At 29.2% G+C, this 56,861-nt stretch carries 62 protein-coding genes and 1 tRNA gene (1 of these 63 running past the window's edge); 37 read left to right on the plus strand and 26 right to left on the minus strand.

Features of this window, described 5'->3' with window-relative positions:
• The first annotated feature begins 83 nt into the window (after nt 1–83).
• The 7 genes from AAC008_RS13525 to AAC008_RS13555 all read left to right on the plus strand — a co-directional run bounded on the left by AAC008_RS13525 (nt 84) and on the right by AAC008_RS13555 (nt 4,529).
• Entirely contained in the window at nt 84–539 is a 456-nt protein-coding gene (locus AAC008_RS13525) for a hypothetical protein (protein WP_339889903.1), read from the plus strand.
• 164 nt (nt 540–703) lie between these two features.
• Nucleotides 704–1,282 (plus strand): hypothetical protein, encoded by a 579-nt coding sequence (locus AAC008_RS13530; RefSeq protein ID WP_339889905.1) that lies wholly within the window; start codon nt 704–706, stop codon nt 1,280–1,282.
• A 181-nt stretch (nt 1,283–1,463) separates the two neighbouring features.
• A complete protein-coding gene (locus tag AAC008_RS13535) occupies nt 1,464–2,276 on the plus strand; it encodes a hypothetical protein (protein ID WP_339889907.1) in 813 nt (270 codons plus the stop codon).
• Between the two features lie 169 nt (nt 2,277–2,445).
• Nucleotides 2,446–2,832, plus strand: coding sequence for a hypothetical protein (locus tag AAC008_RS13540; protein ID WP_339889909.1), 387 nt, complete (start codon nt 2,446–2,448; stop codon nt 2,830–2,832).
• A 189-nt stretch (nt 2,833–3,021) separates the two neighbouring features.
• Nucleotides 3,022–3,375: a hypothetical protein gene (locus tag AAC008_RS13545; RefSeq protein ID WP_339889911.1), complete on the plus strand. Its 354-nt coding sequence runs from the start codon at nt 3,022–3,024 to the stop codon at nt 3,373–3,375.
• A 119-nt stretch (nt 3,376–3,494) separates the two neighbouring features.
• On the plus strand, nt 3,495–3,800 hold the full coding sequence (locus AAC008_RS13550; RefSeq protein ID WP_339889913.1) for a hypothetical protein: 306 nt from the start codon (nt 3,495–3,497) through the stop codon (nt 3,798–3,800).
• A gap of 168 nt (nt 3,801–3,968) precedes the next feature.
• A complete protein-coding gene (locus AAC008_RS13555; RefSeq protein ID WP_339889915.1) occupies nt 3,969–4,529 on the plus strand; it encodes a hypothetical protein in 561 nt (186 codons plus the stop codon).
• A gap of 191 nt (nt 4,530–4,720) precedes the next feature.
• Here AAC008_RS13555 and carB read toward each other — a convergent pair whose 3' ends face one another.
• Nucleotides 4,721–7,576 carry a carbamoyl-phosphate synthase large subunit gene (gene carB, locus AAC008_RS13560; protein ID WP_339889917.1) on the minus strand — a complete coding sequence of 952 codons (2,856 nt, stop codon included), beginning with the start codon at nt 7,574–7,576 and terminating at the stop codon, nt 4,721–4,723.
• A gap of 200 nt (nt 7,577–7,776) precedes the next feature.
• Nucleotides 7,777–7,938, minus strand: coding sequence for a 50S ribosomal protein L34 (gene rpmH, locus AAC008_RS13565; protein WP_035665819.1), 162 nt, complete (start codon nt 7,936–7,938; stop codon nt 7,777–7,779).
• A gap of 153 nt (nt 7,939–8,091) precedes the next feature.
• On the opposite strand from rpmH, the gene AAC008_RS13570 reads away from it, so the two are divergent.
• Complete coding sequence (locus AAC008_RS13570) at nt 8,092–8,607, plus strand: DUF2892 domain-containing protein (RefSeq protein WP_339889919.1); 516 nt, start codon at nt 8,092–8,094, stop codon at nt 8,605–8,607.
• A gap of 169 nt (nt 8,608–8,776) precedes the next feature.
• Here AAC008_RS13570 and AAC008_RS13575 read toward each other — a convergent pair whose 3' ends face one another.
• Nucleotides 8,777–9,652 carry a lytic transglycosylase domain-containing protein gene (locus AAC008_RS13575; RefSeq protein WP_339889921.1) on the minus strand — a complete coding sequence of 292 codons (876 nt, stop codon included), beginning with the start codon at nt 9,650–9,652 and terminating at the stop codon, nt 8,777–8,779.
• Complete coding sequence (locus AAC008_RS13580) at nt 9,636–10,319, minus strand: alpha/beta hydrolase (protein ID WP_339889923.1); 684 nt, start codon at nt 10,317–10,319, stop codon at nt 9,636–9,638. The genes AAC008_RS13575 and AAC008_RS13580 overlap by 17 nt, the downstream gene beginning before the upstream one ends.
• A 49-nt stretch (nt 10,320–10,368) precedes the next feature.
• Between AAC008_RS13580 and AAC008_RS13585 the strand changes: the two genes are divergently transcribed.
• A complete protein-coding gene (locus tag AAC008_RS13585) occupies nt 10,369–10,650 on the plus strand; it encodes an N-acetyltransferase (RefSeq protein WP_339889925.1) in 282 nt (93 codons plus the stop codon).
• 64 nt (nt 10,651–10,714) lie between these two features.
• Here the strand turns inward: AAC008_RS13585 and mtaB are convergent, their stop codons facing one another.
• Nucleotides 10,715–12,043 carry a tRNA (N(6)-L-threonylcarbamoyladenosine(37)-C(2))-methylthiotransferase MtaB gene (gene mtaB, locus AAC008_RS13590; protein ID WP_339889927.1) on the minus strand — a complete coding sequence of 443 codons (1,329 nt, stop codon included), beginning with the start codon at nt 12,041–12,043 and terminating at the stop codon, nt 10,715–10,717.
• A 135-nt stretch (nt 12,044–12,178) separates the two neighbouring features.
• On the opposite strand from mtaB, the gene AAC008_RS13595 reads away from it, so the two are divergent.
• A complete protein-coding gene (locus AAC008_RS13595; protein ID WP_339889929.1) occupies nt 12,179–12,472 on the plus strand; it encodes a hypothetical protein in 294 nt (97 codons plus the stop codon).
• On the opposite strand, the gene AAC008_RS13600 is transcribed toward AAC008_RS13595, so the two are convergent.
• Nucleotides 12,473–13,648, minus strand: a complete 1,176-nt coding sequence (locus AAC008_RS13600) for a GlmU family protein (protein WP_339889931.1) — start codon at nt 13,646–13,648, stop codon at nt 12,473–12,475. It lies immediately after the preceding gene.
• Nucleotides 13,649–13,750: 102 nt separating this feature from the next.
• Nucleotides 13,751–14,005, minus strand: a complete 255-nt coding sequence (locus tag AAC008_RS13605; protein ID WP_026716933.1) for a type B 50S ribosomal protein L31 — start codon at nt 14,003–14,005, stop codon at nt 13,751–13,753.
• Between the two features lie 237 nt (nt 14,006–14,242).
• On the opposite strand from AAC008_RS13605, the gene AAC008_RS13610 reads away from it, so the two are divergent.
• The 6 genes from AAC008_RS13610 to AAC008_RS13635 are packed head-to-tail and all read left to right on the plus strand — an operon-like array spanning nt 14,243 to nt 20,175.
• Nucleotides 14,243–14,773, plus strand: coding sequence for a DUF4199 domain-containing protein (locus AAC008_RS13610; protein ID WP_339889933.1), 531 nt, complete (start codon nt 14,243–14,245; stop codon nt 14,771–14,773).
• Between the two features lie 4 nt (nt 14,774–14,777).
• On the plus strand, nt 14,778–15,719 hold the full coding sequence (locus AAC008_RS13615; RefSeq protein ID WP_339889935.1) for a glycosyltransferase family 2 protein: 942 nt from the start codon (nt 14,778–14,780) through the stop codon (nt 15,717–15,719).
• A gap of 3 nt (nt 15,720–15,722) precedes the next feature.
• Nucleotides 15,723–17,450: a phospho-sugar mutase gene (locus tag AAC008_RS13620; RefSeq protein ID WP_339889937.1), complete on the plus strand. Its 1,728-nt coding sequence runs from the start codon at nt 15,723–15,725 to the stop codon at nt 17,448–17,450.
• Between the two features lie 4 nt (nt 17,451–17,454).
• On the plus strand, nt 17,455–19,284 hold the full coding sequence (locus tag AAC008_RS13625; protein WP_339889939.1) for an ABC transporter ATP-binding protein: 1,830 nt from the start codon (nt 17,455–17,457) through the stop codon (nt 19,282–19,284).
• A gap of 8 nt (nt 19,285–19,292) precedes the next feature.
• A complete protein-coding gene (locus AAC008_RS13630; protein ID WP_339889941.1) occupies nt 19,293–19,472 on the plus strand; it encodes a hypothetical protein in 180 nt (59 codons plus the stop codon).
• A 1-nt stretch (nt 19,473) separates the two neighbouring features.
• A complete protein-coding gene (locus AAC008_RS13635; protein WP_339889943.1) occupies nt 19,474–20,175 on the plus strand; it encodes a hypothetical protein in 702 nt (233 codons plus the stop codon).
• Nucleotides 20,176–20,184: 9 nt separating this feature from the next.
• Here the strand turns inward: AAC008_RS13635 and AAC008_RS13640 are convergent, their stop codons facing one another.
• From AAC008_RS13640 to AAC008_RS13655, 4 genes are read right to left on the minus strand one after another with little or no spacing between them, the layout of a single operon-like run.
• Entirely contained in the window at nt 20,185–20,820 is a 636-nt protein-coding gene (locus tag AAC008_RS13640; protein WP_339889944.1) for a hypothetical protein, read from the minus strand.
• Nucleotides 20,821–20,880: 60 nt separating this feature from the next.
• Nucleotides 20,881–21,603: a hypothetical protein gene (locus AAC008_RS13645; protein ID WP_339889946.1), complete on the minus strand. Its 723-nt coding sequence runs from the start codon at nt 21,601–21,603 to the stop codon at nt 20,881–20,883.
• Nucleotides 21,604–21,643: 40 nt separating this feature from the next.
• Nucleotides 21,644–24,097 (minus strand): carboxypeptidase-like regulatory domain-containing protein, encoded by a 2,454-nt coding sequence (locus AAC008_RS13650; protein WP_339889947.1) that lies wholly within the window; start codon nt 24,095–24,097, stop codon nt 21,644–21,646.
• A 10-nt stretch (nt 24,098–24,107) separates the two neighbouring features.
• The gene (locus AAC008_RS13655; RefSeq protein WP_339889949.1) at nt 24,108–25,793 is read right to left on the minus strand and encodes a M23 family metallopeptidase; all 1,686 of its coding nucleotides are present in this window, start codon (nt 25,791–25,793) and stop codon (nt 24,108–24,110) included.
• A gap of 164 nt (nt 25,794–25,957) precedes the next feature.
• On the opposite strand from AAC008_RS13655, the gene AAC008_RS13660 reads away from it, so the two are divergent.
• The 3 genes from AAC008_RS13660 to rny all read left to right on the plus strand — a co-directional run bounded on the left by AAC008_RS13660 (nt 25,958) and on the right by rny (nt 28,324).
• The gene (locus tag AAC008_RS13660) at nt 25,958–26,248 is read left to right on the plus strand and encodes a hypothetical protein (RefSeq protein WP_339889950.1); all 291 of its coding nucleotides are present in this window, start codon (nt 25,958–25,960) and stop codon (nt 26,246–26,248) included.
• 6 nt (nt 26,249–26,254) lie between these two features.
• A complete protein-coding gene (locus AAC008_RS13665) occupies nt 26,255–26,548 on the plus strand; it encodes a cell division protein ZapA (RefSeq protein WP_026716946.1) in 294 nt (97 codons plus the stop codon).
• Between the two features lie 210 nt (nt 26,549–26,758).
• On the plus strand, nt 26,759–28,324 hold the full coding sequence (gene rny / locus AAC008_RS13670) for a ribonuclease Y (RefSeq protein WP_339889951.1): 1,566 nt from the start codon (nt 26,759–26,761) through the stop codon (nt 28,322–28,324).
• A 160-nt stretch (nt 28,325–28,484) separates the two neighbouring features.
• On the opposite strand, the gene AAC008_RS13675 is transcribed toward rny, so the two are convergent.
• The 3 genes from AAC008_RS13675 to AAC008_RS13685 all read right to left on the minus strand — a co-directional run bounded on the left by AAC008_RS13675 (nt 28,485) and on the right by AAC008_RS13685 (nt 30,795).
• Nucleotides 28,485–29,384, minus strand: coding sequence for a site-specific tyrosine recombinase (locus AAC008_RS13675; RefSeq protein WP_339889952.1), 900 nt, complete (start codon nt 29,382–29,384; stop codon nt 28,485–28,487).
• 77 nt (nt 29,385–29,461) lie between these two features.
• Nucleotides 29,462–30,085, minus strand: a complete 624-nt coding sequence (locus AAC008_RS13680; protein WP_339889953.1) for a porin family protein — start codon at nt 30,083–30,085, stop codon at nt 29,462–29,464.
• Between the two features lie 65 nt (nt 30,086–30,150).
• Entirely contained in the window at nt 30,151–30,795 is a 645-nt protein-coding gene (locus tag AAC008_RS13685; RefSeq protein ID WP_339889954.1) for a porin family protein, read from the minus strand.
• Between the two features lie 141 nt (nt 30,796–30,936).
• Between AAC008_RS13685 and AAC008_RS13690 the strand changes: the two genes are divergently transcribed.
• From AAC008_RS13690 to AAC008_RS13710, 5 genes are all read left to right on the plus strand, one after another.
• Nucleotides 30,937–31,482 carry a porin family protein gene (locus AAC008_RS13690; protein ID WP_339889955.1) on the plus strand — a complete coding sequence of 182 codons (546 nt, stop codon included), beginning with the start codon at nt 30,937–30,939 and terminating at the stop codon, nt 31,480–31,482.
• Between the two features lie 77 nt (nt 31,483–31,559).
• Entirely contained in the window at nt 31,560–31,973 is a 414-nt protein-coding gene (locus tag AAC008_RS13695) for a type II 3-dehydroquinate dehydratase (RefSeq protein WP_339889957.1), read from the plus strand.
• A 57-nt stretch (nt 31,974–32,030) separates the two neighbouring features.
• Nucleotides 32,031–34,508, plus strand: coding sequence for a DUF5686 and carboxypeptidase regulatory-like domain-containing protein (locus AAC008_RS13700; protein ID WP_339889959.1), 2,478 nt, complete (start codon nt 32,031–32,033; stop codon nt 34,506–34,508).
• 119 nt (nt 34,509–34,627) lie between these two features.
• Entirely contained in the window at nt 34,628–35,248 is a 621-nt protein-coding gene (locus AAC008_RS13705; RefSeq protein WP_339889961.1) for a hypothetical protein, read from the plus strand.
• Between the two features lie 90 nt (nt 35,249–35,338).
• Nucleotides 35,339–35,770, plus strand: coding sequence for a hypothetical protein (locus tag AAC008_RS13710; RefSeq protein ID WP_339889963.1), 432 nt, complete (start codon nt 35,339–35,341; stop codon nt 35,768–35,770).
• Nucleotides 35,771–35,840: 70 nt separating this feature from the next.
• Here the strand turns inward: AAC008_RS13710 and AAC008_RS13715 are convergent, their stop codons facing one another.
• The 4 genes from AAC008_RS13715 to AAC008_RS13730 all read right to left on the minus strand — a co-directional run bounded on the left by AAC008_RS13715 (nt 35,841) and on the right by AAC008_RS13730 (nt 39,027).
• The gene (locus AAC008_RS13715; protein WP_339889965.1) at nt 35,841–36,608 is read right to left on the minus strand and encodes a TSUP family transporter; all 768 of its coding nucleotides are present in this window, start codon (nt 36,606–36,608) and stop codon (nt 35,841–35,843) included.
• Between the two features lie 100 nt (nt 36,609–36,708).
• Nucleotides 36,709–38,022: a UDP-N-acetylglucosamine 1-carboxyvinyltransferase gene (murA, locus tag AAC008_RS13720; RefSeq protein ID WP_339889967.1), complete on the minus strand. Its 1,314-nt coding sequence runs from the start codon at nt 38,020–38,022 to the stop codon at nt 36,709–36,711.
• 4 nt (nt 38,023–38,026) lie between these two features.
• The gene (locus AAC008_RS13725) at nt 38,027–38,734 is read right to left on the minus strand and encodes a DUF4290 domain-containing protein (RefSeq protein WP_339889969.1); all 708 of its coding nucleotides are present in this window, start codon (nt 38,732–38,734) and stop codon (nt 38,027–38,029) included.
• 8 nt (nt 38,735–38,742) lie between these two features.
• Nucleotides 38,743–39,027, minus strand: coding sequence for a DUF493 family protein (locus tag AAC008_RS13730; RefSeq protein WP_339889971.1), 285 nt, complete (start codon nt 39,025–39,027; stop codon nt 38,743–38,745).
• A gap of 127 nt (nt 39,028–39,154) precedes the next feature.
• Between AAC008_RS13730 and AAC008_RS13735 the strand changes: the two genes are divergently transcribed.
• From AAC008_RS13735 to AAC008_RS13755, 5 genes are all read left to right on the plus strand, one after another.
• The gene (locus AAC008_RS13735) at nt 39,155–39,694 is read left to right on the plus strand and encodes an ATP-binding protein (protein ID WP_339889972.1); all 540 of its coding nucleotides are present in this window, start codon (nt 39,155–39,157) and stop codon (nt 39,692–39,694) included.
• Nucleotides 39,695–39,735: 41 nt separating this feature from the next.
• The gene (locus tag AAC008_RS13740) at nt 39,736–41,622 is read left to right on the plus strand and encodes an ATP-dependent DNA helicase RecQ (RefSeq protein ID WP_339889974.1); all 1,887 of its coding nucleotides are present in this window, start codon (nt 39,736–39,738) and stop codon (nt 41,620–41,622) included.
• Nucleotides 41,622–42,569 (plus strand): methionyl-tRNA formyltransferase, encoded by a 948-nt coding sequence (gene fmt, locus AAC008_RS13745; RefSeq protein ID WP_339889976.1) that lies wholly within the window; start codon nt 41,622–41,624, stop codon nt 42,567–42,569. The genes AAC008_RS13740 and fmt overlap by 1 nt, the downstream gene beginning before the upstream one ends.
• A 167-nt stretch (nt 42,570–42,736) precedes the next feature.
• Complete coding sequence (locus AAC008_RS13750; protein ID WP_339889978.1) at nt 42,737–43,015, plus strand: HU family DNA-binding protein; 279 nt, start codon at nt 42,737–42,739, stop codon at nt 43,013–43,015.
• A gap of 111 nt (nt 43,016–43,126) precedes the next feature.
• A complete protein-coding gene (locus AAC008_RS13755; protein ID WP_339889979.1) occupies nt 43,127–43,687 on the plus strand; it encodes a YqgE/AlgH family protein in 561 nt (186 codons plus the stop codon).
• Here AAC008_RS13755 and AAC008_RS13760 read toward each other — a convergent pair.
• The gene (locus AAC008_RS13760) at nt 43,679–44,509 is read right to left on the minus strand and encodes an aminotransferase class IV (RefSeq protein ID WP_339889981.1); all 831 of its coding nucleotides are present in this window, start codon (nt 44,507–44,509) and stop codon (nt 43,679–43,681) included. The two genes, AAC008_RS13755 and AAC008_RS13760, sit on opposite strands and share 9 nt — an antisense overlap.
• Nucleotides 44,510–44,557: 48 nt before the next feature.
• Entirely contained in the window at nt 44,558–44,950 is a 393-nt protein-coding gene (locus tag AAC008_RS13765; RefSeq protein ID WP_339889983.1) for an START-like domain-containing protein, read from the minus strand.
• 144 nt (nt 44,951–45,094) lie between these two features.
• Between AAC008_RS13765 and AAC008_RS13770 the strand changes: the two genes are divergently transcribed.
• Nucleotides 45,095–45,168, plus strand: a tRNA-Met gene (locus AAC008_RS13770).
• A 229-nt stretch (nt 45,169–45,397) separates the two neighbouring features.
• Entirely contained in the window at nt 45,398–45,712 is a 315-nt protein-coding gene (locus AAC008_RS13775) for a hypothetical protein (protein ID WP_339889985.1), read from the plus strand.
• A 662-nt stretch (nt 45,713–46,374) separates the two neighbouring features.
• On the opposite strand, the gene AAC008_RS13780 is transcribed toward AAC008_RS13775, so the two are convergent.
• Both AAC008_RS13780 and hisS read right to left on the minus strand, forming a co-directional pair.
• Nucleotides 46,375–46,722, minus strand: a complete 348-nt coding sequence (locus AAC008_RS13780) for a hypothetical protein (RefSeq protein WP_339889987.1) — start codon at nt 46,720–46,722, stop codon at nt 46,375–46,377.
• A 53-nt stretch (nt 46,723–46,775) separates the two neighbouring features.
• Nucleotides 46,776–48,146: a histidine--tRNA ligase gene (hisS, locus tag AAC008_RS13785; protein WP_339889988.1), complete on the minus strand. Its 1,371-nt coding sequence runs from the start codon at nt 48,144–48,146 to the stop codon at nt 46,776–46,778.
• Between the two features lie 216 nt (nt 48,147–48,362).
• On the opposite strand from hisS, the gene AAC008_RS13790 reads away from it, so the two are divergent.
• A complete protein-coding gene (locus tag AAC008_RS13790) occupies nt 48,363–49,604 on the plus strand; it encodes an ABC transporter permease (protein ID WP_339889989.1) in 1,242 nt (413 codons plus the stop codon).
• A gap of 6 nt (nt 49,605–49,610) precedes the next feature.
• Here AAC008_RS13790 and prmC read toward each other — a convergent pair whose 3' ends face one another.
• Genes prmC through AAC008_RS13805 form a run of 3 tightly spaced genes read right to left on the minus strand, consistent with a single transcriptional unit; the run spans nt 49,611 to nt 51,952 of the window.
• A complete protein-coding gene (prmC, locus tag AAC008_RS13795) occupies nt 49,611–50,495 on the minus strand; it encodes a peptide chain release factor N(5)-glutamine methyltransferase (protein ID WP_339889991.1) in 885 nt (294 codons plus the stop codon).
• 24 nt (nt 50,496–50,519) lie between these two features.
• Nucleotides 50,520–51,437 (minus strand): hypothetical protein, encoded by a 918-nt coding sequence (locus tag AAC008_RS13800; RefSeq protein WP_339889993.1) that lies wholly within the window; start codon nt 51,435–51,437, stop codon nt 50,520–50,522.
• 38 nt (nt 51,438–51,475) lie between these two features.
• Nucleotides 51,476–51,952, minus strand: coding sequence for a GNAT family N-acetyltransferase (locus AAC008_RS13805; RefSeq protein ID WP_339889995.1), 477 nt, complete (start codon nt 51,950–51,952; stop codon nt 51,476–51,478).
• Nucleotides 51,953–51,990: 38 nt separating this feature from the next.
• On the opposite strand from AAC008_RS13805, the gene ribD reads away from it, so the two are divergent.
• Genes ribD through AAC008_RS13820 form a run of 3 tightly spaced genes read left to right on the plus strand, consistent with a single transcriptional unit; the run spans nt 51,991 to nt 54,506 of the window.
• On the plus strand, nt 51,991–53,031 hold the full coding sequence (gene ribD / locus AAC008_RS13810) for a bifunctional diaminohydroxyphosphoribosylaminopyrimidine deaminase/5-amino-6-(5-phosphoribosylamino)uracil reductase RibD (RefSeq protein ID WP_339889996.1): 1,041 nt from the start codon (nt 51,991–51,993) through the stop codon (nt 53,029–53,031).
• Entirely contained in the window at nt 53,024–53,881 is an 858-nt protein-coding gene (locus tag AAC008_RS13815) for a DMT family transporter (protein WP_339889997.1), read from the plus strand. Before ribD ends, AAC008_RS13815 begins: the two co-directional genes overlap by 8 nt.
• Before the next feature lies 1 nt (nt 53,882).
• Entirely contained in the window at nt 53,883–54,506 is a 624-nt protein-coding gene (locus tag AAC008_RS13820; RefSeq protein ID WP_339889998.1) for a YigZ family protein, read from the plus strand.
• Here AAC008_RS13820 and AAC008_RS13825 read toward each other — a convergent pair.
• The gene (locus AAC008_RS13825; RefSeq protein ID WP_339890000.1) at nt 54,501–54,902 is read right to left on the minus strand and encodes a thioesterase family protein; all 402 of its coding nucleotides are present in this window, start codon (nt 54,900–54,902) and stop codon (nt 54,501–54,503) included. The genes AAC008_RS13820 and AAC008_RS13825 overlap by 6 nt on opposite strands.
• A 193-nt stretch (nt 54,903–55,095) precedes the next feature.
• Here AAC008_RS13825 and dnaA point away from each other — a divergent pair, with 193 nt between their 5' ends.
• A complete protein-coding gene (dnaA, locus tag AAC008_RS13830; protein ID WP_026716978.1) occupies nt 55,096–56,523 on the plus strand; it encodes a chromosomal replication initiator protein DnaA in 1,428 nt (475 codons plus the stop codon).
• Between the two features lie 4 nt (nt 56,524–56,527).
• Nucleotides 56,528–56,861, plus strand: the 5' portion of a protein-coding gene (locus tag AAC008_RS13835) for a low molecular weight protein-tyrosine-phosphatase (RefSeq protein ID WP_339890022.1). It continues 128 nt past the right edge of the window; the window shows 334 of its 462 coding nt (coding positions 1–334); the start codon lies at nt 56,528–56,530; its stop codon lies off the right edge, out of view.

Here is a 56,861-nt window from a genome sequence, read left to right on the forward strand (position 1 = left end):
TTGTTAAGGCTTGGTTATCAATCAGCAAAACTGAAATAAAGCCGCGAAACGTTGTGCACAATTAAAAAACTACACGAAAAAATATGGGTATTTTAGATTTACTTTTTGGAGAAAAAATTATAAGACAAGATGATTTTTTTGGTAAAATAGAAAGTGAAAAGACTCGAAAAAAAGATATAGCTAAATCTTTAAGTTGGAGTTTTAATAAGAAGATTGGAAGTTTTAAAAATGAAACGTACATAATTCTTGAAGGAAATTATAATAATATAAATCCATCACAAAAAGTTGAATTAAAATATTTTATTGAAAATTTTGATTCTGTTTATTCTTTTGAAGTTGACAAATTGATTGAATCAGAAAGTAAATTTTCCATGTATAAAAATTGGAGAAATAATTATTATATATCTTTTATTTGTCCTTTGTTAGATTCTAATACAAATTTTGAAATCAATTTTGAACCAATTAATGAGAAAACTGAAAATGGCTATTTTAGTGTTGAATTAATAAATCGAATAGTTAAAAATATTGAAACTATATAAAACTGTGCACAACAGCGGTTTTGTTCAATGGCTTGGGCTTGGTTTTTCCTTCGGAAAAACCTCTATGATTCGTAATTTTGTTTTATATTTGCTTTGGTCAGTGTCTAACCAAAGCCACTGAAACAAAGCCGCAAAACGTTGTGCGTCAGCTATGAAAAACCGAAATGAAAACAAAAATTCAAATTTTAATTTTACTACTTTTTTCAATTAATTCTTTTGCTCATAAAGACAAAGTTTTTTTTGAAACCTATGGAAATGTAAAAGTTTATATGAGAACCGGATTTGATTATTCTGATATTGATAAAATTAAAATTATAGGTAAATTATCTGAAAAACTATCAAAGAATCTCAATTACAAAGACACTATTTTTGTTGAATATATTCAAGATTACACAGATTATTATTCTGACGATTTATATATTTTAGAGTATAATAATTCTAATTTCAAATTAGCTAATGGTTTTAAATCTCAAATCTCATCAGAAACTAATAATAGTGGTTTATCTGTGAGAATTTACGCTGACAGAATTAAAATTCTTGATATTTTAAAATATGTAGAATATCTTATAAATAATAAAGAAGAAACCAATAATTATTTAACTCGAAAAAATATTGGATATAATCATTATGAAGAACAGCAATATTTAGGAAATAGCGTACAAATAGGAATTGGAGGAGTTTATTTTGTCGAAATAGAAGATGAAACTTTAGGGAAATTATTAATCCAAGAAATTGATAAATAAAAAAAACATCGCACAACAACGGTTTGTAGCAATTGCTTGGCTTGGTCTTTGTTTGAATTTTCTCCGAAAATTCATTAGGAGTTTTGTACTTGTGAAATTAAGTGCTAAATTTACGCAACTGCCACAAGCCGCTAACCGTTGTGCGTCATTTTGGGCGTAACGAATAAAAATCAACCGTATTTTGAAAAAAATAACTAATTATTCTAATGAAAAAATCTTTGAAAGATTATTGAAAAATAAGTCAACAAGGAATTATTGGAATTATATTAGTGAATTAAGAAAACGAAAATCTAAAGACATATTTGAAAAATCTTTTTTATTCACAAAATCTGAAAATATAAAAGAAAAAATAATTGGAATAAATGTTTTAGCTCAATTTGGTTATCCAAGATTGCATAAAAAAATTATACTAAAAAGATTTTTTGAACTTTTAAAAACTGAAAAAGATAAAAAAGTTTTAAGTTCTATTCTCTACGCAATTGGACATAATAATGAAAACTTAACAGTCAACCAAATCAATTTTATCTGTTCTTTCAAAAAAAATAGAAGTGTTCTAATAAAACACAGTCTTATTTCTGCAATTTTATCAAAAACAGAAAATTTAGCAATCAAGACGCTTATTGAATTGAGTAATGATAAAGATTCTGATATTAGAGATTGGGCAACTTTTGGTTTAGGTACTCAAATTGAAATAGATAATTCCGAAATTAGAAGAGCTTTGTGGGAAAGAGTGAATGATAATGATGAAATAACTAGAGAAGAAGCAATTTTTGGATTAGCTAAACGAAAAGATATTAAAATAAAAGAAATTTTAATTAAAGAGCTTAAAAAAATAGATGAATTTGGTTCTTTAATTTTAGAAGCAATTGAGGAATTTCAAGACAAAGATTTTATAAAACTTATAGAAAAACAAATTTCTGTAAATAGAAAATTAAAGACTGTTAATGAGGAATGGCTAAAAAACACATTAGAAAAACTTAAAGAAATAGAATAAAAACGAACGCACAACAACGGTTTTGTCCAATGGCTTGGGCTTGGTTTTTCCTTCGGAAAAACCTCTATGATTCGTAATTTTGTTTTATTTTTGCTTTGATCAGTGCTTAATCAAAGCCACTGAAACAAAGCCGCAAAACGTTGTGCGTAATATTTAGAAACCCTACAATATGAAAACATTTTTAACTTTTATATTCACATTAACATTTGGATTGATTTACGGTCAAGAAAAAAACAAAACCGAAAAAGATTCGATTGTTTGGACAAAAGTAACTTGTGAAAAAGGAATAGAAGACGCTAAAATTGACGCTGAAAAAGGGACTTATAAATGCTTATCATACGGACTTATGTTCGAAACAAATCCTGAATTGAATAAATTCATTAATGATTATCGCAAAAAAAAATATGGTATTATAACACGAAATGGAGGCTGTGTAATTACCGACTATTCTGAATGTTATTTAAAAACAATGAAAGAGTTGGTGTTGAAAAAATTTGGAGAAGATATTTTCGAAAAGTCTCGAAAAGAAGCCGAAGATCTTTACTCTAAAAAATAATACTACGCACAACAGCGGTTTTGTTCAATGGCTTGGGCTTGGTTTTTCCTTCGGAAAAACCTCTATGATTCGTAATTTTGTTTTATATTTGCTTTGGTCAGTGACTAATCAAAGCCACTGAAACAAAGCCGCAAACCGTTATGAGCAATAATAAAACAACATGGAGAATTCAATAACTTAATACAACAAATGAAAACAATATTTCTATTTATTATTATAACTTTTATTCCAAATTTTGTAATTGGTCAAAAAACACTTTTCGACTCTTTAAAAGTAGACAATACAACAAAAATTATTGGTAGAATTCCTCATTACGATAAAAGTAAAACTTATGAAATGTATAATTTTATAATTGAAGATTCGACCAAAATTATTGACTTTATAAAAAATATAAAGTTAGGAAATGAAGTTCCAAATTCATCAGAGAAACCAAACTTTAAACTAACAGTTGTAAAAAACAATAAAGAAATTGGTTCTTGGACAATTAATCCAACTCTAAAAAGTGCAATGACTCATGATGGAAAACATATAAATTTGACTTAAAGCAAATATCAGATTTAAACTTAAATTTTACATTTAATTATATTCATGAAGTTAAAGTATTTAGTTCCAAAACAGAATATGAAAATTATTTAATCGAACAGAAAAAAAATATAAACTTTTTGTTTGATTACTCGCCACAATTTAAATACGAAGGTAGTTTTGAGATTGAATTTAAAAAATCTTCAAAATTTTCGAGCCCAAAAGCTATAAGTGAATTTTTAACACCTTATATTGAAAAAATTATAGAAAAGAATGAATATCGTTTAATTTACGCAGTAAATGAGAAAAACAAAAAAAATAGAGACCAATATACAATGACTATTCAAGGTCCTAAAAAATTATTCAAAGAGCTTAAAGTTAAAAAATTAACAAATGAAAATTGGGAGGATATTATAGAAAAGGGACATTTCTTTTATAAACAATAAACTACCGCTAACAACGTTTTTGTTCAACGACTTAGGCTTGGTTTTCCTTCCAGAAAAGCCACTATGAACCAGAATTTTATCTATATTTGTTATGGTCAGGTATCAATCACAAACATTCGACCCAAAGCCGAAAAATGACGTGTGCAAGCAAAAAACATAAACAAACTGATGAAATCACTAATCACTTTTACAATATTTTTTTCTTTCTTCACAGTAATGGGACAAAAGTTTCATACCGAGTTTAAATACGATGATTCTATAAATAAAGTTATTACGATTCAGAATAGTTATCCAAAAGGGGGACAAAAATATACCGCACAAAATGGTAAAGAATATGTTTTTGCAATATTTTGGACTTGTATAACAAATGAAACTGACACTAACTTAGAAATTAAAATAAAATTATCGAGTGATTCATTCATTATTCCTTCTTCACCAAATGTAAACTTTAATTTGTATTTTCCAATTGAAAAAATGACACTTGAAAAAGAACCCTTACCAAATTATGGTTTGGATTTAAAATTATTTTTAGATAAAAACATTGACAAACCGACCGAATTTACAACAAGTATTTCACAAAATGACTCACATCTTTTTTATATCGTTGCAATTTCTAATCAAGGAATAAATGGTGTGGTACGAGCGGGTTTTGAATTACAAAAAGAAAAACTAATTTATAAAATTAATAACCACGAAATTAGTTGTGGACAAATAATTACTATAGAATAATAATTTCAACCATAAAGTATTCATTTTAAAAATGATTTAAACGAAATATAGCGGAAAATCTAGTACAAAACTCAGTTTATTAAATCAGGTAAAAAATTACTTATCTCATCAGAAAAAGATGTATATGTGCTACTCGCACATTTTTTAGAGTATAATGAAAAAGTCCCCAATTACGAGGACTTCTATTTATATTACTTACTCAAATACATTTTACGTCTTGAGTACAATTCGTAGAATTGATCATCTTTTAAATCATCAATAAACAAAATACTTTCCCCAGTTGATTTCATTTCTGGTCCTAAAGCTTTGTTTACATTTTTAAACTTACTAAAAGAAAAAACAGGTTGCTTAATTGCATATCCTTTTAATTGTGGATTGAATTTAAAGTCAGTAACTTTATTATGCCCCAACATTACTTTAGTAGCATAATTTACGTAAGGCTCACCATAAGCTTTTGCTATAAAAGGAACCGTTCTTGAAGCTCTTGGGTTGGCTTCAATGATATAAACAGTATCATCTTTAATAGCAAATTGCACGTTTATTAATCCAACTGTTTTTAAAGCTCTTGCAATATTGTATGTATGTTCTTTTATTTGTTGCATTACAAATTCACCTAAATTAAATGGTGGCAAAGTTGCGTTACTATCACCTGAATGTACACCACAAGGCTCAATGTGTTCCATTATTCCAATTATGTAGACATTTCCGTCAGCATCACAAATTGCATCAGCTTCAGCTTCTATTGCTCCATCTAAATAATGGTCTAATAGTAATTTATTTCCTGGAATTGACTTTAATAAATCAATTACATGCTCTTCTAATTCTTGCTTATTGATTACAATTTTCATTCCTTGTCCACCTAAAACATAAGAAGGACGAACTAATAATGGAAAATCTAAAGTATCTGCTAAAATTGAAGCTTGTTCAGCACTTTCAGCAATTCCGAATTTTGGAAAAGGAATATTTAAGTCTGTTAATAATTCAGAAAAACGACCTCTATCCTCAGCTAAATCTAGTGCATCAAATGAAGTTCCTAATATCTTAATTCCATATTTTGATAATTTTTCAGCTAATTTTAAAGCCGTTTGACCACCTAATTGAACAATAACACCTTCTGGTTTTTCATGACGAATAATGTCGTAAATATGTTCCCAAAAAACTGGTTCAAAATATAATTTATCAGCTGTATCAAAATCAGTAGAAACCGTTTCAGGATTACAGTTAATCATGATGGTTTCGTAACCACACTCTTTAGCCGCTAAAACTCCATGCACACATGAGTAATCAAATTCAATTCCTTGTCCGATTCTATTTGGACCAGAACCTAAAACAATTACTTTCTTTTTATCCGTTACTACACTTTCATTGTCAACATATATAGTTCCGTCTGGTTTTTGAATTTCAGCTTCAAAAGTTGAATAATAATAAGGTGTTTTAGCTTCAAATTCAGCAGCACAAGTATCAACTAATTTATAAACTCTTTTGATATTTTGCTCATCTCTTAACTTATAAACTTGACTTTCTAAACAACCCATCATGTGAGCAATTTGTCTGTCGCCATAGCCTTTTTGCTTCGCTTCAAGCAATAATTCTCTTGGCAAAGTATCAACTTTATATTTCGAAATTTCTCTTTCTATATGAAAAAGTTCTTCATATTGTTTTAAGAACCACATATCAATTCTTGTGATCTCGTGAATTCTGCTTAATGGAATTCCCATCGCAATTGCATCATAAATTACGAAAACTCTGTCCCAACTTGCAAAAGTTAGTTTTTCTATGATTTGTTCATAGTTTTTATATCCTTTTCCGTCAGCACCAAGTCCATTACGTTTAATTTCTAACGATTGTGTAGCTTTATGAAGCGCTTCTTGGAACGAACGTCCAATTCCCATCACTTCACCAACTGATTTCATTTGAAGTCCTAGTGTTCTGTCTGCTCCTTCAAATTTATCGAAGTTCCAACGTGGTATTTTCACGATTACATAATCTAAAGTTGGTTCAAAAAGAGCCGAAGTTGATTTTGTAATTTGATTTTGTAATTCATCTAAATGATATCCTAGAGCTAATTTTGTAGCAATTTTTGCAATTGGATAACCTGTAGCTTTTGAAGCTAAAGCTGATGAACGAGAAACCCTTGGATTAATTTCAATTGCAACTATATCTTCTTTTTCATCTGGTGAAACTGCAAATTGTACGTTACAACCACCTGCAAAATTTCCAATAGAACGCATCATTAAGATGGCCATATCTCGCATTTTTTGGAAAGTTGTATCTGATAATGTCATTGCAGGTGCAACTGTGATACTATCTCCAGTATGAATTCCCATTGGGTCCATATTTTCGATAGAACAGATAATAACTACATTATCATTTTTATCTCTAAGTAATTCTAATTCATATTCTTTCCATCCTAGAAGCGCTTTATCAATAAGTACTTCGTGAATTGGAGACATTTCTAAACCATAAGATAGTTTTTCGTCAAATTCTTCTTTAGTATGCACGAATGCAGCTCCAGTTCCTCCTAAAGTGAACGATGGACGAATTACTAATGGAAATCCAAATTCTTGAGCAATTTCTTTTCCTTGCAAGAATGAAGTTGCGATTTTAGCTGGTGCTGCTCCAACTCCTAATTTTGCTAAAAGTTGTTTGAATTGTTCTCTGTTTTCAGTGATGTTTATTGCATTTACATCAACTCCAATCATTTTTACATTAAAATCTTTCCAAATCCCTTTATCTTCAGCTTCTAAACAAAGATTTAAAGCCGTTTGTCCGCCCATTGTTGGCAAAACTGCATCAATTTGCGGGTGTTCTTTTAAGATTTGAATTAATGATTTTGTAGTTAAAGGCAACAAATATACATGATCAGCCATTGAAGGATCTGTCATGATGGTTGCAGGATTTGAGTTTATCAAAATAACCTCAACTCCTTCTTCACGTAAAGAACGTGCTGACTGTGAACCTGCATAATCAAATTCACAAGCTTGTCCGATTACAATTGGACCTGAACCTATAATTAAAACCGATTTGATTGAATTGTCTTTTGGCATTGTAGTGTGTTGTTTTATCTGAACTTGTTTCAGATTCGTTGTTAGTTGTTATTGTGTAGTTAAGTTGTATGCTCAAAAATAATCTCTTTACTTGAATTTTGAAGCTTTGAGATTTGAAACTTATTAAATTTTATAAACAAGTTTAAAAAAAAGCCGCTACTAATAAAAGTAACGGCTTGATATTGATTAGTAGCTAATCATTATTTTTTATGTCTTGGTTCGCAAGATACAGTCAACTTGTGTCTTCCTTTTGCTCTTCTACGCGCAAGGACTTTTCTTCCGTTTGGAGTACTCATTCTATCCATAAACCCGTGTTTATTTCTTCTTTTTCTTTTCGATGGTTGAAACGTTCTCTTGCTCATTGCTTTATATCTTTAAAATCTATATTTATTTTTTTGTTATAGCTTCCTATAAATCGAGTGCAAATATACAAAGCTTTTTTTCATTTACAAGTAGTTTTTAAAATATTTTTTAGTTAGAATTTATTACCTTTGCTTCAAATTAAAAAATACAGTATGTTTAACAAGAATATCAAATTAATTTTAGCAGGTTTAATCATTGCTTTCGCTATATATCAATTTATAGAAGGTAATATTGGAAACGGGATTTTCTTACTCCTTTTTTCAACAATTTTTATTTTCTTATATTTTAAGAATGAGTTGATTTTATTGGCTTTCTTGAAATTGAGAAAACAAGACATGGATGGAGCAAAGGCTTGGCTAGATAAAATTAAAAACCCAGAAACTGCTTTAGTCAGAAAACAACAAGGTTACTATAATTACCTTAACGGGATTATGGTTTCTCAAACAAACTTAACTTTAGCTGAAAAATATTTTAAGAAAGCTATTGAACTAGGTTTAAGTATGGATCAGGATTTAGCCCTAGCTAAGTTGCAATTAGCCGGAATTTCTTTAACAAAAAGAAGAAAAATAGAAGCTACTAAATATTTGAATGAAGCTAAAAAGCTAGACAAACACAATATGTTGAAAGAACAGATTGTAATGCTAAAACAACAATTGAAGAAGATTTAGTTAGTAGTTAGCAGTTAGCAGAAAATAAAAAATCACAAATTAGATAAACTAGTTTGTGATTTTTTATTTAATTCTATTTTAATCCGTTTACTCAAGCCGAACAGCAATGAGTTTTAGAAAACTTGATTTCTCTTTACTAAAATCGGTTAACTAATTACTCAATAATTTTTTATTCTGGAACTTCAATCAAGTAAGTTTTTCCACTAGGAACTGTTAATTTTTTATCTCTTAACCACTGGTTTAAAACTTTTATTGTTTTGTAATTTGTTCCTTGTTCTTTAGCAAACACAGCTAAATCATCTATTGAATTTTCTACTACTACTTTTTTAGTAGGTATATTAACATAAAGTTCATTTTGAGGAATATCAAAACCATATTTTGGAGAATTTTTCATGATTTCTTTTAAAGCTAAAATTCTAAATACATAACGACCTGTTTCTTCATAGAACAAAGCGTCGTAATAACTTGAAACTTGTTGTGCTTCTAAAACTCTATTAATTCCAGCCATTCCACCATTATAAGAAGCTGCTACTAGTGTCCAGTTTCCAAATTTCTTGTAAGCATCATTTAAATATTTACAAGCAGCTTCTGTTGACTTCTCTAAATGGTAACGTTCATCAACATGATCTGTAACTTCCATTCCATATTCTTTTGCTGTTGCTGGCATAAATTGCCAAACTCCTCTTGCTCCAGCTGGCGAAACTGCATTTACTAAACTGCTTTCAATTACGGCCAAATATTTAAAATCGTCTGGAACTCCATTTCTTTTTAAAATAGGCTCGATTATAGGAAATACTTTATTTGCACGTTTAATTACAAGAGTTGTATTCGAATGATAATTAATATTCGTAACCATTTCTCTATCTAAACGCTCACTTACATCATTGTCAGTTGTTGGAACAGTTTCTCCAGAAAAATTCATTAGTGTAGGATAAGGTACCGTAGGACTAGTTCTAGCTATTGTAGTGGAAGCTGCATAAATAAACATACTGCTTATAGCCATGATTCCTGTTATTTGTAACGCTTTTTTAAGTTTTTGGTTCATCTTCTTCATTGTTTAAAATTAATTTGGGTAAATTTTCATTCAGCCATTTATACTTCATTATCACTAAAATATGCGTTGCACCTTTCACTACAATACTATTTTTAATGTGTCTTATTGGAAAAACTGCATCTGAATCACCGTGAATATGTATCACATTTTCATCAGGTTTCGTTCTCCGCCATAAAATTACGTTTTCTATTGCCCAATCCAAATATTTTTTGTCACGCATTTGCAAATATTTTTCATACAGTTTTAAACGTCTTGTGACTAAATTCTCGCCAAAAGCATATTTCGCCAATGCATCCATATTAGAAATTAACTGCGTTGGAATAACTTTATAGGCTTTTGTAGACTTTGCAATTTTCATTCGCAAGGGTAATTCTGCATTCGATTTTATACTCGAAACAATAATTACTTTTTTTGTTTCTATAAGTAATGCCATTTCTTGCACTATAATTCCGCCAAAAGAAACTCCAATTAACACTGGATTCTTATGTTTTATTTCCTTAGTCATACGAAAAGCATAATCCTCAATTGACTCATTATCTAATGGCAAAAACCATTCCAAATAAAAAACTTCAAACTTTTCTTCTGGCAATTTTATATGTTCAAAAATAGTTGAACTTGCAGCCAAACCTGGCATTAAATAAACTGGTATCTTACTCATGGGATATGTGAAAAAGTTTCGTAACTTTGTAAAACAATATATATTTAAAATGGAAATCAAAGATAACGAACTTTTAAGACAATTTGAAATAACAACTGACACCGGTTTAGTTGCCATTGAATATTCATTACAAGACCGTAAAATTTTTTTAACAAAATTTTGCGAAAATGAAAATCTTGATATTGAAATACAAGATGAATTTATTAAAAATGTTTTAGCAATTGCCGAAGAAAGAAAATTAAAGGTTGTACCGACACACTTAAGACTTATAAAGTTTTTTAGAAAAAATAGACGTTATAGAGAATTACTTCCTCCTGGATTAAAAATATAAACAACAACAAAATGCTCTTTTAAATTAAGAGCATTTTTTTTATATGTTAATTTATAATGATTCCTTAAACCTCAACATTTAAAAACTCAAGTCTTACACTACCATCATCATCAATTTTAGATAATTTAATTTCGTGTAAAGTATTTGCTAATTCAGGATTCCAAGGAGTTTTTACTTTGACGTAATTTTCGGTAAATCCATGAATGTACCCTTCTTTATTTTCGCTTTCGAACAAAACAGTTCTGTTTGTACCAATTTGACTTTCATAAAAAGCCCTACGTTTCTTAACAGATAATCCACGTAACATTTTACTTCGCTTTGCACGAACATTCTTCGGCACTACTCCATCCATTTCGGCAGCTTCAGTATTATCTCTTTCTGAATATGTAAAAACGTGTAAATATGAAATATCTAAATCATTTAAGAAATGATATGTTTCAAGAAAATGTTCATCAGTTTCACCAGGGAAACCAACAATTACATCCACACCAATACAAGCATGAGGCATCACTTCTCTAATTTTATTGACTCTATCCACATACAATTCCTTCATATAACGACGTTTCATTTTCTTTAAAACTTCGTTATTCCCAGATTGTAAAGGAATGTGAAAATGCGGTACAAAAGCTCTTGATTTTGAAACCAATTCAATGGTTTCATTCTTTAATAAATTTGGCTCTATGGATGAAATTCGCAAACGTTCAATTCCTTCTACCTTATCTAATTCAGTTACTAAATCTAAAAAAGTATGTTCGTGTTTTTTATTTCCAAATTCACCTTTACCGTAATCACCAATATTTACACCCGTTAAAACAATTTCTTTGATTCCTTTAGCAGCAATTTCGGCAGCATTTTTTAAAACACCTTCCATAGTATCACTACGAGAAATTCCTCTAGCCAATGGAATTGTGCAATAAGTACACTTATAATCACAACCATCTTGTACTTTTAAGAAAGCACGCGTTCTGTCCCCAAATGAATAACTTCCTACATAAAAATCAGCCTCTTCAATTTCACAGGAATGCACTTCACCCATGTCATTTTTAGACAAATCATTAATATAATCTGTGATTTTGAATTTTTCTGTTGCTCCTAAAACCAAATCAACGCCATTTACATCAGCTAATTCTTCGGGTTTTAATTGCGCATAACATCCAACAGCTGCAATAAATGCTTTGTCATTGGCTTTTAATGCCTTCTTAACTATTTGCTTGAATTGTTTATCTGCATTTTCAGTAACCGAACAAGTATTTATAACATACATATCAGCTACTTCTTCAAAATCTACACGTTCAAAACCTTCGTCTTGAAAACTTCTGGCAATTGTTGAAGTTTCGGAGAAATTTAATTTGCATCCTAAAGTGTAGAATGCGACTTTTTTTTTGTTTTCCATAAGTAAACTCAATTGATGAAATCGTTGTCAAAAAATTGAGATTGCAAATTTAAGAATTTTTTAAAACAAAACTGTCACAGATTTAAAATTGTAACATTTTTATTAAAATTGCGTATAATTACTAAACTCAAAATTATGTCAGGTGGCGGAGCAATATCTAGTATGGTTACTTCTATTAGAAACAATAGACGTGATAGAAAATCGAAATTAGAAAAACTTAAAAATACTTCTAATAATCGAGAAGATTTTATTGACTATAAAAAAGCATCACCTGAATTATTACGAAAAATTAGAACAAGACTTCAAGAAGATAATAAAGTAAAAAATAAAAAAGCTATTATAAAAACAAGTGTTATATTAATTTTGATATTTATTATAATCTATATATTTAATAAAAATTGGCAAGCAATATTAAATTCTACAAACTAACTACTCTTTTCTAAACTTTTTAGTTTCCTCAAAAATATGTTCCATTATTTTGGCATCTTCTTCTGTGAATTCAATTTTTCTTCTACCCATAACAATTTTAGCTGTTTCAAAAGCTTTTTTAGTTACATACGTTGTGAATCCAGATGCTCCACCCCAAGAAAAACTTGGCACAAAATTACGTGGAAAACCTGAGCCAAATATATTTGTTGAAACCCCTACAACTGTTCCTGTATTGAACATTGTATTAATTCCACATTTTGAATGATCACCCATCATTAAACCACAAAACTGCAATCCAGTTCGTGCAAAACCTTCAGTTTCATAACTCCATAAACGAACCTCATCATAATTATTTTTAAGGTTTGAATTATTGGAATCGGCACCAATGTTACACCATTCACCCAAAACAGAATTACCTAAAAATCCATCATGACCTTTATTTGAGTATCCAAAAAGCACTGAATTATTCACTTCTCCACCAATTCTAGAATGTGGCCCAACAGTTGTTGCTCCATATACTTTAGACCCTAATTTTACTTGAGCTTCTTCACAAAGTGCAAAAGGTCCACGGATTACAGAACCTTCCATTATTTCCGAGTTTTTTCCAATATAAATTGGTCCAGTTGATGCGTTTAGGGTCACAAATTCTAGCTTTGCTCCTTCTTCAATAAAAATATTTTCTGGTGCAATTACGTTTACGCTCTTAGGAATGATTTGCGATTTCCTATCTTGAGTTAAATAATCAAAATCTTCACGAATGGCAATATCATTTTTCTCAAAAATATCCCAAGTGTTTTGGATTTGGATTATTTCATCTTCAAACTCAATTAAATCATACGTATCAAAATCAACTTCTTCTTGAGTATCATTTGTAAAGAAAGCAACAATCTCTTCCTGATAAACTATAGCTTGATTCGTTTCTAGGTTTGAAACCATTTCTACTAAAATTTCATTAGGCAAGAAAGAAGCATTAATCATTACATTTTCTTCCATTTCAACCATTGGAAATTTTTCCATTAAATATTCTTCAGTCAAAGAAGTTGTTGTGTATCCTAAATACATTTCCCATTTTTCTCTGATAGTTAAAATTCCAACTCGAATATCGGCAACTGGCCTTGTAAAAGTAAAAGGCAGTAATGCATTGCGAACGGTTCCGTCAAAAAGTATATAGTTCATGGTTGATTGCGATTTTTAAATTGCGAGTTCAAAGTTACAAAAGTTTATTCCATAAAAAAACCTTCCAAATTGGAAGGTTTTAAATATTTAGAAAAATTTCGATTATTTTTTATCGAATTTTGCGTATTTAGTTTTGAATTTATCAATACGTCCTGCAGTATCAATAAGTTTAGATTTACCTGTGTAAAAAGGGTGAGAAGTTCTAGAAATCTCCATTTTATAAACTGGATATTCAACACCTTCGTGCTCAATTGTTTCTTTAGTTTCTACTGTCGATTTTGTAATAAATACATCTTCGTTACTCATGTCTTTGAAAGCTACTAATCTGTAATTTTCTGGGTGGATTCCTTTTTTCATCTTTGTAAATCTTTTTTTATTTGTTGGCTATAAACCGTTCTGAAGCTTTCTCGTTTTATTGAAAAAGGTATAAACGTCTACAACTTTTTGTTTATAATCTTAATTATTTTGAGAGTGCAAATTTACACTTAATTTTTAATTTACAAGCACTTCTGTAACTTTTTTTATTTTTTATTCACTTATATAGGTAAACTTTATTATTTCTATATTTGTACATTAATTAAAAACAAACTAACCATGAACGAAATTATCAAAAAGAACGGAATTACTTTTGGAATAATTGGAGGATTAATATCTATTGCAATTACACTATATGCTTATTTAATTGATTTAACCATTTTTGGTTCATTGTGGTTATTACTTTTTATAGTAATCTTATATATAGTAATAAATATAATTTTATTATCAAAAACAAAAAAGGAATTAAATAACAGCTTTTCATTTAAAGAAGCCTTTACTACTTTTTTTATTAGTATGGTTATAAGCGTCGTTATGTCAGTTCTTTTTAATATTATATTATTTAATCTTATCGATTTAGAGTTAGCCGAAAAAGTTAAGCAAGTTGCTATGGAGTCAACTTCTAGCCTTATGAAAAAATTTGGAGCTCCAACATCTGAAATTATTAAAGCCGTAAAAGAAATAGAAGAATCTGACAACTATAGTATAGGTAAGCAAATTCAGGGGCTTTTTATGAATATTGTAGTAAGTTCGATTTTTGGATTAATTTTCGCTGCTATTTTCAAAAGTAAACCAAAAGAACAATTTTAACTAAATGAATTTATCCATAATAATTCCTTTATTAAACGAACAGGAATCCTTACCAGAGTTACATCAATGGATTGTGAGTGTTATGCATGCGAATAATTTTTCGTATGAAGTGCTCTTTATAGATGATGGAAGTACTGATAACTCATGGCAAACAATCGAGCAACTTTCTAAAAAAGATGAAAACGTAAAAGGAATTCGCTTTTTAAGAAATTATGGAAAAAGTCAGGCTTTACATGCTGGATTTGCAAGAGCTAAAGGTGATGTAATCATTACTATGGATGCAGATTTACAAGATAGTCCAGATGAGATTCCTGAATTATACAATTTAATTATCGAAGAAAACTATGATTTAGTTTCGGGTTGGAAGAAAAAAAGATACGATTCAGTTGTATTCAAAAATATTCCATCTAAACTTTTCAATTGGGCTGCACGAAAAACTTCTGGTGTAAAATTGCACGATTTTAATTGTGGTTTAAAAGCTTATAAAAATAACGTTGTAAAAAACATCGAAGTATCTGGTGAAATGCACCGTTATATTCCAGTTCTAGCAAAGAATGCTGGTTTTGGAAAAATTGGTGAAAAAATAGTAATTCATCAAGCAAGAAAATATGGTAATTCAAAATTTGGAATGAGCCGTTTTGTAAATGGTTTTCTTGATTTAATTACGATTTGGTTCATTTCAAAATTTGGAAAACGACCAATGCATCTTTTTGGGTTATTAGGAACAATAATGTTTTTAATCGGATTTTGTTTAGCGCTTTATTTAGGAATAGATAAAATGTTTATTCATAAAACAAGCAGATTAATTACAAATCGACCACAATTTTACATTGCTCTAACAGCTATGATTATAGGAACTCAATTATTTTTAGCAGGATTTCTTGGTGAAATAATTTTGAGAACAAAAAACAACGAAGAACGTTATAAGATTTCAGAAAACATATAGAATATGCATATCAAACAGAACATATTAGATAAAGTAAATATTTGGTTAACTCCAACCTTTGACCATAAAACTCAAGAAGAGATTAAAGAAATGATGACTTCTTCTCCAGCTGAATTGGAAGATAGTTTTTATAAAAATCTTGAATTTGGAACTGGTGGAATGAGAGGAATAATGGGTCCAGGAACCAACCGAATCAACAAATATACGCTAGGAAAAAATACACAAGGAATATCTGATTATTTAAAAACATCGTTTCCTGATGAAAAATTAAAAATTGTCATTGCTTACGATTGTCGTCATAACAGTGACACTTTAGCGAAAGTTGTGGCTGATGTTTTTTCGGCCAATGGAATACACGTTTATTTGTTTTCGGAAATGCGTCCAACTCCAGAATTATCTTTTGCTCTAAAGTATTTAAATTGTCATGCTGGAATTGTTTTAACGGCTTCACATAATCCACCAGAATACAATGGATACAAAGTATATTGGCAAGATGGTGGTCAATTGGTTCCACCACAAGATGGAGAAATCATCAATATAATCGAGAATCTTAAATACAGTAGTATTAAATTTGAAGCTAATGAAAGCTTAATTGAATATATAGACAAAGATGTTGATGAAGCCTTTGTAAAATCAACTGTTGAAAACGCAAGTTTCAATACACCACAAACTGCAAAAGATAACTTAAAAATAGTTTACACTTCATTACACGGAACTTCAATCAAATCAGTTCCAGCTGTTTTGGCAAAAGCGGGTTATAATGATGTAAATATTGTTCCTGAACAAGAAGTTCCAGACGGAAATTTCCCAACAGTAAAGTCTCCAAATCCAGAAGAACCAGAAGCTTTAGCTATGGCAACTGCTTTAGCTGAAAAAATAAATGCCGACATAGTTGTTGGAACTGATCCAGATAGCGACCGAGTTGGTGTTGCTGTTAGAGATTTAGATGGAAAAATGATTTTACTAAACGGTAATCAAACCATGGTGGTAATGACTGCTTTTTTGTTAGAAAAATGGAAACAAGCTGACAAGATTACAGGCAAACAGTTCATTGGCTCAACTATTGTATCCACTCCAATGATGTTAGATTTAGCTTCCGCTTATGGAGTTGAATGTAAAGTTGGACTAACAGGTTTCAAATGGATTGCAAAATTCATTAAAGATTTTCCAAACCAAGAATTTATTGGTGGTGGAGAAGAAAGTTTTGGCTATATGGTTGGTGATGCAGTTAGAGATAAAGATGCTGTTTCTGCTATTTTATTAGTTTGTGAAATTGCTGCAATTGCAAAAGCAAACGGAAGTAGTTTATATAAAGAATTATTAAACTTATATGTTGACTTTGCTTTTTATAAAGAACATTTAATTTCAATTACGAAAAAAGGAATTGAAGGTGCAAATGAAATTAAGCAAATGATGATTAACTTGCGCGATAATCCAATGCAAGAAATAAATGAACAAAGAGTTGTAATGATTGAAGATTATCAAAACAGTACAGCTAAAAACATGTTTACAGGTGAAGTTGAAGCTTTGGACATTCCTAAATCAAATGTATTAATTTACTATTTAGAAGATGGAAGCAAAATTTGTGCAAGACCAAGTGGAACAGAACCAAAAATTAAATTCTATTTTAGTGTAAACGATACTTTGGACAGTATTGAAAATGCTAAAGAAGTAGAAAAAGAATTAGATACCAAAATAAAAAACATTATTGCTTCAATGCAATTAAACTAATTGAATGAAAAAGATAATTCAAAAATTAAGACCTTATTTAAAACCATTTAGAAATCATATTGGTTGGAATATCTTCTACAATATTTTATATGCCCTATTTAGCACATTATCTTACGTAACGTTGTTACCAATGATGAATGTGTTATTTGACACAACTAAAAAAGTAACTACAAAACCCGTATACATAGATATCTTTCATCTTAAAGATTACTTGGAAAATCTAATGTATTACAATGTAACAATGTTCAATGAAGGTGGAACGCCTCAAAAAGCATTACTTTTAGTGGTTTCTATCGTAATTATTACTTTTTTACTTAAGAACATTGCTGGTTACTTAGCTTCATTTCACATGATGCATTTACGCAATGGAGTTACAGCAAAATTAAGAAATGTAATGTATAATAAAGTTATCAGTCTACCCGTTTCATTCTATTCTGAAAAAAGAAAAGGTGATGTAATGGCAAGAATGCTTGGTGATGTTGGTGAAGTTCAAAATTCATTTTTTATGTTATTAGAACTTATCATTAAAGAGCCATTCACAATTATATTTTCAATTGCAATGATGTTTATTTATAGCTGGCAATTAACTCTTTTTGTTTTCATATTTATTCCGATTTCTGGCTTCATAATTTCTAAAATTGGTAAGAATTTAAAATCACAATCGCTTCAGGCACAAAATGAAGGTGGTTATATGATTTCATTAGTTGAAGAAACATTAACAGGCTTAAAAGTCGTAAAAAGCTATAATGCTGAGCCAACTTTCAAAAATAAATTTGGAAGCTCTATTGATCGTTTATTAAGTCTTTCTAATAAAATTGGTAAGAAAAATAATTTAGCTGGACCTTTAAGTGAAGTAATGGGAATTATAACTATAGCTATTTTATTATACTATGGAGGAAGTTTGGTATTAGTTGATAAATCTCTTGATGGTGCTATATTTTTAGTTTTTATGGGATTAGCCTATAATATATTAACTCCTGCAAAAGCCATTTCAAAAGCATCTTATGCCGTAAAAAATGGTATTGCTGCCGCGGATCGTGTATTTGAAATTTTGGAACAAGAAAATACGGTTGACACTAAAGAAAATGCAGTTGTAAAAAACACTTTTGATGATAAAGTAACCATTGAAAACATAAACTTTAGATATGGTGATGAAAATGTATTGAAAAACTTTTCAATTACTGTTCCTAAAGGAAAGACCGTTGCTCTTGTTGGGCAATCTGGTTCTGGGAAAAGTACAATTGCCAATTTGTTAACACGTTTCTATGATGTTCAAGAAGGTGCTGTAAAAATTGACGGTGTAGACATTAAAGACATGAACATTCATTCCTTAAGAGGTTTGATGGGATTAGTTACTCAAGATTCTATTCTTTTTAACGATACAATAAAAAACAACATACTTATTGGAAAACCTGATGCAACTGATGAAGAAATTATTGATGCACTTAAAGTAGCTAATGCTTTTGAGTTTGTAAATGATTTACCAGCAGGAATTGAAACAAATATTGGTGATGCTGGTGGAAAATTATCTGGTGGTCAAAAACAACGTTTATCTATTGCTAGAGCTGTTTTGAAAAATCCTCCAATTATGATTTTGGATGAAGCTACTTCTGCTTTAGATACAGAAAGTGAAAAATTTGTACAGGTTGCTTTAGAAAACATGATGCAAAACAGAACATCTATTGTAATTGCACATAGATTATCTACGATTCAAAAAGCAGATAACATTATTGTAATGCAAAAAGGTGAAATTGTAGAACAAGGAACTCACGCAGAATTAATGGCAAAAGATGGTATGTATTCTAAACTGGTTTTGATGCAGAGTTTTGAATAAAAAAGTCTATGAAAAGAGAATATATAGGTTTAATTTTTATGTTAGCAACTGCAATTATTTTAATTAGTGCAAGCTATATTTTTGAACAAACAAAAATAGACGATGTTGTAAACAAGTTTATAATTATATGGCTTTTAATAGCTTATAATGTAGGTCAATATTCCATGAAATTTCCGAAACGATTTTAAAATGTATAAAGAAAATCCAAATATTATTTTACCAGACGATGACAATATTATCGTCTGGAAATATTTAGATTTATCTAAGTTTTTAGAAATGTTATTATCTAATCGCTTGTTTATGTCTCGTTCAGATAAATTTGAAGATCAATACGAAGGCACATTTTCTGAACCCACTTATGAAGAGATAAAGAAAATTGCAGCCAACAATCCCAAATTTTTAAACTACTATAAAAAACATCGTGAAAAAGTTGTGATTAGCAGTTGGCATATCAATGAATACGAGTCATTTGCTATGTGGCAAATTTTCACCAAAAACAATGAAGGTTTAGCGATTCAATCTACAATTGGAAGACTAAAAAAAGCTTTGGCAACAGAACGAAAAACAATACAACACATAGGACAAGTAAACTATATAGATTACAAAAAAGAACTTATTCCTTTTGACGATTCTTTTTTTCCTTTTTTGTTTAAGCGAAAAAGTTTTCAGTATGAAAGAGAAGTTCGAATTATTTCTGATGTAAGCTTAGATAATTTAAAAATAAATGAAGGTTTAAAAATTGATGTCAATATCGATCAATTAATTGAACGCATTTATATTCATCCCAAAAGTGAAAATTGGTATAAAAATTTAGTTATCGAATTAGTAGAAAAACTAGATTTTGATTTTACAATTGAAAAATCGGATTTGGAGAGTGATATTCTGATTTAACAAACAAATTTAATCAGTATTAATAAATGTATTTTCGTCTTTTAACAGCTTAAAAATACTATCCATATTATATTCTGATTTATAAGAATAATAATTACCTATAGAATCAATCAACACAAAACTACCACATGGATAATGTAATGGAAAAAATGCCTTTTCAATTATCGAATCCTTATCTTTAATCCAACTTGTTTTTAAGTATCGTTCTGTTCCTTCTGAAGATTTACAAACGAAAAACTGTTTAGCCTTTTTATTTTTTCTTATTTTTCTTAGATAATCTCTATACCGATCTATAGTCATATCTCTTTTTCCAAATGAATTACAAGCGTCTTTACCAGGATAATAATTTATTACAATAAACTCATTTTCTGAAAAATAATTAACTTCAGTAGATAAACTCAATTTTATTGAATCTAATAAATCAGATGAAATTTTTCCTTTTTTCTCTCTTTGAACATTTATATTTGCAAAAACAGAATCAATTTCAGTTTCATACTTTAGGTATAAATAACCTTCAGTAAAATGGTTTTTATTAAATTCTTCTTTGGATATTACTTCCAAATCCTCATTGACATAAATATCATTTTTTTGCCCAAATGAAAACAAAAAAGTTGAAAAAAAGAAAATAGAAATAAAAAACTTCATTAAATATTTGTTTGAAGAAGTAAAGTTACTGAACACTAATCACTGAACACTGCCAACTTCCTAAATAGGCATATATTCTTCAACCTTCCAATCTTTATCTAAAAGATTTATATAATGGTAGTGCACTTTATCATTTTTATCAAAAGCACCGTTTTTATTGATATCTTCAATACATCTAAAATACAAACGATTTTGAGCTTCAATGATATTCCAATCCATGACTTCACTAAGATCTTCTGATAATTTCTTAAAATTTGAACCATCAATTGAACTTATTGCTAAAGATTTAATGTCATTTTGATTAACGTTTCCGTCTTTGTTGGTATCATTGTCTACAAAACTATATACTAAAATCTGTTTTTTAGTTTTTTCGGCAAAGGTGTTTAAGAAGGTAACAGTTTGAATTTGAATTCTATCTGTAGTTAAAGTTCTAACTTCAGTAGAATCAATATTTTGAAATTTTAAGTTTGTAAAATAACCCGTCAATTCAAAACGATTATAATTTGATATAGCATAACTAACCTGATTGGTTTTGCTTGAACCATAAACGCTTTTATAATCATCATACACACGAACATCACCAATTGGATGAATCAAATATTTTGTTCCTTCCATTAAAATCGGCAAATCGGCAATTTTTATAGAAGATGAATCTACTTTAACTGTAGTTTCAATTTTAGATTTAGAATCTTCGTATTTTACTTTAGGTGTAATTTGTTCTTTTTTGCAGCTTACTAAAGAAAGTATAGCTAATCCTAAAATATATTTTAAAAGTGTTTGCATAGTCAAAAAGTTATGTTCAAATATACTAATTTTCTAGTATTTATAAACGTGCGGTAAGTTTTATATTAAAAACTCTTGTTGTCATGTAATTTGGAATTCCATATTGACTTTTGGTATATACATCTCTAACCCAAGTATTCGTAATAGCATTTTGGTTGTTAAACATATTAAAGATTTCAAAACCAAGGGCAAATTCCTGAAAAGGTTTTAACCATTGTTTTTGCGATTTGATTGATTCGTCTTTAAATACATAAGAAAATCCTGCATCGGCTCTTCTGTAGTCTTTTAAACGCAATTGGTAATCATAAGGATCTGCATAAGCAGGAGAACCACCTGGTAAACCAGTGTTATATACTAAATTCAAATAGATTTTTAAACTCGGAATATTAGGCATATAATCTTGAAATAAAACAGCAAATTTTAATCTTTGGTCTGTTGGACGAGCAATATTTCCTCTTCCATTTTGATTTTCTTCTGTTTTTAAATAGCCAAATGTAAACCACGATTCGGTTCCTGGAACAAATTCCCCGTTTAGTCTTGCGTCAAATCCGTAAGCATAAGCTGTTGCATCATTGTTGGCCCTGTATCGAATTCTAACGTTATCAATCGTATAAGTATTTACATTTTTAAAATCTTTGTAATATGCTTCTGAAAGCAATTTAAAGCCTCTTCCCCACATTTTGAAACTATAATCATTACTCAATACAAAGTGAATCGATTGCTGTGCTTTTACATCTTTTTGCACAACTCCATCATAATCTCTTAATTCTCTATAAAATGGTGGTTGATTATAAACTCCAACTGCTGCTCTAAACAACATATCTTTTTCCCAATAAGGTTTAAAAGCAAACTGTACTCTTGGAGCAAAAACAATTTGACTTTTACCACTTTCATTATCATCGTTTACTTGCCATTGATGAAAACGAACTCCTGTATTTAGCCAATATTCTCCTTTTTCCCATTTACCACCATAATTCCATTGACCGTAACCAGAAACTCTATTTATTGTTGTATAATTTGTAGCTCTTACATATTGATAAGGTGCTAATGGATATTCATTGGGTTCATAAGGTTGATTATTGGTATAGCCTAAAAGCGGATTTGGTAATGAAAATCCAGCTGAATCAATAACTTCCCATTCTACTACTCTATCTCTTATGTCTTCTCTTGTGTATTTGAAACCCCATTCGATTTCGCTTTTCGATTTCAATTTATGAAAACCTTTTACTTCTGCATTCACAATTAGTGCATCTAAATCATTTCTTGCATGATTTAATTGAGAACCAATTCCACGTGTAAACTGGACATCACCAAAAGTTTCAGAACCAATATTGGTATCAACTTCTCCTAATCTGTATTGGGCTAGAATATCAAAATGCTCTTGTTCTTGTGTATGATAAGTTGAAGCAATAAATTTCAACTTATTATTTTCGTTGTATTCATAAACTGATTTTACAGCTCCAAAAACCGTTAAATATTCATCTTTTTCTTGACCATCATAAAGTACTTGCACACCAATTGGTTCGCTAATTGTACCAAAGTTTGTTTGCCTAAATAAAGGTTGATAGTTGTATTTATTTTGAGCAACATTGCCTAAAAAGCTCCATTGCCATTTGGTTGAAGCATTGTAATTCAAAAACGTTTGAATATCTGTAAAAGAAGGTTTATAATTGGTTTCTGTATCTTGACTATTTACTAAAAGACTGTTATTTCTATAACGAACACCAGTAACATTGCTCCATTTTTGATTTTTTGAAACACCTTCAACAGAAGCATTTACGCCTAACAAACTAGCATCTATTGAAGCACCAAACTGGTTTGGATTTTTGTATGTGATGTCTAAAACTGAAGCCATTTTATCTCCATATTTAGCTTGAAATCCACCCGCAGAAAAATCTACATTTTGAACCATGTCTGTATTGGTAAAACTCAAGCCTTCTTGTTGCCCTGAACGAATTAAAAATGGTCTATAGACTTCAATTTCATTTACATAAACTAAATTTTCATCATAGTTTCCACCACGAACAGCATAAGATGTACTTAATTCGTTGTTAGAATAAACTCCAGGTAATGTTTTTATAATATTTTCAATTCCAGGATTTGCACCAGGAATTTTTCTAATCACAACAGGATCAATTGCTGTTAGACCTTCAATTCGTTTTTTATTGGTAGCCGTCACAACAATAACATCAGATTCATTTACATAAACAATCATTACTGGATTTAACTCAAAATCTTCATTAGGTTTTAAAATTAAATCTTTTACTGTAGTTTTTTTATAGGAAATATGCGAAAAAACCAAAGTTATTTTTTGATTAGCTGGAACTTGAAGTATGTAAAAACCTGTAGCATCAGTTGTTGTTCCAATATCGTTTACTTTTATGGTTACATTTTCAACAGGTTCATTAAATTCGTTTAAAATCACCCCTTTTATTTGGGCCGTTTGTGCAAAAGTTGCTGTGCAAATAAAAATTAAAAAAAGTATATATTTCAAAGGATTAAGTTTAATTGTTCTTATAAAAATAGCTTTCAAAGGTAGTAGAATTATTCATTTCATCAGTAACAACTACTTTAAAATCGTTCTTTCCTTTAACGTAAATGTTATCAGATAAAGTATGTACCAACTTTTTTGTTTTGTAATCATACTCCATAAGAATCCAATTTCCGTTTAAATAAGCTTTGTAGGAATCAATTCCCGATAAATCATCTGAAATTTTAGCCGTAATTGTTGTGTATGCATCTATAGTTTTTCCTTCTGAGAAATCTACAGCATAAATTCTAGGAGCAATTGTGTCTTGCACTACTTTATAATTTCCAAGTTTTTTGACTTTAGCATTTATTTTATCTCCTTTCACATACGATTTAATATAGTCTATATCTTTACCGTCTAGATAAGCTATAAAACTTTTGTTTTTTAAGGTTTCATCTAATTTAGAAATATCAAATGAAATGTTGAAACTATTTTTTATAGGAATTTCATCTTCATGTAGAAACAAAGTATCTTCTTTAACACTCAATTTCATTTTAAAATCTTCGTAAAAAGTATTTGCACCAAAATTTATTGTCCATTTTTCTTCTTCAAAAAGATATTCATTTTTGGCTTTTATTTTTTTACTTGATGTAGTAGTTTCACCTGGTTTAGATTCTGACTTTTTATAAACAACAGGAATCTCAATTATAGAAGTGTTTTTAGAAAAGTCTTCTACAATTATTTTATAAGTGTATGAAGATGCTGGCTGTACTTTTAAAATTCCATTTCTTTTATTCTGATTTACTATTGATAAAGGATAATCATTATCAATAAACATTCTTTGAAAACGTTGTCCCATGTTTTTATATCTATAATAATCTATAAAATAATTAATATGTTTAGATTCATCGAAAGAAAAAGTATCAAATTTATAGGAGAAATAAGGAACACCATTCACAAAGGTTGAAACTTTATAAATTCCGTTTTTGTTATAAGGATTTGTTATGTTATCAAAAACATTTATACTAAAGCCAATAGCACCATTGGAAGAAATTTTATTGGTTACATAATTTCCTTCATTATTAATTGACAAAGGAATTGTTTGGGTTAAATATTCATTATTAATAGCAATAGTGTCATTTAACGGGTAAACCATTATGCTATTAACTTTCGGCCTGTATTTATCAATAACTAATTTATCATAGCCAAAAAGTAACGGATTGATAATCATTTCTGTTTTGGTGTCTCTTATTTCAAAATGCAAATGTGGACCACCACTTCCTCCACTATTTCCAGACAAGGCAATAACTTCACCTTGCTTTACAGGTAATTCTGAAGGTTTTAAAAATATTTCTATTTCAAATGCTTTTTCATCATAGTGTCTTTTATGAATTAGGTCTTCGATTTTTCCACTAGCACTTTGTAGATGTCCGTAAACCGAAGTAAAACCATTTGGGTGTGTTACATAAATTGCTTTTCCATAACCCCAAGTTGAAATTTTTATTCTAGAAATATAACCATCTGCAACGGCATAGACAGGTAAACCTTCTACCCCTTTTGTTTTTAAATCTAAACCCGTATGAAAATGATTGCTTCGTAATTCTCCAAATGCACCAGAAACATCTAAAGGAATATCTAAAGGAGAAATAAAATAATCCTTAGGATAATCTTGTCCAAAACTTAAAGAAGTGATAAAAAAAAGAAGAAAAAGGTGTTTCATTTAAGCGGATTTTACATTTAAAAAACTAAAATTAAATAATTAAGTACTTATAAAACAAGTAAAACAAAAAAAATAAGCATTTAGTATATAAAAAAAAATAAAAAGTGTTGTTATTTAAATTTCAAATCTTAACTTTGTAATTATTGTACTGAAATAAATGTTTTATGAGCGGATTAACTGAATTGATTGATTCTCTTGAAGTTAAATTTTCAAAAATGCACCACAAGATGGATACTTTGGAAAAGAAAAATCAAGAATTATCTGATGAATTGATAAAATTCAAGGATAACAACAAAAAACAGTTAAAAACGATTGGTGATTTACAAAACCAACTAGAGAGCTTAAAGACAGTCAATGCAATATTAGGTAGTGATGAAAACAAAAGAGAAACGAAACTCAAAATAAATTCTTTAATTAGAGAAATTGATTATTGTATAGCACAACTTTCGGAATAGAAAGAAATGGAAGATAAACTAAAAATTAAAATATCAATTGCAGACCGAGTTTATCCATTAACAGTGGAACATTCGCAAGAAGAAGGGCTAAGAAGTGCTTCTAAAAAGATTGATGTTATTATAAAACAGTTTGAACAAAACTATGCAGTAAGAGATAAGCAAGATGTTTTAGCCATGTGTGCTTTACAATTTGCCTCACAAGTAGAACAAAAGCAGTTGAACAAGTCGCAAGACAATGATGAAGCTTATGAAAGACTACAAAAATTAGACGATAAACTGAGTCGAATTCTTTCGAAATAATACGTTCTTACATAACAATACTACCTACATTAGTATCAATTTGGTAAACTCAACAATCACAAATTAAAATGGGTGAATTATTGCAACTAAAGAACGCCATGCTATCTATAGCAAGGAACCTTGAAAGGCAAACTAACTCAAAACTTGTATAACTGGAGTTTATGCAATCATCTAATGTAGGTTTTTTTTATATAATTTTTTAATCAAATCATGGATAACATACTAATAATAATCATTGGAGTCGTAGTTGGAATAGCCTTAGGTTTTGGAATAGCTAAGCTTTTAGAAAAAAGCAATGTTTCAAATCTTATTAAAAATGCCAAAAAAGAAGCTACCTCTATACTAAAAGAAGCAAAAGCAGAAGGAGAATCAATTAAAAAAGACAAACTACTTCAAGCTAAAGAAAAATTTTTAGAATTAAAATCAGAACACGAAAAAGAGATTTTATCAAAAGATAAAAAATTGGGTGAAGCTGAAAAAAGAACTAGAGACAAAGAATCTCAAATTTCTAGTGAATTAGCTAAAACTAAAAAGATAAACGAAGAAGTAGAAGCTAAAATAACCGACTACAACACAAGACTTGATTTCTTAGATAAGAAACAAATTGATGTAGAAAAAATGCATAAATCGCAAATTGAACAACTTGAAGTAATTTCAGGTTTATCTGCCGATGATGCAAAAAGTCAATTAGTTGAAAGCTTAAAAGCTGAAGCTAAAACTAATGCAATGGCTCACATTCAAGAGACCATCGAAGAAGCTAAACTAACAGCTCAACAAGAAGCTAAAAAAATAATCATTAGCACAATTCAACGTGTAGGAACAGAAGAAGCAGTAGAAAACTGTGTATCTGTATTCAATATCGAATCTGATGATGTTAAGGGAAGAATTATTGGTCGTGAAGGTAGAAACATTAGAGCTATCGAAGCCGCAACTGGTGTAGAAATTATTGTTGATGATACTCCAGAAGCAATTATACTTTCTTGTTTTGACCCTGTTCGTAGAGAAATTGCTCGTTTAGCTTTACATAAATTAGTTACTGATGGAAGAATTCACCCCGCAAGAATTGAAGAAGTAGTAGCTAAAACTCAGAAACAAATTGAAGAAGAAATTATTGATATAGGAAAACGTACAGTAATCGATTTAGGAATTCATGGTTTACACCCAGAACTAATCAAAATCGTTGGACGTATGAAGTACCGTTCTTCTTATGGTCAAAACTTATTACAACACTCTAGAGAAGTTTCTAAACTTTGTGGAATTATGGCTGCTGAACTTGGCTTAAACGTTAAGCTAGCAAAAAGAGCAGGTTTATTACACGATATTGGAAAAGTGCCAGATACTGAAAGTGAATTACCTCACGCAATCTTAGGAATGCAATGGGCAGAAAAATATGGTGAAAAAGAAGAAGTTTGTAACGCTATTGGAGCTCACCATGATGAAATTGAAATGAAGTCATTAATTTCACCAATTATTCAAGTTTGTGATGCAATTTCTGGTGCAAGACCTGGTGCAAGAAGACAAGTTTTGGACTCTTATATCCAACGTTTAAAAGACCTAGAAGAAATAGCTTACGGATTTAATGGTGTAAAAAGTGCCTACGCAATCCAAGCCGGTAGAGAATTACGTGTAATTGTTGAAAGCGAAAAAGTTTCTGACGAATTAGCAGCAACTTTATCTTTTGAAATTTCACACAAAATTCAAACTGAAATGACTTATCCTGGTCAAGTAAAAATTACTGTAATTAGAGAAACTAGAGCTGTAAATATAGCTAAATAATCAGTTGGCAGTGTTCAGTGATTAGTAATCAGTTACTATAAATATAAAATCGCGTTAATTAATTTTAATGCGATTTTTTTTTGCTTGAATTATTCCAACAATGTATTCTTATTCAAAAACTACTATCTGCATTCTGAAATCTAATTACTTAACATGAACACTATTTCCTTGGATGAAACTGCGTTAGCACTTTTGCCAAATACTTTCTATCTAAATGCATATAAACTTCTGTAGTAGTTATTGATTCGTGACCTAGCATTAATTGGATGGAACGCAAATCTGCACCATTTTCTAACAAATGTGTGGCAAAAGAATGACGAAATGTATGTGGACTAATGGTTTTCTTTAAATTTATCTTTAAGGCTAAATCCTTAATGATTGTAAAAATCATAGCTCTAGTTAATTGTTTTCCTCTTCTATTTAAAAATAAAGTATCTTCATATCCTTTTTGAATATTTAAATGAGAACGGATTTGTTCTTTATAAAGTAGAATATACTTTTCCGTAGTTTTTCCAACAGGAACAAAGCGTTGTTTATTTCCTTTTCCAGTTACTTTTATAAAGCCTTCGTCAAAAAATAAATCAGAAATTTTGAGGTTTGTTAATTCAGAAACACGCAAACCACAACTGTATAAAGTCTCTAAAATTGCTCTGTTGCGTTCTCCTTCTGGAGTTGACAAATCGATTGCTGCAATTAGTTGATCAATTTCAATAGTTGAAAGTGTGTCTGGTAATTTTCTACCCGTTTTAGGAACCTCAATTAATTCTAAAGGATTGTCTTTTCTATAATCCTCAAACAATATATAGGTAAAAAAACTTTTTAAGCCTGAAATAGCTCGAGCTTGACTTCTAGCATTTACCAATGAAGAGATATGATAAATAAATTGCTGAATGGTTTCTTCTGTAATGTTAATAGGGTTTTGAGTAATTGAATTTGTTTCTAAGAACAGAACCAATTTTTCAATATCAAACGTATAATTTTGAATAGTATTAATAGATAAACCTCTCTCAAGTTTTAAATAATTTTGATATTCTTTGATATAAGACTTCCAGTTACTCATACCTCAAAAATACGAAAAATTAAGCATAAAAAAATCCCGAATTTAATCGGGATTCTCTATATATGTAATTTTTATTTTTACAATCTAAAACCTAATCCAAATTGTATAACAGAATTTTTAATATCATCTTCAGAACCAGTATCTCCTATTTGAACTAAACCGGCAGCGTATCTTGCATTAAAAAAAATAGCATCACTAAAGTCATAGTTAAAACCAAAATTTAATCCAAAATCATTAGATTTTAAAACTTCCATAACGTCTACTGATTCAGATTGCCCTTGAAATGTAACTTTAGCATCTGCATCAACTAAAAACCCAACATATGGACCAACTTCTAGTTGAAAATCTTTTGCAACATTATATTTAGCCATTACAGGAATATTTATATATTTCGTTTTAAAAGATATATCAATATTATTTCCTTCTAAAAGTAAATCACTTTTTGAACCTTGAGTAGAAAACAATACTTCTGGTTGAATATAAAATTTATCAGAAACCTTAAGTTCAACAAAAATACCACCATTAAAGCCAATTAGACTATTTGCATCTCCAGCGTCATCTCCAACAAAATTAGAAATATTTAATCCAGCCTTTATACCAATCGCAATATCATTTTTTGCTTTAGTTGATCCACTATCTTGAGCATTAACAGTGTGAACAAGTCCTAAAGCAACAACTATCAAATAAATTAGTTTTTTCATAATTAGTTTTTATAAAAAAATCCCGAAAATTAATTCGGGATTTTAATAATAATATATATTCTTTCTTAGTTGAATTTATATCCAACAGAAACTTGGAAACCAGCGTTGTTTATTTTAGCATCACTTCCATCAACATCGTTGATATCACCTAAACCTAAATTATATCTTGCACCAGCAAATACATTTTCTGTAAAGTCATAAGCTAAACCAAAGTTAAAACCAAAGTCAATACCTTTAAAACCATCCTTAACATCTTCATTAGCTGATTCAGATTCGTCAAAACCACCACCAGTTAAAGTGTAAGTAAAATCATTTTTAGCACTCATTAAAAAACCAATTTGAGGACCTGCTTCTAAACTAAATTTTTCTGAAACATAATATTTAGCCATTAAAGGAATATTAATGTAAGATAATTTTAATTTACTTTCATACTTTTCAGTATAAGTTTCTCCTCCAAAAGTTTCAGTACTTGATTCCTCATTTTTAGCACCTTGCATAGAATATACTAATTCTGGTTGAAAAGAAAATTTATCAGAAATTTTGAATTCAGCGAATACTCCAGCATGAGCACCAATTAAAGATTCAGCATCTTCAACATCACCAGTTAATGTAAAAACATTTAAACCAGCTTTAACTCCGAATTTCATGTCTTGTGCATTAACATTACCTAATGCAAATACTGCTACTGCAGCGAATAATAATTTTTTCATTTTGTTTAATTTAAAGTTATAATTCAAATATAAAAGATTATTTTCTTACAAAAAATAAAAAAAATAATACTTATTAACATTTTAGAGCAAGATATAAATATATATTTGCATATTAAAATACACTAACAAAATCAATAAAAAATGAAGAAATTAGCTTTTTTAGTCGTTACCTTATTAACAATTTCGCAAATTGCAAGTGCACAGTCAAATATCAGATTCGGTCTAAAAGCAGGTTTAAATTATGCGAATTTTACTAATTCAGAGATACAAACAGATGCAATTACTAATTATCATTTTGGAATATTAGCAGAAATTTCATTGTTTGATAATTTAGCTATTCAACCTGAATTATTATATTCAACTGTTGGAGCAAGTTATGATAATTTATCTGAGGAAATTAAAAATGAACTAGGCTATATTTCTATACCTGTAATGGCTAAATTCAACTTATCTGAAAACATGTTTTTAGAAGCTGGCCCACAAGGTTCTTTTCTATTAAGTAAAAAAGATGAAGTAAATATTGATAATTACAACACCTTTGATTTTTCTGTAAATGCTGGATTAGGTGTAAACCTTACAAAAAACTTATTTGTGTCAGCAAGATATAATTTAGGATTAACAGAAATTGCAAGAGACGCAGATGCTAAAAATTCTGTCTTTCAATTATCTGCTGGATTATTATTTTAACAAAAAAGTTCATAAATTTATATTAAACCATCTTTACCAAAGGATGGTTTTTATATTTTTACACAAAGCAAACAAATATGAATCTAATTATTATCAACGGACCAAACCTAAATTTATTAGGTAAACGCGAACCTGAAACATATGGTAATGAATCTTTTGAAGATTATTTTGACAAACTAAAATCAAAATATCCTCAAATTAATTTTACTTATTATCAAAGTAATATTGAAGGCAAACTAATTGATAAAATTCAGGAATTCGGTTTTTCTGCAGATGGAATCATTCTAAATGCTGGTGCTTATACGCATACTTCAATTGGAATTGGTGATGCCATAAAAGCTATAACTTCCCCAGTTATCGAAGTTCATATTTCAAATACATTCTCTAGAGAAACTTTTCGTCATCAATCTTTTATTTCACCAAACGCTAAAGGTGTTATTATTGGTTTTGGGTTAAAAAGTTATAATTTAGCTATAGAATCATTTTTATAATATCATTCATACAACCCTTTTAATTTTATTCTCGTCTATACAATAAACCCTTATTTTATGAAAAAAATTTACGCACTTGTATTTGGTCTTTTTTCAATTTTTACATTTGGACAAATTAAAGGAACCGTTACTGACGCTAATGGTGAAGCTTTAGCTTTTGTTAGTATTTATATTGAAAACACTTATATTGGAACCACTACTAATGAAAATGGGAAATATGAGTTGATGTATAATGGAAATAAAAATGTAAATATCATTTATCAATATTTAGGATATAAAACGCAAAAAAACATTTTAAACATAGATAGGTTTCCCTTCACAAATGATGTTAAATTAATTGAAGAAAATTATAATTTAAACGAAGTCGTTCTGATTGAAGGAGAAAATCCTGCAGATATAGTCATTCGAAATGCTGTAAAATCTAAAAAAATTAATAGTGCTAAAACTGATAAGTTTGAAGCTGACTTTTATTCAAGAGGTATTTTTAGAGTTAAAGATGTTCCTGAAAAAATCATGGGAATGAAAGTGAGAATAGAAATGAATGATTCTGGAGCGGATTTAGACTCAACAGGCAGTGGCATTATCTATTTATCTGAAACAGTTTCTAAAATAAAGGTTGAAAAACCAAATAAACTTAAAGAAGAAATTATAGCCAGCAAAGTAGCTGGAGAAGACAATGGATTTAGTTATAACACCGCTTTAAATACCAATTATGATTTTTATGAAAATTATATAGATTTCGAGGTCAACATGGTTTCTCCAATTGCAGATAATACCTTTAGTTATTACAAATTTAAATTGGAAAGCACATTTTATGATGACAACAATCAGTTAATCAACAAAATATTGGTTACTCCAAAACGCGACAAAGAACCTGTTTTTGAAGGATACATTTATATAGTTGAAGATTCATGGGCAATTTATAGCGTTGATTTAGATATTAAAGGATACAGAATGCAACAGCCAATTCTGGAAACCATGAAATTAACTCAAAATTTTAGTTATAACACTACCAATAAACTTTGGATAAAAAATGTACAAACCTTAGATTTTTTAGCTGGAATTTTTGGTGTTAAATTCTCAGGAAAATTTACTCACGTTTTCACAAATTATAATTTTAAAGAAACTTTTGAACCTAAAACTTTTGGAAGAGAAATTGTTTCCTTTGCAGAAAATGCCAATAAAAAAGAAGATTCATACTGGACAACTAATAGACAAGTTCCATTATCCGAAGAAGAATCTACAAGTTATGTTAGAAAAGACAGTGTTTCAACCTTAAGAAATTCTCAAAAATATTTAGATTCAATAGATGCTAAATCTAATAAATTTAAAATTCAAGATATTGTAACTGGCTATACTTATAAAAATAGTTTTAAAAAGAGCCGTTTTTCTTATGATGGTGTTTTAAATATTGGTTCTATAAGCTACAACACAGTCCAGGGATACAACATGAATAGTGGATTTTCATATTCTAAATACAATGAAGAAAACGGAAAATATACTTCCTTAAGCTCAACTTTTAATTATGGTTTAGCAGAAGATAGATTAAGAGTAGAAGGACGAATATATCATCGATTTAATGCACAAAATTACGCAAATATTGCAGTTGCCGGTGGAAGCAGTATAAATCAATTCAACGCAGCCGAACCTATAAGTAAGCTTGTGAATTCGGTTAGTACATTATTCTTTACCAATAATTTCATGAAATTATATAATAAAGAGTTTGTTGAAGCTATGTATGGACAAGAAACTATAAATGGTTTATATATTTCCGGAAAAGTTGGCTATGAAAACAGAAGACCTTTATTCAACAATACAGACAGAAAACTATTTAAGTCTAACGACACATATAGCTCAAATGATCCTTTGCAGCCTAACAACTTTACTTCTACTCCATTTGTAGCTCATCATTTATACAAAGCAAGTGTTGGTGCTAGAATTCGTTTTGGACAAAAATATATTACAAGACCAGACAGAAAAATAACAGTTTCAAATAATGATTATCCAGTAGTATATTTAGGATATCAAAAAGCATTTTCTGGAAGCGATGATAAATACAATTATGATTTATTAAACGCTACACTAGATTTTGACAAGAAACTAGGCAACAAAGGTGATTTTAGCATTAGAATGAAAGCTGGAAAATTCTTTAATGCTGATAATATTTCATTTATTGATTACAAACATTTTAATGGAAATCAAACCCATGTTGTTTTAGATGGAAGTTACATGAACTCATTTGGACTTTTACCTTATTATAGTAATTCTACAAATGACGCTTATATTGAAACACATATTGATCATAATTTTAAAGGATATATTATGAATAAAATTCCATTATTAAATAAATTACAATGGAATTTAATTGGAGGTTTTCATCAAATAAATGTTCCAAATGTAAAACCATATCAAGAATTCTCTGCAGGATTTGACAATATTGGAATCGGAAAATTAAGAATTTTTAGAATAAGTTATGTAAGAGCTTATCAAAATGGTTATCAAGGTGATGGCGTTGTTTTTGGTATAAAAATGTAATAATTAGATTTTCGGATATTTGAGAATCCAGATTTAGTCTATAAAAACAGTAAAATAATTATTTTCAGCGCAAGTAACATCTTTTTTTATCGTCTAAACTTGATACAAAAAACATTATTATGAAATACATTATTTTACTATTTTTTGCTTTTCAAAGTTTTCTTGGCTTCAGTCAACCACCTGGTGGTGGAAGTGGCGGTGGCGGTGGAAGACCTTCTGGAGGTGGAAAAGGCCAAAATCAAGGTCCTCCAAAAGAAGACAATAAAGACAATAAAACATTTGAAGAAACCAATATAAAGGAGTTTGTAGGATTACAACATTTTGATTCGAAACTTGTTATCAAAGAAATAAAAATAAAAACGGATCAAGAAAAAGAAACTTTAGAATCTCTTTTTGCAGTTTATAACAGTCGTTTAAAAGAAATCGAAAAAGAACATCTTTTATTAATTGAAACTACTGAATTAGAAACGCGAATAAAAGAAAAAAAAGGGATTGAGAACAAAGACATTAAAGCAATGTTTGAAACTAAAAAAAGTGTTTCTATAGCTTTAGAGCCTGTAACTCATAAAACATTAGAAGCAAAAAAAGTTCTAAATCATGAATTAGAAGCCAAATTAAGTGCAAAGTCTTATAAAAAATGGCTAAAATATTTTGAAAAAAATTATCAAAAAGAAATGCCTCCTTTACCTAAAGAAAGTGATTCTGATGATAATACTAATGAAAGACCTCCTAGAAGATAAAATTAAAATTTTCTAATGAAACTCCAAATTGCAGAAAATGTGATTTGGAGTTTTTTTTTATATATTTACTAACTAACCAATACAAACAAAATGACAACATTAAACAAGCCAAACAAAGGTTTTTGGATTATCAGTATAATTGCTTTATTATGGAATTTAATGGGTGTAAATCAATATTTGCAACAAGCCTTTATGACCGATTCATTTAAAGAAATGTACAATGAAGAACAATTACAAATGATTATTGATTCACCCTCTTGGGCTACTGCTGCATTTGCAATTGCTGTTTTTGCAGGAGCAATTGGTTCTTTACTATTATTACTTCGTAAACAAATAGCAAAATCTATATTAATACTTTCTTTGATCGGAATAATTGTACAAATATATCATAACTTTTTTGTTATAGATTCAATGGCAATTTATGGTCCAGGAGCATTAGCTATGCCAATTATGATATTAGGAGTTGCCATATTTTTAATTTGGTATACCGATTATTCAAGTAAGAAAGGTTGGATGAGTTAGTTACTAACAAAACATCAAAAAGTCCAAATTCTAAGATTTTTTTTTAGCATTTGGACTTTTTTTTTAATTATTATTTTATAAACACATCATATCCAAAACGAAGTAAAGCAATTCCAACAACAATTAAAAAGAAAACACGAATAAAACCATTCCCTTTTGATATTGCTAATCTTGCGCCAATCCAAGAACCAGTTGCATTACAGATAGCCATAGGAATTGCAACAGACCAAAGTATTTTTCCCTTCATGACAAACAAAGTTATAGAACCAATATTTGTAGCCAAGTTGACCAATTTTGCATATATATTAGCTTGTAAAAAATCAAAACCTAAAATTGCAATAAATGCCATTATTAGTAAACTTCCAGTTCCTGGTCCAATAAATCCATCATAAAAACCAAGAAAAACACAAATTACAACTGCATAAATGTAGATATGCTTTTGTGATAATTTATCTACCTGAAATTGACCAAAATCTTTTTTAAAATAAGTATAAAGAAGTAATAAAACCAAAATCACAAACAACAAAGGCTTCATGAAATCGTTTTGCATCACATTTAATAAACTAGATCCTATATAGGCAAAAACAAAAGAAACAATTGCCATTAATCCGAACAACTTCCAATTAACGGTAGCTTTTTTTAAGTATTGATATGTAGCAATACTAGTTCCACTAAATCCAGGAATTTTTAATGTACCGATAATAGTAGCTACACTTTGAGTTGGCATTAATATTAAAGCTGCAGGTGTTTGAATTAATCCACCACCACCAACGATAGCGTCAATAAATCCTGCTACAAATGAAGCAATGCAAAGTAAAATTATGATGTATGTTTCCATTATTTAAAATCGAATTAAAAAATCCAAACTCCGATTTATTACGGAATTTGGATTTATATATTTTCACTGAACACTAAAAACTGAATACTGCCAACTATTTCTAGCTAACTCTTACAATCTTTGCTCCAATAGCTCTTAAACGACCATCTATATTTTCGTAACCTCTATCAATTTGTTCTATGTTTTGAATAGTTGAAGTTCCTTTTGCAGAAAGTGCCGCAATTAGTAGTGAAATTCCAGCTCTAATATCTGGAGAAGACATTGTTGTAGCTTTTAATTGTGATTGGAAATTGTGTCCCATAACTACAGCTCTGTGTGGATCACAAAGAATAATTTTAGAACCCATATCGATTAATTTATCCACGAAGAATAATCTACTTTCAAACATTTTTTGATGAATTAAAACTTCTCCTTTTGCTTGTGTAGCAACTACTAAAATTATACTCAATAAATCTGGAGTAAATCCTGGCCAAGGTGCATCTGAAACCGTAAGAATAGAACCATCAATATCAGTCTTTATTTGATAACCATCTTTATGTTCTGGAATATAAATATCATCTCCTCTTCTTTCAAGAGTAATTCCTAATTTTCTAAATACATTTGGAATTTGTCCTAAATTATCCCAGCTCACATTTTTAATTGTAATTTCACTTCTTGTCATAGCCGCAAGACCAATCCAAGAACCAATTTCAACCATATCAGGTAAAATTCTGTGTTCACAACCACCAAGAGTTTCAACTCCTTCAATAATTAATAAATTAGAACCAACACCTTTAATGTTTGCACCCATTGAGTTTAACATTTTACACAACTGTTGCAAATAAGGCTCACAAGCAGCATTGTAAATTGTAGTTGTTCCTTCCGCTAAAACAGCAGCCATAACTATATTTGCTGTTCCAGTTACAGAAGCTTCATCCAATAACATGTATGCTCCTTTTAATCTACCTTCATTTTCAACACCATAAAAATGGTCTTCTCTTTCGTATCTAAATTTTGCACCTAGGTTAATAAAACCTTCAAAGTGAGTATCTAATCTTCTTCTACCTATTTTATCACCCCCTGGTTTTGGTATATATCCACATCCAAAACGAGCTAATAATGGACCAACAATCATTATTGAACCTCTTAAACTTCCACCTTCTTTCTTAAAAGCTTCTGTTTTTAGGTAATCTATATTAACTTCATCCGCTTGAAATGTATAATCTCCAGGTCCATTTTTTTGAATTTTAACGCCTAAATTACCCAAAAGAGTAATTAATTTATTAACATCAATAATATCAGGTACATTTGTAATTCTAACTTTTTCTGACGTTAATAATGCTGGGCATAAAACTTGTAAAGCTTCGTTTTTTGCACCTTGTGGAGTAATTTCTCCTTTTAATTTTACCCCACCTTCAATTTGAAATGTTCCCATAAAATTATGCTTTTCTATTTTTTAATTTATTACTAGAACCTTTTTTTACAATTTTACTCTTTTTTGTAACCGATGTTTTACTATTTGAGCCAAATTGTGTTTTATTCGATTGTTTTTTATTTACTTTAATCAAATCATATGATGTAGAAAGTTCTTCTTCAGATTTAAGTAAATCAATTTTTCCGTCAGAAAGCTCAAATAAATGTTGAAAAACTACAACGTCTTCAACCGTATCTTTATTCCAACTTAAAAAACTTTTTTTCATGTGATTGGCAATCACAATTATCAATGCATTTTTCAATTCACCATCTTCCCATTTGTTAGCTACATCAATCATATACTTGATGTTATTTCCGTAAAAACGATATTTTGGATAATTTTGAGGGTAAGCTAAACGTTCTGGTTTTTGATTTAATTCTTCTCTTGAAGGAATTGGATAAGGTGAGTCAACTTCTAATTTAAAATCAGACATAATAAATAGTTGATCCCAAAGTTTATGTTGAAAATCAGGCACATCACGCAAATGAGGATTTAAAGTTCCCATTACGTCAATTATGTATTTTGCTGCTTTATTTCGTTCTTCTTTATCTTCAATTGCAGTTGCTAAATCAATTAGTTTTTGCAAGTGTCTTCCATATTCAGGAATAATTAAATGCGAACGTTCTGCATTATATTCAAGATTAAAAACAGCATCTTGTGTATCGTATTTCATAGGTATTTTTATAAAGAAATTATGCCTTCAATAGTTGAAAATTCTTGGTATTTATCCACCACAGCTTGAGCACTTTTCATTGTTACATTTACAGAAATACTAGTGTATTTTCCGTTTTTGGATGCATTCGTATTGATTACTGCTCCCATATTATCAAAAGAATTTTCAATAATCGCAATTTTGTGATTATCCGAAGGAATAATAAATTTAAATAAATATTCTGAAGGCCAAACAGTTGAGTTAGCAAGTTCTTCCTTTAATCGTTTATAAAAATCTTCTGTTTTCTGATCCATTTTTTGAAATTCTTTTGAATAGCAAATATACTTTTTTATGTTCAGACTTAAAAGCAAGTAACTTATAATTTTAAAAGCAGTGAAGATTTTTAAAAAAAACTTATTTTTGCCGCAAGAAAATCACCAAATGAATAAAGAAATAGTAGTTATAATTGGAGGACCAAGTTCAGGAAAAACAACTTTAATTGAAAAATTAAAAGAAAACGGGCACATTTGTTATCCAGAAGTTTCGAGAGAAGTCATTAAAGAAGCTCAAGAAAAAGGTATTGAACAATTATTTTTAGAACAACCTTTACTTTTCAGTGAATTATTGTTAGAAGGCCGAAAAAAACAATTCCATTTAGCTAATAATGAAAAAGCAAATATTGTGTTTCTTGACAGAGGAATTCCTGATGTTTTAGCTTACATGCACTATATTGGAGACAGTTATCCTGCTTTTTTTGATGAAGCATGTAAAGAACATATTTATTCAAAAATATTCATTTTACCGACTTGGAAAGAAATTTATGTTAGTGATGATGAACGTTATGAAAGCTATGAACAAGCTTTATTAATTCAGGAACATTTGGTTGAAACTTATAAAAATTATGGCTATGAATTAATTGAAGTTCCAAAAGATACTGTTGAAAATAGAATGCAATTTTTACTTCAAAATTTAAATCTTTAAATAAAAGTAGTATTTTTATGCTGTTTTATAACAAATCCTAAATGTCTGAAGCACAACAAATTCTTCAAAAATACTGGAAACACGATAGCTTTAGAGATCCTCAAGAGCAAATCATCAATGCCATTTTAGACGGAAACGATGCTTTTGCCTTATTACCAACTGGTGGCGGAAAATCGGCTTGTTATCAAGTGCCTGGAATGCTTTTAGACGGAATTTGTTTAGTCATTTCTCCGTTAATTGCCTTGATGAAAGATCAGGTTGAAAATCTTCAAAAAAAAGACATAAAAGCCATTGCTTTAGTCGGAGGAACTTCTCAAAATGACATTATTGACATTTTAGACAATTGCCAATTCGGAAATTATAAATTCTTATATCTTTCTCCAGAAAGACTTCAACACGATTGGATTGTTGACAGGTTAAAACAATTAAATATATCCTTAATTGCAATTGACGAAACACATTGTGTTAGTCAATGGGGTCATGATTTTCGTCCAGCTTATTTAAAAATTTCAAAGTTAAAAGAAGTTTTTCCTAAGACACCTTTTTTAGCTTTAACAGCTTCAGCAACTTCAAAAGTTCAAACAGATATTATTGAAAATTTAGCTTTAGAAAATCCAAAAATATTTACAAAATCGTTCGAACGAAAAAATTTAGCTTATCACGTCATTAAAACTGAAGATAAACTTACTAAAATCAAACAAATTGTAAGTAAAAATGCAGAATCTTCTATTATATATGTTAGCAACCGAAAGGCTTGTTTAGAAATTTCTAGTCAAATGAATCATTTGGGATTTTCTGCCACTTTTTATCACGGAGGCTTATCCTATAAAGAAAAAGAGAAAAATCGTTTGCTATGGATGGAAAATAAAGTCCAAATAATCGTAGCCACAAATGCTTTTGGAATGGGAATTGACAAACCTGATGTAAAAACAGTTATTCACATTCATTTGCCTCAAAATTTAGAAAATTATTATCAAGAGGTTGGTCGTGCAGGTCGAAATGGAGAAAAAGCTTTTGGCGTTTTATTGACAAATGCAAGCGATATAAAATCGGCAAAATCGCAATTTATTTCTGTTTTACCAGATAAAATGTTTTTGAAAAATGTTTACATCAAACTAAACAATTATTTTCAAATTGCTTATGGTGAAGGTTATAATGAGAATTTTTCTTTCAATTTAAATCATTTTTGCTCACATTATCAATTTCCAATTTTAAAAACATATAATAGTATTCAGTTTTTGGATAGACAAGGGATTTTGACTTTACAGAATTTGTTTTCAGAAAAAATTGATTTGCAATTTATTATTTCAAGTAAAGAAGTTATTCGTTATATGAGTTTAAACACTAATGATGAAGAAATAATTTCAACTATTTTAAGAACGTACACCGGAATTTTTGAAATGGAAACTTCAGTTAGTCCAAACTTAATTGCTAAAAAATCAAATTCTACTGAAAAGAAAGTACTAGAAGCAATCCATAAATTACATCAAAGCAATGCTGTTAATTTGAAGATTCACAATAATGATAGCAACATTACATTTAATGAAGCACGTGAAGATGAACTTACAATAAACAGAGTCAGTAAATTTTTAGAAACTCAAAACCAACAAAAAGAAGAAAAGTTCAAGAAAATGATTGAATTTATTGAAGACACTTCGATTTGTAAAAACAAGTTACTCCTTACCTACTTTAATCAAGAAACTAATGAAGATTGTGGAATTTGTTCAACTTGTATTTCAAAAAATAAAAAAAATCCTTTAGATTTATCTGTTCAAATTATAGAAATACTTCAGTCAAGTCCAACTTCTTCAAAGGAAATAGAAAATAAACTTTCAATAACAAGCGAAGAAACTATCTTTGCATTACAGCAATTATTAGAGAAAAATAAGATTGCAATTAATTCACAAAACAAATTTTACCTTATATAATGAAGAAATTAAAAATTGTATTTATGGGAACTCCAGACTTTGCTGTCGGAATTCTTGATACCATTTATAAAAATGACTATGAAATTGTTGGAGTAATTACTGCTGCAGACAAACCAGCTGGTCGTGGACAAAAAGTAAGTACTAGTGCAGTTAAAGAATATGCTTTAGCCAACAACTTGCGATTATTGCAACCAACTAATTTAAAAAGTGAAGATTTTTTAGCAGAATTAAAAAGTTTAGAAGCCAATTTACAAGTAATTGTTGCCTTTAGAATGTTACCCGAAGTTGTTTGGAAAATGCCCGAATTAGGAACATTTAATCTTCATGCTTCTTTATTGCCACAATATCGTGGTGCTGCTCCTATTAATTGGGCAATTATAAATGGTGAAACAAAAACAGGTGTAACCACATTCTTTATTGACGATAAAATTGATACTGGTGCCATTATATTAAAGAAAGAAACTCCAATTTGTGAAACAGAAACAGTTGGTGTTCTTCACGACAGATTAATGCATTTAGGTTCAGAAGCCGTTTTAGAAACGCTTGAGTTAATTGAAAATGAAAAAGCAACTACAACTATTCAACCTGAATCAACAGATTTAAAAACAGCTTATAAACTCAATAAAGACAACTGTAAAATTGATTGGACAAAATCCGGAAAAGAAATATACAATCAAATTAGAGGTTTAAATCCATATCCTGCAGCTTGGACATTTTTTATAGATGGAGAAAACGAGTGGAATGTAAAATTATACGAAGTAGAATTCATTGAAAATAAGCATGATAATGCAACTGGAAAAATAATAGCTTCAAAAAAAGAATTACATATATATACAGTTGATGGATATTTAGATATAAAATCCTTACAAATGCCTGGAAAAAGAAAAATGGAAGCTCAACAATTATTAAATGGTATAGTTTTTTCTGATGAAATTAAAGCTATCTAAGCTTCAAAAGTCAATAAACATAGGTGTTTAAGTCATGTTTATTAACATTTAAACGATTTTATCAACATTTTAGACGAAAAAGACAGTAAATACTTGCACCATTCATAGATACTGCTAAATTTGTAGTAGTAAATTAAAGTTTAACCAAAATAATTAAATCATTTATTATGAACAAATCAGAATTAATCGATGCAATGGCAGCAAGTGCTGGTATCACAAAAGCAGCAGCTAAATTAGCATTAGAGTCATTTTTAGGAAATGTTGAAGGAACTTTAGCTAAAGGCGGAAGAGTTTCATTAGTAGGTTTCGGTTCTTGGTCAGTTTCTAACAGAGCTGCAAGAGATGGAAGAAATCCTCAAACTGGAAAAACTATTAAAATTGCTGCAAAAAATGTAGTAAAATTTAAAGCTGGTTCAGAATTAGAAGGATCTGTAAACAAAAAATAATTACAGAATAAAAATATAACCTCTCCTAGTGAGAGGTTTTTTTTTACAAAAACTTTACTTTTTTTGAATTTAAAAAAGATTTTTCTTAACTTTAATTTAAAATCATTGCGTATGAATGAGGTAAAAATAAAAAGAGGTCAGCTACTCCTTTCAGAACCAGCACTTTTAGGAGAAAATTCTTTTAATAGGTCTGTTATTTTATTGGCAGAATATACTGAAGACGGAACTGTTGGTTTTATTTTAAACAAGCCGCTTGAATTTACGATTGGTGATTTAATTCCAGATATAAATTCAAGTTTAACTATTTATAATGGTGGTCCAGTTGAACAAGATAATTTATATTTTATTCATACTGTTCCAAACAAAATTAAAAATAGTATTGAAATTTCTAATGGAATTTATTGGGGCGGTGATTTTGAGTCTTTAAAGACCTTATTAAACGAAAACGAAATTCTTAAAACAGAAATTCGCTTTTTTCTTGGCTACAGTGGTTGGACAAAGGAACAATTAGAAACTGAATTACAAGAAAATAGTTGGCTTCTTATTGAAAACAAGGAAAAAGAGAATCTTCTTTCAAAACCGACTAGTGATTTTTGGAAAGAAAAAATTGAAGCTCAAGGTGGAGATTATATTTTATTTTCAAACGCACCCGAAAATCCTATTTTAAATTAATTCGTTTAGTTTTTCGTTTAATTGAATTGAAAAATCGATTCCAAATTCTTTTTTTCTGTATTTTGTTATGGGTTGAATTCCCGTAATTACATTTGTAATAAACAATTCATCCGATTTTTGTAAATCAAATGGTGAAATTGATTTTTCTACACATTCAAATCCTTCCATTTTATTAATTAATACTATGAGTTGTTTTCGCATTATTCCGTTTAAACAACCATCAGAAATAGGTGGAGTTATGATAGAATTCTCCATTTTCATGAAAATATTTCCATTTAAAGCTTCCACCACATTTTTATCATCATTTAACAAAATACAATTGTGATAATCATTTTCTTTGGCAAAAATACTTCCTGTAACATTAATCATCTTATTAGTAGTTTTTAGTGTCGAAAGCAAATGCTTAGAAACATAAAAATCTTTGTATAATTCTACTTCATAAAAATCATTTGAAACACTATATTCTTTTGAATTTAATTTTTGAGCCACGGCTACAAAATCTACAGCATTAGTTTCGGGCAAATAAAAACCTTTTGAGCTTCTATAAACTGTTAATCTAACTCTAGCAGAGTCAGAGATTTTCAAAGAATTTGTTAATGATAAGATTTGATCCTCAAAATATTCTAAAGTAAAATTCATTGGAATTTCCATTCTACAAATTCGCATGGAAGCCATTAGTCTAAAATAATGATCCTCAGCAAATAAAACCTTACCATCTATTACTTTTAAGGTTTCAAAAACTGCGTCTCCAAAAAGAAAACCTCTATTATTTTCAATTGTAGTTGCGCTTGAATCTTGTATATTTCCGTTAAAATTTATCATAAAAAATCCCGATTTAAAATCGGGACAAATATACTTTTATATTTTTGATTACACAGAACCTAATACGTGTTTCAAGTCAGAAATTTGATTTTCCCACAAAGATTTTGATTCTTCTACCTCATCTTCATCTGCAAAGTCAACAATTACTATAGAAACGTCCTTTGTAATCTCATCAACCATCAATTTAATTTCAAAAAAGTAGTCTGTTTCTGAATTATCATCATTCAACCATCTGAATTTTACTCTTTCATCGGTCTTTTTTGACATCAGTTTTGCTTTCTCTTCACTATCATCCCAAATAAAAGTGAACAACTCTCCTCTTGAATTCACATTATCAGCAAACCACTCAGACAAGCCTGAAGGTGTTGATATATATTGAAATAATAATTGTGGTGAAGACATTATAGGAAACTCTATTTCATATTTTACTTTTACTTCCATCGCTATAAATTAAATTTTTTCGAATATATAATAATTATGATATATAAAAAAATAAAAAATGAAAAATAATTTTAAAAATATATTTGAATTACTTACAAAAATTTATATATTTGCACCCGCATTGAGGAAATGCACACACCTCTTGGCGAGGTAGCTCAGTCGGTTAGAGCACTGGATTCATAACCCAGAGGTCACGAGTTCAAATCTCGTTCTCGCTACAAATTAAAAGCTAACATTCTTATTGAAAGATTGTTAGCTTTTTTTTATGGAATAAATCTAAAATATTAGGTTAAAATTTATACTTTTAGATTAAATCCAAGAGACTTAGTGTATCAAAAGAGATTTCATTTTGAAGAATGAAAACTTTATTGACTAATCTAAAAAACAATGAAAATAAGTAAGATTATAGGTTTCACTGCATTAATAATATTTACAATTCTATTTATTATGAATATTATTAGAAAATTTAATAATAAAATTGAACTTGATAAAGTCGGTGTTTTTACAATTTGTAAAGTTTATAAATTCAATAACCATAAAAGGTATCAAAATTATTATTATTACTATTATTTTAATGACAAGAAAATTTATAAAGTAGAAGATATAAACTTCCCAAAATTAGGAGACTATAGTGTCAATAAGTTTTATGTTTTAAAACATTTAAAAAATAACCCTGAAATCTGTAAGATATTTATCGATCAAGAAGTAACTGACACTCCCAGAATTTTATCCAATGGATTTAAAATTGATATAAAAAAATAGCTATTACGACAGTTTATCAAGTGAATATAAATATAAAACAGACAAAAAATATATTAAACAAGCTTATTAAAATGGAAAAAATAATAAATCCAATTATATCATTTTTTATATTTACTATTTGTATTTCAAAATATTTATTAATTAACATATTTGAAATCATACCAAAATATGGAGTTACAAATAGACTAATAAGTTGGTTATTTATTTTACCACTTACAATTATAGGGTTCTTTATATCAATTATAATTTTATTTAAATCACTTAAAGAGATTAAAACTAATTATATTAACATTCTACTTGTTTTACCAATGATTTTCTATGTATTATACTTTTTTATATTTAAGTAATTAATAAAAATCAATCATTTTTACAAGTTAACAACACCATTAATAAGTTGTTAATAACTTGCTTTTTTGTTAATAACTATGAATTAAGTTGTTTTTTAACGGTTAATAACCCCTTTTAACGAATAATTTAAAATATATTTTTGTTAATAACTATAAAGACATACATTTGAAGTGTAATAATAATAGAGAGTTAAGGGACTTTATTTAAATATTACATTATAAAAAACTAAAGAGTAATTTTTAAGATTTTTTATTAAATATTTGATTGTTTGTTTTGATGAAAAAATCCAACTTGCCAGTTGGATTTTTTTGTTTTTAAATCTTAAACCTGTTCCCTAATTTCTTTCCAACAATGTATGCTACAAAAAATCCGAGAATGATAATTAAAAGGTTTAAAAAGGTATATAAAACATAAAACCATTTATCTTCGGAAGATGAATAACAAAGAGAGTCAAGCAAAAAACAAAACTCTTTTTCTTCGGTATTGAATTGGGTTAACAAAAAACTCAACAAGAACAGAACTCCAATTGAAGTAAAAACATATATAACGTTTTTATTCATTGGCTTTTTTCCTGTTGGTTTAAAAACATTTCGTTCTAATTCTGAACGCTTATTGTTTTGTAACGACCAAACTACTTTTTTTGCTTCCTCGTCTATATCCATAATAAATTCCAAAAATCAAATTCCAAATTCCAAAAACAAAGTTCCGCTTTAATTTATTGAAGTAAAGTAACTAATGTTGCTAAATCCACTTTTTGTTGTTCTCCTGTAGCTAAATTTTTCAAAGTATATTCCTGGTTACTCATTTCTTCATCACCGACTAAAACTGCAAACGGAATTCCTCTTTTATCTGCGTGTTGAAACTGTTTTCCAATTTTAGCAGTATCAGGATACAATTCCACTTTAATGTTGTTAGCTCTCAATTTAGTGATTGCTTTCATACTATATAGAGCTTCTTTGTCACCAAAATTAATAAACATCGCTTTTGAAGTCGCTAAAACCGTTTCTGGAAACAAGTTTAACTCTTCAATTACTAAGGCAATTCGATCTAAACCAAATGATATTCCAACACCACTCATATTTTTTAAACCAAAAATTCCGGTTAAGTCATCATATCTTCCACCACCACCTATAGAACCCATTGCGACTTCTTTTGGTGCAGCGACTTCAAAAATTGCTCCAGTGTAGTAATTTAAACCTCTTGCAAGCGTTACATCTAAATCCAAAGAGGCTGATTGCAATCCTAATTCTTGAATCGTTGTACAAATAAATTGCAACTCCTCTACTCCTTTTTTTCCTTCTTCAGAAGATGAAAGTAAGTTAGAAAGTTTCTCTATTTTCTCATTTATAGTTCCTGTAAAATTGAATAAAGGTTGAACTTTAGCAATTGCTTCATCAGAAATTCCTTTTTCAAGCATTTCTTTTTTCACACCATCTTCACCAATTTTATCTAATTTATCTAAAGCAACTGTAAAATCAATTAATTTATCTGAAGCACCAATTACCTCAGCAATTCCAGATAAGATTTTACGATTGTTAATTTTTATGGTTGTTCCTTTTAAGCCTAACTGACTAAAAACAGAATCGTATAATTGAACCAACTCTACTTCTTGCCATAAAGACGTTGAACCAACAACATCTGCATCACATTGAAAAAATTCTCTAAAACGTCCTTTTTGAGGTCTATCTGCTCTCCAAACCGGTTGAATTTGATATCTTTTGAACGGAAATTCAATTTCGTTTTGGTGTTGAACAACGTAACGTGCAAAAGGAACTGTTAAGTCGTAACGAAGTGCTTTTTCTGAAATTTGAGAAGTAACTTTTAAGCTATTCTTTTCATTTAATGAAGTCTCATCAGCTTTAGCTAAAAAATCTCCTGAATTCAAAATTTTAAAAATAAGTCTATCACCTTCTTCTCCATATTTTCCCATTAAGGTTTCTGAATTTTCAAAAGAAGGAGTTTCTATAGGTTGAAATCCAAATTTTTCAAAATTCGATTTAATAATTGAAAATATATAATTTCTCTTAGCTACTTCAGCTGGAGAAAAATCTCTTGTTCCTTTTGGAATACTTGGTTTTTTAGACATTTTTTGTTAGATTTTCGGATATTCAGATTTTGGATTTTCGGATAAAAGAAAAACCAAATACTTTTTCAAATGCAAATATCCTATTTTTTGAAGGAATAAAAGAATTACGAGTTGTTTTTTTGCCTCCTGATTTCCAAAATCTGAAAATCTATTATCTGAAAATCTATTATCTACAAAAAAGTGTAACAATTTTAAATTTGCATAGTCTAATATAACATGGTAGGATTATTTAAAGAAAACACAAAAATTGCTTTAGACTCAATACGAAGTCAAGCATTGAGAACCTCATTAACGGTTTTTATTATTGCACTTGGAATTACAGCTTTGGTTGGAATTCTGACAGTTGTTTCTGCTCTAAAGAATACAATTTTAAATGATTTTGCATCAATGGGTGCAAATACATTTTCAATTAGCCAATATGATCTATCTTCAGAAATTAATCAAAATGATGTAGATGTTCGTGTTAATCCTATCATAAACTATCCACAAGCAAGAGAATTTCAAGACAAATTTGATTTCCCATTTACAACAACTTCTCTTTCATTCACAGCAGCTTCAGCAGTTGAAGTTAAATATGCAGGTAAAAAAACAGATCCCGAAATTAGTATTTTAGGTGTTGATGAGAATTTTTCTCCAAACAAAGGTCTAAAAGTTGCAAAAGGTAGAAATTTCAATTCTTTTGATATTGCTAATAACAATTATGTTTGTGTTTTAGGTTCGGATTTTGAAAAAGGTTTGTTTGATGGAATTAATCCAATTGATAAAATTATCTCAATTCGTGGTGCAAAATTTAAAGTCATAGGTGTTTTAAAAGAAAAAGGTTCCACATTTGGAAATAGTCAAGATTTACGTGTTTTAATTCCAAATCAAGTAGCTCGTTCTTTATTTTCTGCTCCAAACATCAACTATGATTTGAATGTAATGGTTAATAATGAAGCTTTATTAGATGAAGCTGTTGATGATGCGATTATTACAATGAGGCAAGTTAGAAAGTTAAGTCCTGTTGAAAAAGAAAATTTCGGAATTGAAAGAAGTGATGACCTTATTCAGACTTTATTATCTAATACAGAAGTTTTAAGTATTACTGCTTGGGTAATTGGAATTATAACTGTTTTTGGTTCTTCGATTGCTTTAATGAATATTATGCTGGTTTCAGTTAGTGAACGTACTCGTGAAATTGGAATTAGAAAAGCATTAGGTGCTAGAAGTCAGACAATAGCTTGGCAATTTTTTACGGAAACTTTAGTAATTGGTCAATTAGGTGGAATTGTTGGAATTATTTTAGGAATTGGAATTGGATACGGAATTGCAATGGCAATTGGATTTGCTTTTGTAATACCTTGGATGGCAATGATTGCTGCGTTTATTACAACTTTTGTGGTAACTATAGTTTCTGGAGTTTATCCTGCGATGAAGGCTTCTAAACTTGATCCTGTTGAAGCGTTGCGATATGAGTAATAAAATTTATTTGTCGCAAGAAATCATTCTATCATTTCCATAAATATCTTTGATTAACTGAATATTTTTGAAATTCATATTTTGAAGTAAATCAACCATTTCTTTTCCTAAATATTGATTGATTTCGAAATATAATGTTCCGTTTTTAGAAAGATTTTTTTGTGCTAATTGAGCAATTTTTCTATAGAACAATAAAGCATCAGTATCTTCTACGAATAAAGCTAAATGAGGTTCATATTCTAATACATTTTTCTTGATTTCCTCTTTTTCTAAATTTCGAACATAAGGTGGATTTGAAACTATTACATCAAAAAAGGCATTAGGTTCTAGGTTATGGGTTTTAGGAAACGTTAAATCTTCAACTTCAAGAATACTTTTGCAAATAAAATTAATTTCAACTTCATTTAGTGTTGCGTTTTGTTGTGCGATATCTAAAGCCTTTTCAGACACATCTAAAGCATAAACTTTTGCATTATGCCAATTCTTAGCTAAACTAATAGCAATACAACCTGAACCTGTTCCAATATCTAGAATTTTTGGCTGAACTGTTGAATTGTTTATTTGTTTATTTGAAAGAATAAGTTCAACTAATTCTTCGGTTTCTTGTCTTGGAATTAAAGTGTTCTCATTTACTAGAAATCGCAATCCAAAAAATTCCGTTTCTCCTAATATATATTGAATGGGTTTTTCTTGTTTTAACTCATTTACAATCGAATTCCATTTTTCAACTTCATTTTCAGTAATCGAAAAATTAGGATCTAAAGCTAAATCAATTCGTTTTTTTTGATGTAGGAATTCAGATATGATGAAAAAGAAACTTTCGATTTCTTCTTTATCATAAATTGACTCTAATGTTTCAGTGAAACTTATTTTATATTGTTTTAAAATCATTCAAATATATTTTTCTTTACTTCTTTAATCCCATTTTATATTGTACTTTTTTGTGATAAGTTCGAAAATGTCTTTATCTAGTTGCCAAGGAGCCAAACCAACCGCCATTCTTCTTTTGTCTAAATTTTCAAAATCATTAATTCTTTCACTTGTAGTGCCGCTATAAATTCCATACTCAAACATGCCTGTGCTCCTTAAGTTGCTATCAATTAGGCTTCCATAAATTTCTGCTGGCGCTCTTCCTCTTTTAATTAAATCAAGAAATATGGGTTTCCAATATTCAGCTCTTTCTCTATTGATATGAAAAACAAAAGTAGTGGCGTGGAAAAATTGATCATCAATTGAAGAATTTCCAAATTGAGGAAACATTTCATCAGGAAAACAATCACAATCTGAAACTATTCTCTTTAACTTCAAGTAATTAATACTGTCAACTCTTTTTAATCCTTCATAATCACGATTAATTCTGACACTTTGGTCTTCCTCTTTCATTTTTAAAATTTCATTTCTTAAATCTAAATCAACTCGTTTTGCATAAGCGTCATAATATTTTTTAGAATTTCGCTTTAATTTTTTCCATGATTTTAAATTTCTAATATTCGTATTAATAGAATCAATTGTAGAATTTTCAAACCTAAAACCATAATCTCTAACTGAAATTTCTAAGTAATGAACTGCTTCTTCTAACTTGTTTAAACGCGCTGCACATTCTGTTAAAATTGAAGGCTCGTTTATTTCTCCTTGTTTCAATAAAGGACAATTACTTTCAGCTTTTTTTAATAAATCATAGGCTTTTTGATAATTCTCTTTCAAATATTCATATTGTGCTTCATACACAAACTGATAATAATTGTTTATGTAATCATATTCTTCATTAATCTTCTTTTTTTGAGAAAATCCAACAAATGAAACCAACAAAATCAATAAAAACTTATTTTTCATATAATTAAATCTTACTACTTAATACTCAAACCTTAATACTACAACTCCTTCATCATCCAAACCGGACAACTTGTATGACCTGTACAACCAAGTGGTTCGTCTAAATAGTGAAATCCAACTTTTTGATATAACTTCTGAGCATCTTTCATCATTTCTAAAGTTTCTAAATAACACTTTTCAAAACCAACTTCTTTTGCAAAATCTATACATTTTAAAATCATTTGTTTTCCAAGACCTTTTCCTCTAGCTTCGGGAGCGAAATACATTTTTTGTAATTCACATATTTCTTTAGGTCCATTATCTAAAGGTGCAATTCCACTTCCTCCAATTATTTCTCCTTCATGTTCAATTACAAAATACACAGTGTTCTCTTTATTATACACTTCATATAAAGTATCTAAAATTGGATCTTCATAAGCGGTTCCTGTTTTTGGAGCTTCTAATTCTATAAAAACATCTCGAATTACCTTAGCAATTTGAGCATTATCTTCTTTTTTAATTTTTCTAATCAGCATAAAAATATATTCTAAAACAAAAGTACTATTTTTGTCCTGTGAAAATACATGAAAAATATATAAATCGTTGCATCGAATTAGCCAAAAATGGTTTAGGCACAACTTATCCAAATCCTTTGGTAGGAAGTGTTGTTGTTTACAACGATAAAATTATTGGTGAAGGTTGGCATAAAAAAGCGGGTGAACCTCATGCTGAAGTCAATGCGATAAATTCAGTTAAAGACAAATCATTACTTTCAAAAGCTACTATTTACGTTAGTTTAGAACCTTGTAGCCATTTTGGAAAAACGCCACCTTGTGCAGATTTGATAGTTTTTCATAAAATTCCGAATGTAGTTATCGGAACAGTTGATCCCAATGAGAAAGTTGCAGGAAAAGGAATAAAAAAATTGATGGAAGCTGATGCAAATGTCACTATTGGTATTTTAGAAAAAGAATGTTACAATTTAAACAAAAGGTTCTTCACTTTTCACAATAAAAAAAGGCCTTACATTATATTGAAATGGGCAGAAACTGCTGATGGCTTTATTGCTCCAATCTTTAAAGACGAACAAAAACCTGTTTGGATTACTAATAGTTATTCAAGACAGCTAGTTCATAAATGGAGAACCGAAGAACAAGCTATTTTAGTAGGTACGAAAACGGTTTTAGATGATAATCCAAGTTTAAATGCTAGAGATTATTCGGGTAATAGTCCTGTTCGAATTGTTTTGGATAAATCAGGAAAAATTAATTCTAAATTCCATGTAAAGGATAACACAATTAAAACTATAATTTTAACTGAAAATGAAGATTTTCAAACAGTTGAAAATTGTATTTATGAGAAATGTACTTTTGATAAAAATCTAATTGAAACCATTTTTGCTGTTTTAGTAAAACATCAAATTCAATCGGTAATTATTGAAGGTGGAAGCAAAACCATTCAGAGTTTCATCGATAAAGATTTATGGGACGAAGCTCGTGTTTTTAAAGGGAAAACTATTTTTGAAAAAGGCATAAAAGCTCCAACAATCAACCATTCTGCAAGAAGAAAAAATCAAATTCTGACTGATGAATTAATATATATTGTAAATGATTAACTTAGTATTAGCTATTCTATTTTCAAGCTTACTTTATATTGTTTTTAAGTTTTATTCAAAATTCAACATTAATACTTTTCAAGCGATTGTATTTAATTATGTTGCTGCTTTTTTGGTTGGAATAGTATTGTCTGAAGAAACATTAGCTTTCCATTCAATTCTTAATAAGTCTTGGTTGTTTGGAAGTTTCATATTAGGTGGATTATTCATATTAGTATTTAATATTTTAGGAAAAACATCACAAGAAAATGGTGTTTCTGTGGCTTCAGTTTCAAGCAAAATGTCTATGATAATTCCTATTTTGTTTGGCATCTTCTTTTTTAAGGAATCCATCACTTTAGAAAAAATAATTGGAATTGGAATTGCATTGATTGCCGTTTATTTCACGTCAAAAAAAGAAGCTGGCAAAGTTGAAATAAAGAATTTTATTTTTCCTATTTTACTTTTTTTTGGAGCTGGAATTGTTGATACAAGTATGAATTATCTACAACACACACATTTAAAAGATAGTGAAATTGCCTTGTTTTCGGCGACTACTTTTTTATCAGCTTTCTTTTTTGGAATTCTAATTTCAGTCTTTAAAACTATAAAAGGGAATTTTAAATTTGAAGGTAAAAATATAATTGGCGGAATTGCTTTAGGTGTGCCCAATTATTTTTCAATGTATTTTTTAATTAAAGCACTTCACAATAAAAATCTAGAAAGCGCAACCGTTTTTACTTTAATTAATATTGGTGTAATTTTGCTATCAACCGTTTTTGGAATAATTTTATTCAAAGAAAAACTTTTAAAACAAAATTACTTAGGTATTGCATTAGCTATTATTGCTGTAATTTTAGTTACTTTATAAAATGAGTGAAGCATTAAAAGACACATACAAAACCTTGTCACAACCATCAGAAGAAGTATTGTTCAAAGAAAAAAGCAGTAAATTCTTTGGCTATGCTTTTCCTATAAATAATGAAGATGATGTTAAAGAAGCATTAGAGTTACTTAAAAAACAACATAATTCAGCTCGACATTTTTGTTATGCCTATCAATTAGGAACCGAGACTATTTCGTATAGAGTCAACGATGATGGCGAACCTAATAATAGCGCTGGAATGCCTATTTATGGACAAATTCAATCTTTTGATGTCACTAATGTATTAGTTGTAGTTATTCGTTATTTTGGTGGTGTTAAATTAGGTGTTGGAGGATTAATTAGTGCTTATAAAACTGCTGCACAAATGGCTTTTGAAGTTGCCGATATTGTTGAAAAAACAATTGATGTTCATTTCGTCATTTCATTTGATTATAAAAACATGAACAAAGTCATGAGAATAATTAAAGAAAAAAATCTTGAAATGGTTTCACAAAAAATGGAAATGAGTTGTGAAATTGAAATTGCAACCCGAAAAAAAAATGCCGAAAACATATTCGACATTTTTAGTACAATTTATGAAATTATCATAAAAGAAAAGGAATCATTATAAACCTGATATTTTTTCCATTACATAACTTGGAGGAATTGTCGGTTTACCAGTTTTCATGTCCACAAAAACCAACATTGAATAGCCAGTTGTTAACAACTCTTGTTTCTCGTTATAAATCTCGTAGTCAAATTCTATCTTAACAGAGGTTTGTCTTTTAAAGACGGTTTTTACCGTTAAAAGGTCATCGTAACGTGCTGGTTTTTTATAATTTACGGTTAAAGAAACAACTGGAAGCATAATTCCATTTTCTTCCATCCATTTATAGGAAACCCCCATGTTTCTTAACCATTCCACACGTCCCATCTCAAAATACTGAGCATAATTACCATGATAAACTACTCCCATTTGGTCTGTTTCCGCATACCTTACACGTACAGAAAATTGATATTCTTTCATATATAAATTATGTTAATTTTTTTCATTACATTTGTTAAACATCTTACAACTTTTTTTTTTAGTAATCAACCCCTATTTAATTTTTTTTATTAAAAAAATGTTCACATATTTGTTCTCCCGAAAGTTGAGACATATATTTGTTGAAAACGACAAAAAAAAATTAATAAAAAACATCACTAATAGAATTGAATTTATGGCTAGAACTGCGCAATCAGTATGGGAAAACTGTTTAGATTTTATCAAAGATAACATTCAAGACCAAGCATTTAAAACTTGGTTCGAACCTATCAAATCAGTTGAACTAACCGACAACGCATTATATATTCAAGTTCCTAGTAAATTCTTCTACGAATGGCTAGAAGAACATTATGTTAAATTATTAAAAGTAGCTCTTACAAAAGAACTTGGTCCTTCGGCAAAGTTACTATATAAAATCAAAATGGAAAACACTTATGGTAATAATGTTCCTTACACAGAACAGTTACCTAGTTCCCAACGTTCAAGTGTTAAACCACAAGAAGTTGATTTTCCTATTGTAAATAAAAATGCAGAGCTAAGAAATCCTTTCGTGATTCCTGGTATCAGAAATTTAAAGATTGAATCTCAATTAAATCCAAATTATAGTTTTGACAACTTCCTAGAAGGTGATTCAAACAGATTGGCACGTAGTGCAGGTATGGCTGTAGCTAATAAACCTGGAGGAACATCATTTAATCCACTTTTAATTTTTGGTGGTGTTGGATTAGGTAAAACGCATTTAGCTCACGCTATTGGTGTTGAAATCAAAGACAAATACCCTGAAAAAACAGTTTTATATATTTCAGCTGAAATTTTCACACAACAATATATAGATTCCGTTAAGAAAAACACTAGAAATGATTTCATTCACTTCTATCAATTAATTGATGTTTTAATTATTGATGATGTTCAATTCTTATCTGGAAAATCAGGAACACAAGACGTATTCTTCCATATTTTCAACCATTTACATCAAAATGGAAAGCAAGTAATTCTTACTTCTGACAAAGCACCAATTGACATGCAAGATATCGAACAACGTTTGTTATCTCGTTTTAAATGGGGACTTTCAGCAGAATTACACCAACCAGATTATGAGACTAGGGTTTCTATCTTGAAGAATATTCTTTACAGAGATGGTGTCGAGATGCCTGATGAAATTATTGAATATGTTGCTAAAAACATCAAATCGAATGTTAGAGAATTAGAAGGAGCAATTATTTCTTTAATTGCACAATCTTCTTTTAACAAAAGAGAAATCACTGTTGAACTAGCTAAACAAATTGTTGAGAAATTTGTTAAAAATGTAAAACGTGAAATTTCTATCGACTATATCCAAAAAGTTGTGTCAGAATATTTTCAATTGGATTTAGATATTTTACAATCAAAAACTAGAAAAAGACATGTGGTTCAGGCCCGTCAATTAGCTATGTTTTTTGCTAAAAAATATACTAAAAATTCATTAGCAAATATTGGCTCACAAATTGGGGATAGAGATCATGCTACCGTACTTCATGCCTGTAAAACAGTTGACAACTTAGTTTCTACTGACAAGCAATTCAAGAAATTTGTAGAAGACATCAATAAAAAATTATCATTATAAAATGATGGTTAAAGTTGTAATGGTTTGCCTTGGAAACATTTGTCGTTCTCCATTGGCAGAAGGAATTTTGCAATCAAAAGTTAATAAGAATGTTTTTGTTGATAGTGCTGGAACTGCAAATTATCATGTTGGAGAATTACCCTACAAACGATCCATTGCAGTAGCAAAAAAGCATGGAATTGACATTACAAATCAACGTTGCAAACACTTTACCTCAAAACATTTTGAAGAATTTGATGCTATTTATGTAATGGATAAATCCAATTATGAAAATGTAATTAAATTAGCTTCTTCTGAAAAAGACAAACAAAAAGTCAAGTTAATTTTAAACGAATCAC

Source organism: uncultured Flavobacterium sp. (genome assembly GCF_963975515.1).
GTDB lineage: Bacteria > Bacteroidota > Bacteroidia > Flavobacteriales > Flavobacteriaceae > Flavobacterium.

What these genes read in the sequence shown, in the direction of transcription:
- AAC008_RS13575 (WP_339889921.1), bottom strand. Translation starts at nt 9,652, where the DNA reads ATGAACCAAAAACTTAAAAAAGCGTTACAAATAACAGGAATCATGGCT.
- AAC008_RS13725 (WP_339889969.1), bottom strand. Translation starts at nt 38,734, where the DNA reads ATGAAATACGATACACAAGATGCTGTTTTTAATCTTGAATATAATGCA.
- AAC008_RS13700 (WP_339889959.1), top strand. Translation starts at nt 32,031, where the DNA reads ATGAAAAAAATTTACGCACTTGTATTTGGTCTTTTTTCAATTTTTACA.
- AAC008_RS13570 (WP_339889919.1), top strand. Translation starts at nt 8,092, where the DNA reads ATGTTTAACAAGAATATCAAATTAATTTTAGCAGGTTTAATCATTGCT.
- AAC008_RS13715 (WP_339889965.1), bottom strand. Translation starts at nt 36,608, where the DNA reads ATGGAAACATACATCATAATTTTACTTTGCATTGCTTCATTTGTAGCA.
- dnaA (WP_026716978.1), top strand. Translation starts at nt 55,096, where the DNA reads ATGGCTAGAACTGCGCAATCAGTATGGGAAAACTGTTTAGATTTTATC.
- AAC008_RS13815 (WP_339889997.1), top strand. Translation starts at nt 53,024, where the DNA reads ATGATTAACTTAGTATTAGCTATTCTATTTTCAAGCTTACTTTATATT.
- rpmH (WP_035665819.1), bottom strand. Translation starts at nt 7,938, where the DNA reads ATGAGCAAGAGAACGTTTCAACCATCGAAAAGAAAAAGAAGAAATAAA.
- AAC008_RS13620 (WP_339889937.1), top strand. Translation starts at nt 15,723, where the DNA reads ATGCATATCAAACAGAACATATTAGATAAAGTAAATATTTGGTTAACT.
- AAC008_RS13675 (WP_339889952.1), bottom strand. Translation starts at nt 29,384, where the DNA reads ATGAGTAACTGGAAGTCTTATATCAAAGAATATCAAAATTATTTAAAA.
- prmC (WP_339889991.1), bottom strand. Translation starts at nt 50,495, where the DNA reads ATGATTTTAAAACAATATAAAATAAGTTTCACTGAAACATTAGAGTCA.
- AAC008_RS13580 (WP_339889923.1), bottom strand. Translation starts at nt 10,319, where the DNA reads ATGAGTAAGATACCAGTTTATTTAATGCCAGGTTTGGCTGCAAGTTCA.
- AAC008_RS13705 (WP_339889961.1), top strand. Translation starts at nt 34,628, where the DNA reads ATGAAATACATTATTTTACTATTTTTTGCTTTTCAAAGTTTTCTTGGC.
- AAC008_RS13825 (WP_339890000.1), bottom strand. Translation starts at nt 54,902, where the DNA reads ATGAAAGAATATCAATTTTCTGTACGTGTAAGGTATGCGGAAACAGAC.
- AAC008_RS13805 (WP_339889995.1), bottom strand. Translation starts at nt 51,952, where the DNA reads ATGCTGATTAGAAAAATTAAAAAAGAAGATAATGCTCAAATTGCTAAG.
- AAC008_RS13780 (WP_339889987.1), bottom strand. Translation starts at nt 46,722, where the DNA reads ATGGATATAGACGAGGAAGCAAAAAAAGTAGTTTGGTCGTTACAAAAC.
- AAC008_RS13540 (WP_339889909.1), top strand. Translation starts at nt 2,446, where the DNA reads ATGAAAACATTTTTAACTTTTATATTCACATTAACATTTGGATTGATT.
- AAC008_RS13635 (WP_339889943.1), top strand. Translation starts at nt 19,474, where the DNA reads ATGTATAAAGAAAATCCAAATATTATTTTACCAGACGATGACAATATT.
- AAC008_RS13605 (WP_026716933.1), bottom strand. Translation starts at nt 14,005, where the DNA reads ATGAAAAAAGGAATCCACCCAGAAAATTACAGATTAGTAGCTTTCAAA.
- AAC008_RS13665 (WP_026716946.1), top strand. Translation starts at nt 26,255, where the DNA reads ATGGAAGATAAACTAAAAATTAAAATATCAATTGCAGACCGAGTTTAT.
- carB (WP_339889917.1), bottom strand. Translation starts at nt 7,576, where the DNA reads ATGCCAAAAGACAATTCAATCAAATCGGTTTTAATTATAGGTTCAGGT.
- AAC008_RS13530 (WP_339889905.1), top strand. Translation starts at nt 704, where the DNA reads ATGAAAACAAAAATTCAAATTTTAATTTTACTACTTTTTTCAATTAAT.
- AAC008_RS13595 (WP_339889929.1), top strand. Translation starts at nt 12,179, where the DNA reads ATGTCAGGTGGCGGAGCAATATCTAGTATGGTTACTTCTATTAGAAAC.
- AAC008_RS13600 (WP_339889931.1), bottom strand. Translation starts at nt 13,648, where the DNA reads ATGAACTATATACTTTTTGACGGAACCGTTCGCAATGCATTACTGCCT.
- AAC008_RS13555 (WP_339889915.1), top strand. Translation starts at nt 3,969, where the DNA reads ATGAAATCACTAATCACTTTTACAATATTTTTTTCTTTCTTCACAGTA.
- AAC008_RS13685 (WP_339889954.1), bottom strand. Translation starts at nt 30,795, where the DNA reads ATGAAAAAATTATTATTCGCTGCAGTAGCAGTATTTGCATTAGGTAAT.
- AAC008_RS13760 (WP_339889981.1), bottom strand. Translation starts at nt 44,509, where the DNA reads ATGATAAATTTTAACGGAAATATACAAGATTCAAGCGCAACTACAATT.
- AAC008_RS13655 (WP_339889949.1), bottom strand. Translation starts at nt 25,793, where the DNA reads ATGAAACACCTTTTTCTTCTTTTTTTTATCACTTCTTTAAGTTTTGGA.
- AAC008_RS13765 (WP_339889983.1), bottom strand. Translation starts at nt 44,950, where the DNA reads ATGGAAGTAAAAGTAAAATATGAAATAGAGTTTCCTATAATGTCTTCA.
- AAC008_RS13735 (WP_339889972.1), top strand. Translation starts at nt 39,155, where the DNA reads ATGAATAAAGAAATAGTAGTTATAATTGGAGGACCAAGTTCAGGAAAA.
- murA (WP_339889967.1), bottom strand. Translation starts at nt 38,022, where the DNA reads ATGGGAACATTTCAAATTGAAGGTGGGGTAAAATTAAAAGGAGAAATT.
- AAC008_RS13615 (WP_339889935.1), top strand. Translation starts at nt 14,778, where the DNA reads ATGAATTTATCCATAATAATTCCTTTATTAAACGAACAGGAATCCTTA.
- AAC008_RS13790 (WP_339889989.1), top strand. Translation starts at nt 48,363, where the DNA reads ATGGTAGGATTATTTAAAGAAAACACAAAAATTGCTTTAGACTCAATA.
- AAC008_RS13710 (WP_339889963.1), top strand. Translation starts at nt 35,339, where the DNA reads ATGACAACATTAAACAAGCCAAACAAAGGTTTTTGGATTATCAGTATA.
- AAC008_RS13680 (WP_339889953.1), bottom strand. Translation starts at nt 30,085, where the DNA reads ATGAAAAAACTAATTTATTTGATAGTTGTTGCTTTAGGACTTGTTCAC.
- AAC008_RS13625 (WP_339889939.1), top strand. Translation starts at nt 17,455, where the DNA reads ATGAAAAAGATAATTCAAAAATTAAGACCTTATTTAAAACCATTTAGA.
- AAC008_RS13660 (WP_339889950.1), top strand. Translation starts at nt 25,958, where the DNA reads ATGAGCGGATTAACTGAATTGATTGATTCTCTTGAAGTTAAATTTTCA.
- AAC008_RS13695 (WP_339889957.1), top strand. Translation starts at nt 31,560, where the DNA reads ATGAATCTAATTATTATCAACGGACCAAACCTAAATTTATTAGGTAAA.
- AAC008_RS13730 (WP_339889971.1), bottom strand. Translation starts at nt 39,027, where the DNA reads ATGGATCAGAAAACAGAAGATTTTTATAAACGATTAAAGGAAGAACTT.
- AAC008_RS13630 (WP_339889941.1), top strand. Translation starts at nt 19,293, where the DNA reads ATGAAAAGAGAATATATAGGTTTAATTTTTATGTTAGCAACTGCAATT.
- mtaB (WP_339889927.1), bottom strand. Translation starts at nt 12,043, where the DNA reads ATGGAAAACAAAAAAAAAGTCGCATTCTACACTTTAGGATGCAAATTA.
- AAC008_RS13740 (WP_339889974.1), top strand. Translation starts at nt 39,736, where the DNA reads ATGTCTGAAGCACAACAAATTCTTCAAAAATACTGGAAACACGATAGC.
- hisS (WP_339889988.1), bottom strand. Translation starts at nt 48,146, where the DNA reads ATGTCTAAAAAACCAAGTATTCCAAAAGGAACAAGAGATTTTTCTCCA.
- AAC008_RS13750 (WP_339889978.1), top strand. Translation starts at nt 42,737, where the DNA reads ATGAACAAATCAGAATTAATCGATGCAATGGCAGCAAGTGCTGGTATC.
- AAC008_RS13800 (WP_339889993.1), bottom strand. Translation starts at nt 51,437, where the DNA reads ATGAAAAATAAGTTTTTATTGATTTTGTTGGTTTCATTTGTTGGATTT.
- AAC008_RS13645 (WP_339889946.1), bottom strand. Translation starts at nt 21,603, where the DNA reads ATGCAAACACTTTTAAAATATATTTTAGGATTAGCTATACTTTCTTTA.
- AAC008_RS13545 (WP_339889911.1), top strand. Translation starts at nt 3,022, where the DNA reads ATGAAAACAATATTTCTATTTATTATTATAACTTTTATTCCAAATTTT.
- AAC008_RS13775 (WP_339889985.1), top strand. Translation starts at nt 45,398, where the DNA reads ATGAATATTATTAGAAAATTTAATAATAAAATTGAACTTGATAAAGTC.
- AAC008_RS13690 (WP_339889955.1), top strand. Translation starts at nt 30,937, where the DNA reads ATGAAGAAATTAGCTTTTTTAGTCGTTACCTTATTAACAATTTCGCAA.
- fmt (WP_339889976.1), top strand. Translation starts at nt 41,622, where the DNA reads ATGAAGAAATTAAAAATTGTATTTATGGGAACTCCAGACTTTGCTGTC.
- AAC008_RS13585 (WP_339889925.1), top strand. Translation starts at nt 10,369, where the DNA reads ATGGAAATCAAAGATAACGAACTTTTAAGACAATTTGAAATAACAACT.
- AAC008_RS13640 (WP_339889944.1), bottom strand. Translation starts at nt 20,820, where the DNA reads ATGAAGTTTTTTATTTCTATTTTCTTTTTTTCAACTTTTTTGTTTTCA.
- AAC008_RS13525 (WP_339889903.1), top strand. Translation starts at nt 84, where the DNA reads ATGGGTATTTTAGATTTACTTTTTGGAGAAAAAATTATAAGACAAGAT.
- AAC008_RS13755 (WP_339889979.1), top strand. Translation starts at nt 43,127, where the DNA reads ATGAATGAGGTAAAAATAAAAAGAGGTCAGCTACTCCTTTCAGAACCA.
- AAC008_RS13610 (WP_339889933.1), top strand. Translation starts at nt 14,243, where the DNA reads ATGAACGAAATTATCAAAAAGAACGGAATTACTTTTGGAATAATTGGA.
- AAC008_RS13820 (WP_339889998.1), top strand. Translation starts at nt 53,883, where the DNA reads ATGAGTGAAGCATTAAAAGACACATACAAAACCTTGTCACAACCATCA.
- rny (WP_339889951.1), top strand. Translation starts at nt 26,759, where the DNA reads ATGGATAACATACTAATAATAATCATTGGAGTCGTAGTTGGAATAGCC.